At 71.7% G+C, this 57,671-nt stretch carries 55 protein-coding genes, 1 tRNA gene and 1 riboswitch (1 of these 57 running past the window's edge); of the genes, 48 read left to right on the forward strand and 8 right to left on the reverse strand.

Annotation, left to right across the window (positions count from 1 at the left end):
- The first annotated feature begins 164 nt into the window (after positions 1 to 164).
- Complete coding sequence (gene thrS / locus ABD194_RS17795) at positions 165 to 2,150, forward strand: threonine--tRNA ligase (RefSeq protein WP_343993823.1); 1,986 nt, start codon at positions 165 to 167, stop codon at positions 2,148 to 2,150.
- A 172-nt stretch (positions 2,151 to 2,322) separates the two neighbouring features.
- A complete protein-coding gene (locus ABD194_RS17800; RefSeq protein ID WP_343993825.1) occupies positions 2,323 to 5,607 on the forward strand; it encodes a GH92 family glycosyl hydrolase in 3,285 nt (1,094 codons plus the stop codon).
- 420 nt (positions 5,608 to 6,027) lie between these two features.
- On the opposite strand, the gene ABD194_RS17805 is transcribed toward ABD194_RS17800, so the two are convergent.
- The gene (locus ABD194_RS17805; RefSeq protein WP_343993827.1) at positions 6,028 to 6,459 is read right to left on the reverse strand and encodes a hypothetical protein; all 432 of its coding nucleotides are present in this window, start codon (positions 6,457 to 6,459) and stop codon (positions 6,028 to 6,030) included.
- Positions 6,460 to 6,522: 63 nt separating this feature from the next.
- On the opposite strand from ABD194_RS17805, the gene ABD194_RS17810 reads away from it, so the two are divergent.
- From ABD194_RS17810 to ABD194_RS17840, 7 genes are all read left to right on the forward strand, one after another.
- Positions 6,523 to 7,155, forward strand: a complete 633-nt coding sequence (locus ABD194_RS17810) for an HIT family protein (protein ID WP_343993829.1) — start codon at positions 6,523 to 6,525, stop codon at positions 7,153 to 7,155.
- A 118-nt stretch (positions 7,156 to 7,273) separates the two neighbouring features.
- On the forward strand, positions 7,274 to 7,897 hold the full coding sequence (pgsA, locus tag ABD194_RS17815) for a phosphatidylinositol phosphate synthase (protein ID WP_343993831.1): 624 nt from the start codon (positions 7,274 to 7,276) through the stop codon (positions 7,895 to 7,897).
- Positions 7,894 to 8,874, forward strand: a complete 981-nt coding sequence (locus tag ABD194_RS17820) for a phosphatidylinositol mannoside acyltransferase (RefSeq protein WP_343993833.1) — start codon at positions 7,894 to 7,896, stop codon at positions 8,872 to 8,874. The genes pgsA and ABD194_RS17820 overlap by 4 nt, the downstream gene beginning before the upstream one ends.
- Positions 8,871 to 10,043, forward strand: coding sequence for a glycosyltransferase family 4 protein (locus tag ABD194_RS17825; RefSeq protein WP_343993835.1), 1,173 nt, complete (start codon positions 8,871 to 8,873; stop codon positions 10,041 to 10,043). Before ABD194_RS17820 ends, ABD194_RS17825 begins: the two co-directional genes overlap by 4 nt.
- Complete coding sequence (locus ABD194_RS17830) at positions 10,040 to 10,591, forward strand: hypothetical protein (protein WP_343993837.1); 552 nt, start codon at positions 10,040 to 10,042, stop codon at positions 10,589 to 10,591. Before ABD194_RS17825 ends, ABD194_RS17830 begins: the two co-directional genes overlap by 4 nt.
- Before the next feature lie 118 nt (positions 10,592 to 10,709).
- Entirely contained in the window at positions 10,710 to 11,651 is a 942-nt protein-coding gene (gene pdxS, locus ABD194_RS17835; RefSeq protein WP_425580023.1) for a pyridoxal 5'-phosphate synthase lyase subunit PdxS, read from the forward strand.
- Positions 11,652 to 11,817: 166 nt separating this feature from the next.
- On the forward strand, positions 11,818 to 12,852 hold the full coding sequence (locus ABD194_RS17840) for a DUF4037 domain-containing protein (RefSeq protein WP_343993839.1): 1,035 nt from the start codon (positions 11,818 to 11,820) through the stop codon (positions 12,850 to 12,852).
- A 4-nt stretch (positions 12,853 to 12,856) separates the two neighbouring features.
- Here the strand turns inward: ABD194_RS17840 and kynU are convergent, their stop codons facing one another.
- A complete protein-coding gene (gene kynU, locus ABD194_RS17845; protein WP_343993841.1) occupies positions 12,857 to 14,110 on the reverse strand; it encodes a kynureninase in 1,254 nt (417 codons plus the stop codon).
- A 206-nt stretch (positions 14,111 to 14,316) separates the two neighbouring features.
- Between kynU and pdxT the strand changes: the two genes are divergently transcribed.
- The 10 genes from pdxT to ABD194_RS17895 all read left to right on the forward strand — a co-directional run bounded on the left by pdxT (position 14,317) and on the right by ABD194_RS17895 (position 24,930).
- Positions 14,317 to 14,964: a pyridoxal 5'-phosphate synthase glutaminase subunit PdxT gene (pdxT, locus tag ABD194_RS17850; protein ID WP_425580024.1), complete on the forward strand. Its 648-nt coding sequence runs from the start codon at positions 14,317 to 14,319 to the stop codon at positions 14,962 to 14,964.
- Entirely contained in the window at positions 14,961 to 15,719 is a 759-nt protein-coding gene (locus tag ABD194_RS17855) for a YebC/PmpR family DNA-binding transcriptional regulator (RefSeq protein ID WP_343993845.1), read from the forward strand. Before pdxT ends, ABD194_RS17855 begins: the two co-directional genes overlap by 4 nt.
- Positions 15,720 to 15,895: 176 nt before the next feature.
- A complete protein-coding gene (gene ruvC, locus ABD194_RS17860; protein WP_343993847.1) occupies positions 15,896 to 16,564 on the forward strand; it encodes a crossover junction endodeoxyribonuclease RuvC in 669 nt (222 codons plus the stop codon).
- Entirely contained in the window at positions 16,561 to 17,163 is a 603-nt protein-coding gene (ruvA, locus tag ABD194_RS17865) for a Holliday junction branch migration protein RuvA (protein WP_343993849.1), read from the forward strand. The genes ruvC and ruvA overlap by 4 nt, the downstream gene beginning before the upstream one ends.
- A complete protein-coding gene (gene ruvB / locus ABD194_RS17870) occupies positions 17,160 to 18,293 on the forward strand; it encodes a Holliday junction branch migration DNA helicase RuvB (RefSeq protein ID WP_343993851.1) in 1,134 nt (377 codons plus the stop codon). Before ruvA ends, ruvB begins: the two co-directional genes overlap by 4 nt.
- Positions 18,294 to 18,589: 296 nt before the next feature.
- A complete protein-coding gene (gene yajC, locus ABD194_RS17875; protein ID WP_343993853.1) occupies positions 18,590 to 18,931 on the forward strand; it encodes a preprotein translocase subunit YajC in 342 nt (113 codons plus the stop codon).
- A gap of 7 nt (positions 18,932 to 18,938) precedes the next feature.
- The gene (secD, locus tag ABD194_RS17880) at positions 18,939 to 20,852 is read left to right on the forward strand and encodes a protein translocase subunit SecD (protein WP_343993855.1); all 1,914 of its coding nucleotides are present in this window, start codon (positions 18,939 to 18,941) and stop codon (positions 20,850 to 20,852) included.
- The gene (secF, locus tag ABD194_RS17885) at positions 20,849 to 22,030 is read left to right on the forward strand and encodes a protein translocase subunit SecF (RefSeq protein WP_343993857.1); all 1,182 of its coding nucleotides are present in this window, start codon (positions 20,849 to 20,851) and stop codon (positions 22,028 to 22,030) included. The genes secD and secF overlap by 4 nt, the downstream gene beginning before the upstream one ends.
- Before the next feature lie 60 nt (positions 22,031 to 22,090).
- Positions 22,091 to 22,615, forward strand: coding sequence for an adenine phosphoribosyltransferase (locus ABD194_RS17890; RefSeq protein WP_343993859.1), 525 nt, complete (start codon positions 22,091 to 22,093; stop codon positions 22,613 to 22,615).
- Positions 22,616 to 22,644: 29 nt separating this feature from the next.
- Positions 22,645 to 24,930 carry a RelA/SpoT family protein gene (locus ABD194_RS17895; protein WP_343993861.1) on the forward strand — a complete coding sequence of 762 codons (2,286 nt, stop codon included), beginning with the start codon at positions 22,645 to 22,647 and terminating at the stop codon, positions 24,928 to 24,930.
- Positions 24,931 to 25,067: 137 nt separating this feature from the next.
- Here the strand turns inward: ABD194_RS17895 and ABD194_RS17900 are convergent, their stop codons facing one another.
- Together ABD194_RS17900 and ABD194_RS17905 are read right to left on the reverse strand one after the other, a co-directional pair.
- Positions 25,068 to 26,861, reverse strand: coding sequence for a DUF349 domain-containing protein (locus ABD194_RS17900; protein WP_343993863.1), 1,794 nt, complete (start codon positions 26,859 to 26,861; stop codon positions 25,068 to 25,070).
- Positions 26,858 to 27,718 carry a peptidylprolyl isomerase gene (locus tag ABD194_RS17905; protein ID WP_343993865.1) on the reverse strand — a complete coding sequence of 287 codons (861 nt, stop codon included), beginning with the start codon at positions 27,716 to 27,718 and terminating at the stop codon, positions 26,858 to 26,860. The genes ABD194_RS17900 and ABD194_RS17905 overlap by 4 nt, the downstream gene beginning before the upstream one ends.
- A 262-nt stretch (positions 27,719 to 27,980) precedes the next feature.
- On the opposite strand from ABD194_RS17905, the gene ABD194_RS17910 reads away from it, so the two are divergent.
- Together ABD194_RS17910 and hisS are read left to right on the forward strand one after the other, a co-directional pair.
- Positions 27,981 to 28,682, forward strand: a complete 702-nt coding sequence (locus tag ABD194_RS17910; protein WP_343993867.1) for an MBL fold metallo-hydrolase — start codon at positions 27,981 to 27,983, stop codon at positions 28,680 to 28,682.
- On the forward strand, positions 28,679 to 30,046 hold the full coding sequence (hisS, locus tag ABD194_RS17915; RefSeq protein ID WP_343993869.1) for a histidine--tRNA ligase: 1,368 nt from the start codon (positions 28,679 to 28,681) through the stop codon (positions 30,044 to 30,046). Before ABD194_RS17910 ends, hisS begins: the two co-directional genes overlap by 4 nt.
- Positions 30,047 to 30,065: 19 nt before the next feature.
- Here hisS and ABD194_RS17920 read toward each other — a convergent pair whose 3' ends face one another.
- Entirely contained in the window at positions 30,066 to 30,677 is a 612-nt protein-coding gene (locus tag ABD194_RS17920) for a hypothetical protein (RefSeq protein WP_343993871.1), read from the reverse strand.
- Between the two features lie 205 nt (positions 30,678 to 30,882).
- Here ABD194_RS17920 and ald point away from each other — a divergent pair, with 205 nt between their 5' ends.
- The 11 genes from ald to ABD194_RS17975 all read left to right on the forward strand — a co-directional run bounded on the left by ald (position 30,883) and on the right by ABD194_RS17975 (position 41,054).
- A complete protein-coding gene (gene ald, locus ABD194_RS17925; protein ID WP_343993873.1) occupies positions 30,883 to 31,998 on the forward strand; it encodes an alanine dehydrogenase in 1,116 nt (371 codons plus the stop codon).
- 56 nt (positions 31,999 to 32,054) lie between these two features.
- Positions 32,055 to 32,993, forward strand: a complete 939-nt coding sequence (gene xerD, locus ABD194_RS17930) for a site-specific tyrosine recombinase XerD (RefSeq protein WP_343993875.1) — start codon at positions 32,055 to 32,057, stop codon at positions 32,991 to 32,993.
- A 96-nt stretch (positions 32,994 to 33,089) separates the two neighbouring features.
- Positions 33,090 to 34,034, forward strand: coding sequence for a ParA family protein (locus ABD194_RS17935; protein ID WP_425580025.1), 945 nt, complete (start codon positions 33,090 to 33,092; stop codon positions 34,032 to 34,034).
- A gap of 14 nt (positions 34,035 to 34,048) precedes the next feature.
- Positions 34,049 to 35,152, forward strand: a complete 1,104-nt coding sequence (locus ABD194_RS17940; RefSeq protein ID WP_343993877.1) for a segregation and condensation protein A — start codon at positions 34,049 to 34,051, stop codon at positions 35,150 to 35,152.
- On the forward strand, positions 35,145 to 35,807 hold the full coding sequence (scpB, locus tag ABD194_RS17945; protein ID WP_343993879.1) for an SMC-Scp complex subunit ScpB: 663 nt from the start codon (positions 35,145 to 35,147) through the stop codon (positions 35,805 to 35,807). Before ABD194_RS17940 ends, scpB begins: the two co-directional genes overlap by 8 nt.
- Positions 35,804 to 36,799, forward strand: a complete 996-nt coding sequence (locus ABD194_RS17950; protein WP_343993881.1) for a pseudouridine synthase — start codon at positions 35,804 to 35,806, stop codon at positions 36,797 to 36,799. Before scpB ends, ABD194_RS17950 begins: the two co-directional genes overlap by 4 nt.
- Positions 36,800 to 36,845: 46 nt before the next feature.
- Positions 36,846 to 37,928, forward strand: a complete 1,083-nt coding sequence (locus ABD194_RS17955) for a prephenate dehydrogenase (protein ID WP_343993883.1) — start codon at positions 36,846 to 36,848, stop codon at positions 37,926 to 37,928.
- A 69-nt stretch (positions 37,929 to 37,997) separates the two neighbouring features.
- Positions 37,998 to 38,705, forward strand: coding sequence for a (d)CMP kinase (cmk, locus tag ABD194_RS17960; protein ID WP_343993885.1), 708 nt, complete (start codon positions 37,998 to 38,000; stop codon positions 38,703 to 38,705).
- Entirely contained in the window at positions 38,702 to 39,379 is a 678-nt protein-coding gene (locus ABD194_RS17965; protein ID WP_343993887.1) for a lysophospholipid acyltransferase family protein, read from the forward strand. Before cmk ends, ABD194_RS17965 begins: the two co-directional genes overlap by 4 nt.
- Positions 39,380 to 39,391: 12 nt before the next feature.
- Complete coding sequence (gene der, locus ABD194_RS17970) at positions 39,392 to 40,894, forward strand: ribosome biogenesis GTPase Der (protein WP_425580006.1); 1,503 nt, start codon at positions 39,392 to 39,394, stop codon at positions 40,892 to 40,894.
- Positions 40,895 to 40,980: 86 nt separating this feature from the next.
- Positions 40,981 to 41,054: transfer RNA gene (locus ABD194_RS17975), tRNA-Pro, on the forward strand.
- 386 nt (positions 41,055 to 41,440) lie between these two features.
- Here the strand turns inward: ABD194_RS17975 and ABD194_RS17980 are convergent.
- Entirely contained in the window at positions 41,441 to 41,644 is a 204-nt protein-coding gene (locus ABD194_RS17980; RefSeq protein WP_343993889.1) for a hypothetical protein, read from the reverse strand.
- A gap of 119 nt (positions 41,645 to 41,763) precedes the next feature.
- Between ABD194_RS17980 and ABD194_RS17985 the strand changes: the two genes are divergently transcribed.
- From ABD194_RS17985 to ABD194_RS18040, 12 genes are all read left to right on the forward strand, one after another.
- Complete coding sequence (locus ABD194_RS17985; protein WP_343993891.1) at positions 41,764 to 42,015, forward strand: hypothetical protein; 252 nt, start codon at positions 41,764 to 41,766, stop codon at positions 42,013 to 42,015.
- A gap of 162 nt (positions 42,016 to 42,177) precedes the next feature.
- Positions 42,178 to 42,786, forward strand: a complete 609-nt coding sequence (clsA, locus tag ABD194_RS17990) for a cardiolipin synthase ClsA (protein WP_343993893.1) — start codon at positions 42,178 to 42,180, stop codon at positions 42,784 to 42,786.
- Positions 42,783 to 43,775: a DUF881 domain-containing protein gene (locus tag ABD194_RS17995; protein WP_343993895.1), complete on the forward strand. Its 993-nt coding sequence runs from the start codon at positions 42,783 to 42,785 to the stop codon at positions 43,773 to 43,775. The genes clsA and ABD194_RS17995 overlap by 4 nt, the downstream gene beginning before the upstream one ends.
- Positions 43,772 to 44,104 carry a small basic family protein gene (locus ABD194_RS18000; RefSeq protein ID WP_045187991.1) on the forward strand — a complete coding sequence of 111 codons (333 nt, stop codon included), beginning with the start codon at positions 43,772 to 43,774 and terminating at the stop codon, positions 44,102 to 44,104. The genes ABD194_RS17995 and ABD194_RS18000 overlap by 4 nt, the downstream gene beginning before the upstream one ends.
- Positions 44,105 to 44,106: 2 nt before the next feature.
- A complete protein-coding gene (locus ABD194_RS18005; protein ID WP_343993899.1) occupies positions 44,107 to 45,204 on the forward strand; it encodes a DUF881 domain-containing protein in 1,098 nt (365 codons plus the stop codon).
- Positions 45,205 to 45,418: 214 nt separating this feature from the next.
- Positions 45,419 to 45,808 carry a glycine cleavage system protein GcvH gene (gene gcvH / locus ABD194_RS18010; RefSeq protein WP_343993901.1) on the forward strand — a complete coding sequence of 130 codons (390 nt, stop codon included), beginning with the start codon at positions 45,419 to 45,421 and terminating at the stop codon, positions 45,806 to 45,808.
- A gap of 207 nt (positions 45,809 to 46,015) precedes the next feature.
- Positions 46,016 to 46,477 carry an FHA domain-containing protein gene (locus ABD194_RS18015; protein ID WP_343993903.1) on the forward strand — a complete coding sequence of 154 codons (462 nt, stop codon included), beginning with the start codon at positions 46,016 to 46,018 and terminating at the stop codon, positions 46,475 to 46,477.
- Entirely contained in the window at positions 46,474 to 47,220 is a 747-nt protein-coding gene (ftsR, locus tag ABD194_RS18020; protein ID WP_343993905.1) for a transcriptional regulator FtsR, read from the forward strand. The genes ABD194_RS18015 and ftsR overlap by 4 nt, the downstream gene beginning before the upstream one ends.
- Positions 47,221 to 47,260: 40 nt before the next feature.
- A complete protein-coding gene (locus ABD194_RS18025) occupies positions 47,261 to 47,782 on the forward strand; it encodes a bifunctional nuclease family protein (protein WP_343993907.1) in 522 nt (173 codons plus the stop codon).
- Positions 47,783 to 47,989: 207 nt separating this feature from the next.
- Positions 47,990 to 48,571: a MerR family transcriptional regulator gene (locus tag ABD194_RS18030; protein ID WP_343993909.1), complete on the forward strand. Its 582-nt coding sequence runs from the start codon at positions 47,990 to 47,992 to the stop codon at positions 48,569 to 48,571.
- Between the two features lie 62 nt (positions 48,572 to 48,633).
- Positions 48,634 to 48,734: riboswitch (glycine riboswitch) on the forward strand.
- Positions 48,735 to 48,814: 80 nt separating this feature from the next.
- Positions 48,815 to 51,742 (forward strand): aminomethyl-transferring glycine dehydrogenase, encoded by a 2,928-nt coding sequence (gene gcvP, locus ABD194_RS18035; RefSeq protein ID WP_343993911.1) that lies wholly within the window; start codon positions 48,815 to 48,817, stop codon positions 51,740 to 51,742.
- 53 nt (positions 51,743 to 51,795) lie between these two features.
- Positions 51,796 to 53,283 carry a glutamate-cysteine ligase family protein gene (locus ABD194_RS18040; protein ID WP_343993913.1) on the forward strand — a complete coding sequence of 496 codons (1,488 nt, stop codon included), beginning with the start codon at positions 51,796 to 51,798 and terminating at the stop codon, positions 53,281 to 53,283.
- Between the two features lie 85 nt (positions 53,284 to 53,368).
- On the opposite strand, the gene ABD194_RS18045 is transcribed toward ABD194_RS18040, so the two are convergent.
- A complete protein-coding gene (locus tag ABD194_RS18045) occupies positions 53,369 to 53,995 on the reverse strand; it encodes a histidine phosphatase family protein (RefSeq protein WP_343993915.1) in 627 nt (208 codons plus the stop codon).
- Between the two features lie 103 nt (positions 53,996 to 54,098).
- Here ABD194_RS18045 and ABD194_RS18050 point away from each other — a divergent pair, with 103 nt between their 5' ends.
- Positions 54,099 to 54,971 (forward strand): PhzF family phenazine biosynthesis protein, encoded by an 873-nt coding sequence (locus ABD194_RS18050; RefSeq protein ID WP_343993917.1) that lies wholly within the window; start codon positions 54,099 to 54,101, stop codon positions 54,969 to 54,971.
- A gap of 1 nt (position 54,972) precedes the next feature.
- Complete coding sequence (locus tag ABD194_RS18055; RefSeq protein ID WP_343993919.1) at positions 54,973 to 55,512, forward strand: DUF1697 domain-containing protein; 540 nt, start codon at positions 54,973 to 54,975, stop codon at positions 55,510 to 55,512.
- 3 nt (positions 55,513 to 55,515) lie between these two features.
- On the opposite strand, the gene ABD194_RS18060 is transcribed toward ABD194_RS18055, so the two are convergent.
- Entirely contained in the window at positions 55,516 to 56,277 is a 762-nt protein-coding gene (locus ABD194_RS18060) for a TrmH family RNA methyltransferase (protein ID WP_343993921.1), read from the reverse strand.
- A 143-nt stretch (positions 56,278 to 56,420) separates the two neighbouring features.
- Here ABD194_RS18060 and ABD194_RS18065 point away from each other — a divergent pair, with 143 nt between their 5' ends.
- On the forward strand, positions 56,421 to 57,596 hold the full coding sequence (locus ABD194_RS18065) for an LLM class flavin-dependent oxidoreductase (RefSeq protein ID WP_343993923.1): 1,176 nt from the start codon (positions 56,421 to 56,423) through the stop codon (positions 57,594 to 57,596).
- Positions 57,593 to 57,671 carry the beginning of a CE1759 family FMN reductase gene (locus tag ABD194_RS18070; protein ID WP_343993925.1) on the forward strand. The gene runs 551 nt beyond the window's last position, so 79 of the gene's 630 nt are visible here — the first part of the coding sequence; the start codon lies at positions 57,593 to 57,595; its stop codon lies off the right edge, out of view. Before ABD194_RS18065 ends, ABD194_RS18070 begins: the two co-directional genes overlap by 4 nt.

Genomic DNA, 57,671 nt, shown 5'->3' on the forward strand with positions numbered 1-57,671 from the left:
CGGTTCGTGGCCTCTCGACGGTTGGAGGGGGTGGGGGCGCCGTCGACGGGCAAACCGTGTCGCCGGGCCGAGCGAGCCCTCGATACCCTTGCAACAGCCGCAGTCGCGGCGCCACCACGACCCGTCGCCCGCCGGCGGGTCCCTGTCAACGAGGAGCACCAACCGTGTCTGCACAGATCACCGTCACCGTCGCCGGAAGCGAGCGATCGGTCGCGGAGCAGACGACGGCGGGTGACCTCTTCGAGGGTGACCGCGCCGTCGTCGTGGCCCGCGTCAACGGCCAGCTGCGGGACCTGTTCCACGTCCTCGCCGAGGGCGACGTGGTCGAGCCGGTCACCGTCGAGAGCGAGGACGGCCTGTCCGTCCTGCGCCACTCCACCGCGCACGTCCTCGCGCAGGCCGTCCAGTCGCTGCGGGCCGACGCCAAGCTCGGCATCGGGCCGCCGATCCGCGACGGCTTCTACTACGACTTCGATGTCGAGACCCCGTTCCACCCCGATGACCTCAAGGCCCTCGAGAAGGCCATGCAGAAGATCATCAACGAGGGGCAGACCTTCGAGCGCCGGGTCGTCAGCGACGAAGAGGCCCTCGCGGAGCTCTCGGACGAGCCCTACAAGTGCGAGCTCGTCGGCCTCAAGGGCGGCAACGCCGACGAGGCGGCCGAGGGCGCGGGCGTCGAGGTCGGGGCCGGCGAGCTGACGATCTACGACAACATCCGCCGCGACGGCACCCGCGCCTGGGGCGACCTGTGCCGCGGCCCGCACATCCCCAGCACCAAGCTCATCGGCAACGCCTTCAAGCTGATGCGCTCGGCCGCCGCGTACTGGCGCGGCTCGGAGAAGAACCCGCAGCTCCAGCGCATCTACGGCACCGCGTGGCCCACCAAGGACGAGCTCAAGGCGTACCTCGACCGACTGGCCGAGGCCGAGCGGCGCGACCACCGCAAGCTCGGCGCCGAGCTCGACCTCTTCAGCTTCCCCGACGAGCTGGGCTCGGGGCTGCCCGTCTTCCACCCCAAGGGTGGCGTCATCAAGCGCGAGATGGAGGACTACGTCCGGCGCCGGCACATCGAGGAGGGCTTCGACTACGTCGGCACGCCACACATCAGCAAGGACGGCCTCTTCCACACCTCAGGCCACCTGCCGTACTACGCCGACACGATGTTCCCGCCGATGGAGCTCGAGGGCGCGAAGTACCAGCTCAAGGCGATGAACTGCCCGATGCACAACCTCATCTTCGCCTCGCGCGGGCGCTCCTACCGCGAGCTGCCGCTGCGCTTCTTCGAGTTCGGCTCCGTCTACCGCTACGAGAAGTCGGGCGTCGTCCACGGCCTCACCCGCGTGCGCGGCATGACGCAGGACGACTCGCACTCCTACGTCACCGCCGAGCAGGCTCCGGCCGAGATCCAGCACCTGCTCGACTTCGTCCTCTCCCTGCTGCGCGACTTCGGGCTCGACGACTTCTACCTCGAGCTGTCGACCCGTGACGAGGAGGGCGACAAGAAGGACAAGTTCATCGGCACCGACGAGCAGTGGAAGGTCGCCACCAAGGTGCTCGAGGACGTCGCCGTGGCCTCGGGTCTCGAGCTCGTGCCCGATCCAGGCGGCGCGGCGTTCTACGGACCGAAGATCTCGGTCCAGGCCCGTGACGCGATCGGCCGCACCTGGCAGATGTCGACGATCCAGTACGACTTCAACCAGCCGGAGCGCTTCGGGCTCGAGTACCAGGCCGCCGACGGCACCCGCCAGCAGCCGGTCATGATCCACTCGGCGAAGTTCGGCTCGATCGAGCGGTTCCTCGGCGTCCTCGTCGAGCACTACGCCGGAGCGTTCCCGGTGTGGCTGGCGCCCGTGCAGGTGCTCGGCGTCCCGGTCGCCGAGGAGTACGCCGACTACCTCGGCGAGGTCCTGGATCGCATGAAGCGCAAGGGAGTCCGCGTCGAGCTCGACGCGAGCGACGACCGCTTCCCGAAGAAGATCCGCAACGCGAGCAAGTCCAAGGTGCCGTTCACGCTCATCGCGGGCGAGGAGGACCGGGCGGCCGGCGCCGTGTCCTTCCGCTTCCGTGACGGCTCCCAGAAGAACGGCGTGCCGGTCGATGACGCCATCGCCGAGGTCCTCACCGCGATCGAGAGCCGCGCGCAGGTCTGAGAGGCATCACCCGAGGACGTATGCCGTCCCGCTGACCGAGCGGGACGGCATACGTCCTGTTTTGTCCGATGTCCGACGTCCATCGGACAGGACAGCGGCCTCGGGTTGCCCGGCCGACGAGACGTCACGAGTCTCGGGCAGGACACCGTCGTCGCACCCTGAAGGAACGCCCATGCGTCTCGTGCTCCGCTCGGTCGGCACCGTCGTGCTGGCCGCCACCGCCCTCGGCCCCGCCCTCGCCACCGGCTCACCGCCGGCGGCCGCCGCGGCGACCGACCCGCTCGTCCGCTCCGTCAACCCGTTCATCGGCACGCAGGACAACGGCAACACCTTCCCGGGCGCCAGCGCGCCGTTCGGCATGGTGCAGGTCAGCCCGGACACCGGGGGAGAGGGCGGCTACGACTACTCCCAGAACGCAATCTACGGCTTCAGCCAGACCCACCTGTCGGGCGTGGGTTGTCCGGTCGTCGGCGAGCTGCCGGTCATGCCCACGACGGGCGCGGTCACGACCGTCGACCCCACCCGCTACCGCTCCACCTACTCCCACACCGACGAGCACGCCGAACCGGGCTACTACCGCGTCGGCCTGCCGACCTACGGCGTGCAGGCGGAGCTGACGGCGACCGACCGCACCGGCTGGCAGCGTTTCAGCTTCCCGGCCGGCAAGCAGGCCAACGTGCTGCTCAACACGGGCAAGGCCAACATGAAGGTCTTCGACTCCGAGGTCCACGTCGTCGGCGACCGGGTCGTCGAGGGACGCATCCACGACGGCAACTTCTGCGCCGGCAAGGACCAGCACACGGTCTGGTTCCGGGCCGAGTTCGACCGGCCGTTCGACACCTTCGGCACCTGGAGCGGCTCGACGCTCACCAGTGGCCGTCGCGACGCCGCCACCACCGGCGGGGGCAACGGCGCCGCCCTCACCTTCCCGGCCGGCACCAGCTCGGTGACGATGAAGGTGGGCCTCAGCTACACCGGAGCCGAGGGCGCCCGCGCCAACCTGGCGAAGGAGACCGGCGACGGCTTCGACTTCGACGCCACCCGGGCCGCGCTCACCCAGCGCTGGGAGGAGCAGCTCGGCCACGCCCGCATCACCGGCGGCACCGAGCAGCGGCGAACGGCCTACTACACCGCCCTCTACCACTCGCTCATGCACCCGAACCTCGCCTCGGACGTCGACGGCACCTACCACGGGTGGGACGGCAAGAACCACGTGGCGCAGGGCTACACGCCCCGCCAGAACTTCTCGCTGTGGGACACCTACCGCCCGCAGAACCAGCTCCTCGAGGTCCTCGCGCCGGACGTCGCCCGCGACTCGTACCTGTCGGTGCTCGCCATCGGCCGTGAGGGCGGGTGGCTGCCGCGATGGGCCCTGGTCAACAGCGAGACCAACATCATGACCGGCGACCCGGTCACCCCGTTCCTCGTCGAGGGCTGGAGCAAGGGCTTCCTCGCCGGGCACGAGGACGAGGCGTACGCGCTGCTGAAGCAGAACGCCACCGAGCGGCCGCCGGCCGACAGCCAGTACAACGGGCGCTCCGGCCAGCCCTACTACGAGAAGCTCGGCTACATCCCCTACGGCCTGCAGGTCGGCACGGACTGCGTCTCCCACGGCGGCGACAACGACTGCGCCCACCCGGCCTCGGCCACGATGGAGTACTCAGCCGCCGACGCCTCGCTCGCCATCATGGCCAAGGCCCTCGGCCACGCCGCCGACGCGACGATGTTCACCGAGCGCAGCGGCTGGTACAAGAACCTGTGGGACGCCGGCACGAAGACGTTCCGCCCGCGCCTTGCCGACGGCACCTGGCTCGACCCGTACGACCCGGTCGAGGCGGCACACGCCTTCCACGAGGGCGGCTCGTACCAGTACCAGTGGCTGGCACCGCAGGACCCCGCCGGCCTGGTCGACATCATGGGCGGTCGAGCAGCGACCGAGAAGCGGCTCGACGACTTCTTCGCCTACGACAAGCTGCTCACCGACCCGGCCGGCACCGCGAGGACCGACTGGATCGAGGCGACCTACGCCTACTACAGCAAGCCGACCTACAACCCGAACAACGAGCCCGACCTGCTCGCTCCCTACGTCTACGCGTGGGTCCAGCAGCCGGCGAAGATCGCCACCGTCGCCAGGGCCGCCTTCACCCTCTTCACCGACGGCGCCGACGGCATGACGGGCAACGACGACCTCGGCACGATGAGCGCCTGGTACGTCTTCTCCTCGTGGGGCCTCTACCCGACGATGAGCGGCGCGAACTACTTCGTGGTCAGCTCGCCGCAGTTCGAGCGGGTCGACATCGACGTGGCATCGCCGACGACGGCTCGCACCGGCCAGGGCGGCCGCCTGACCATCACGGCTCCCGGCGTCTCCGACGAGAACCGCTACGTCCAGACGCTGACCGTCGACGGCGACAAGAGCACCAGGAGCTGGGTCGGCTGGGACGCCATCCGCAGCGGCGGCACACTCGCCCACACGGTCGGCAGCACGCCGAGCCGGTGGGGCACCAGGCCCTCGGACGTCCCGCCGTCCGCCGTGCAGGCGGGGCGTGACCCGCGCCTGTCGTTGTCGATGAGCGCACACCCCGACCCCGTCGTGGTGCCCACGGGTGCGCGCCAGGCCCGGTTCACCGTCGACCTCGTCGGGCAGGCGCCGAAGAGCCTCCCGGTGGACGTGTCCGTCACCGCCCCGGACGGCTGGCGCGCGACGCCGGGCCCGAACGGCGACGGTGCCACCGTGCTGCACAGCAACGGCGTCCCCTCGAGCGCGTCTCTGGCCGTGACGCTCACGCTGCCGGCCGGGCTCGGCGTCGGCTCGCACGAGGTCACCGTCACGGCGTCGGCCCCCGGCGTGGACCCCGTGACGAAGGTCGTCACGGTGCAGCTGCAGGAGGCGCTGGGCTGCCTCTCGGGTGCCACCGGCTGCGCCGTCGACCTCGGCGAGGCCCGCAACCACGACGGGACCGCGACCGTCTCGGCACCGGACGAGGGCAACTTCGACGGCGGCGGCTGGAGCTACGACGCGGCCCTGCTGCCGACCGCCGGCGCATGGGACTGGAACGGCGTGACGTATGCCGCTCCGGTCACCTCCGGGACGACGCCGAACTTCGTCGAGGGCCGGGGCCAGACACTCCTCGTCCCGGCCGCGAGCCGCACGGCGGTCCACGTCGTCGGCTCCACCCACAACGGTGACGTGACGACGGCCCTGCGCCTGACCTACACCGACGGCAGCGTCGCGTCCGTGCCGGTCTCGCTGACCGACTGGGCCGCCGGGAGCGGCCACAACGGCAACCAGGTCGCCATCGCGATGGACCACCGGATCAAGCGCGGCTCGGGCGTCGACGGGCCCCCGGTCCAGCTCTTCGGCACGACCGTCGCCGCAGACCCCGCGAAGCAGCTGCAGTCCGTGACGCTCCCGAACGACGCCCGTTTCGAGGTGTATGCGGTGTCGCTGGGCTGAGCGCCGACGGGCACGACGTGTGCCGTCCCACCGAGCCGGCGGGACGGCATACGTCCGCTCGTGGCCGTCGGTCCGCGGGCTGCGACTTTTTCTCCGAAGTGCTTGCGCGACAAGCCGGCCGTGCTACAAAGGACGTACCGAACCGCTTCGGCGGAACGGTTCCCGAATCGCTTCGGCGAGGAGGAACAGAAGGCCCGGGAACTCATACTTCCCGGGCCTTCCCCTTCCCGGTCCTGCGGCTCTCACACCCACAGGGCCGTCCCGTCGTGGGGGCGGACGCAGCAGGGCCCTGCGGTCTCACACACCGCAGGGCCCTCTCCATTGAACCGAACGTGGGCGGCTCGCGCGAAATCGACACGCGCGGCCGGTCCCGGCCGGCAGGTCAGGGCTGCACGGCCCGCACCCACCACCGGTGGTGGGTCAGCTCCACCGGCTCGCCGCGGCCGGCCTGGGGGTGCCGAACCACGTCCGCGTCTGCTCGGCGTCCCGCGACCCCACCTGCTGCGTCAGCAGCGCCCCGGTCCGCGTCGTGCTCCACGACCACGACGCCGCGTGGCTCGAGGGCCGCCCGGGCCACGGGCACGTTCGGTGGCCAGCCGTCGTTGCCACGACTCGCGTGCGTGCGATGCTCGCGCCTGCCGCGTCGAGCAACCGCAGCAGCTGCTCACGGCCACCGGTGCCCATGTCGAGAACCGACGAGCCGTCCCGCATCGCGCGCACGCACTGGTCCTCGAAGTCCCACGGGGTGGGACTCTCGCCCGTCCCCGATGCCACGTCCGAGAAGTCCCAGCCGGCGTGGTCCGTCGACCACGCGTCGGTCCAGGCGGCGAGCAGCTGCGAGGTGACGATCACGCCCGTTCTCGCCCGGGGGTCCCGTCCTCGCCCGACGAGCCGCTCGCCCTAGGATCACCTGTCATGACGAGGCAGGCGAGTGGCCCCACGACGCCCGGCGCGACCACGACTCCCGACGGTGAGCCGACCGAGCACTCGACCGAGCCCGCGACCGAGCCCGCGATACAGCCCGCGCACGACTTCGCCCGCGTCGAGGACGGCTTCGAGCGGCTGTGGACACCGCACCGCATGGCCTACATCGAGGGCGACAGGCCCACCGAGGAGGCCGGCACCGGTTGTCCCTTCTGCGCGGCGCCCGGCAAGTCGGACGCGGAGGGGCTGGTCGTCCACCGGGGCGAGCACTGCTACGTCGTCCTGAACCTCTTCCCCTACAACCCCGGGCACCTGCTCGTCTGCCCCTACCGCCACGTCTCCCTCTACGTGGACCTCACCGACGACGAGACGAGTGAGTTCACCGCCCTGACGAAGCAGGCCGTCCGCGCCCTCGAGGCCGCGTCGGGACCCCACGGCTTCAACCTCGGCATGAACCAGGGCGCCGTCGCGGGGGCCGGTGTCGCGGCGCACCTGCACCAGCACGTCGTCCCACGCTGGAGCGGCGACTCCAACTTCCTGCCGATCATCGGACAGACCAAGGCCCTGCCGGTCCTGCTGGAGGACACCCGCGCCCGCCTCGTCGCGGCCTGGCCCACTTCCTGAGCCCACGCTCTGAGCTCATCCTCTCTGGGCCACCCCCTCGGGCCGCTGCCTGAGCACGGCGCGCCGCTGTGCTGGGGGTGCCCGGGCTCCCGGCACCCATCAGTACGCTGGTCCCACCATGCTCAACAGACTCCTGCGCGCGTCGATGACCAAGATCCTCGGTCCGATCGCCCACCTGTTCCTCCGGCTCGGGATCAGTCCCGACATCGTCACGATCGTCGGCACGGTGGGGGTGTGCGTGGGAGCGCTGGCGTTCTTCCCCCGCGGCGAGATGTGGGTGGGGGTTCTCGTCATCACGGCCTTCGTCTTCTCCGACAACGTCGACGGCATCATGGCGCGCGAGTCGGGCCGCTCGAGCAAGTGGGGCGCCTACCTCGACTCCACGCTCGACCGCATCGGCGACTCGGCGATCTTCGGTGGGCTCGTGCTGTTCTACGCCGGCCGCGGCAACAACCAGCTGATGGCCGGCCTCGCGCTGGCCTGCCTCATCCTCGGCAGCGTCGTCTCCTACGCCAAGGCACGGGCCGAGGGCCTCGGCTACACGGCGAACGTCGGCATCGCCGAGCGCGCCGACCGGCTCGTCGCCGTGCTCGTCGCCGCCTTCTTCGCCGACGTCTTCGACTCGACGGTCCTGCTCGGCGTGGTGCTCGGGCTGCTGGCCGTCGCCAGCTTCATCACCGTCCTGCAGCGGATGCTGACCGTCCGCAAGCAGGCCCTCGCCTCCGGAGAGGTGGGCGCGTGACGGGCATCGCCCGCCGGGCGACCGACACCGTCAGCGTGCTCGGGTTCCGGCTCGGCTGGTCCGCCGTACGCGCCCTGCCGGAGCGGGCGGCATACGCCCTCTTCGACCGCGTCGCGGACGTCCTCGTCGCCCGGGGTGGGAAGGGCATCGACCGCCTGCGCTCGAACTACCGCCGCGTCCGGCCCGAGCTGTCCGAGGCTGACCTCGACGCCCTGGTGCGCGCGGGCATGCGCTCCTACATGCGCTACTACTGCGAGGCGTTCCGGCTCCCGTCGCTCTCGCGCGCCCAGATCGACGGCGCCGTCGAGGTGCGCGGAGACGCCCAGGTCCGTGAGCACTGCGCCCAGGGCGAGACGGTGGTCGTCTTCGTCGGCCACCTGGGCAACTTCGACCTGGCGGCCGCGTGGTCGGCGGGCAGCCTCATGCCGGTGACGACGGTCGCCGAGCGGCTGAAGCCGGAGGAGGTCTACCAGGAGTTCGTGGCCTTCCGGCGCAGCATCGACATGGACATCATCCCGTTGACCGGGGGAGACGACCCCTTCCACGGGCTCCTGTCGGCCGCCCGCGGCGGCGGCCGCATCATCGCGCTGGCCGCCGACCGCGACCTCACCAACGGTGGCGTGGAGGTCGACCTGCTCGGCCACCGGGCCCGCATGGCCAAGGGGCCTGCGGTGCTCTCGCTCATGACGGGCGCGCCGCTCTACGCCGCGCGCATCTGGTACGAAGCCGCCGCGCCGGGCGAGGGTCTCGGCGGCCACCGCACCGTCATCGAGTTCAGCGACCGGCTCGTGCCGCGGGTCTCCGGCACCACCGCCGCCCGCGCCGCCGACCTCGTCCAGCAGTGCGCCGACCACCTCGCCGTGACCATCCGGGAGCACACCTCCAGCTGGCACATGCTCCAGCGCGTCTTCGTCGAGGACCTCGACGCACCGGCGACACCCGCGGCCAGCACACCGGTCGCAGGCCACGCGCCATGAGGATCGGCATCGTCTGCCCGTACTCGTTCGACGTCCCCGGCGGGGTGCAGTTCCACGTCCGCGACCTCGCCGAGCACCTCATCGGTCTGGGGCACGAGGTGTCGGTCCTCGCGCCGGCCGAGAGCGAGACCGAGCTGCCCGCCTACGTCACGTCGGCCGGCCGGGCCACGGCCGTGCGCTACAACGGCTCGGTCGCGAGGCTCAACTTCGGGCCGGTCAGTGCCTCGAAGGTCAGCAGGTGGCTCGACGCCGGCAGCTTCGACGTGCTGCACCTGCACGAGCCCGTCACCCCGAGCATCAGCGTCCTCGCCCTCATGGCGGCGGACGGGCCCATCGTAGCGACCTTCCACACCTCGATGCTGCGCTCGCGCTCGATGCAGGCGGCCTACCCCATCATCCGGCCGAGCCTCGAGAAGATCGCCGGGCGCATCGCCGTGAGCGAGGACGCCCGACGCACCGTCACGACCCACGTCGGCGGTGACGCGGTCGTCATCCCCAACGGCGTCTACGTAGACCGCTTCGCCGACGCACCGCGGCGGGGCCCGTGGATCGGCACGCCGGCCTCGCCCACCATCGCCTTCCTCGGCCGCATGGGTGAGCCGCGCAAGGGGCTGCCGGTGCTCGCGGCGGCCCTGCCGGAGGTGCTCCGCGAGTTCCCGCGCCTGCGCGTCCTCGTGGCCGGCCCCGGCGCCGTGGAGGAGGTCACCGACGGCTGGCCCCCCGAGGTCACGGCCGCCTGCCAGTTCCTCGGCGCGGTGTCCGACGACGACAAGGCCTCCCTGCTCGCCTCGGTCGACGTCTACGTCGCGCCCAACACCGGCGGCGAGAGCTTCGGCATCATCCTCATCGAGGCGATGAGCGCGGGCGCCTGCGTGCTCGCCAGCGACCTGCCTGCCTTCTCGCGCGTGCTCGACGGCGGGACGGCGGGCGCGATGTTCGCCAACGAGCAGCCGGCGGAGCTCGCGCGCACCCTCGTGGACCTGCTGCGCCGGCCCGACCGTCGTGCGACCCTGGCCGCCGCCGGGCAGCACCGCGCCCGGCTCTTCGACTGGTCCGTGGTCGCCGACGAGATCCTCGCCGTCTACGAGACGGTCATCGAGGGACGCGCGGCCGCCCAGTGGGAGCCGCAGGGACGCTGGAACCGCTTCCTCCGAGGGGGTGGCCGGTGAGCGAGCTCCTCTCCTGGGTCTTCGCGGTCCTCTTCGTCCTTGTCGTCGCGGCCTGGTATCTCTCCTACACCGCCGCCCGGCTCGACCGGCTGCACGTCCGGCTCAGCGGCACCCTCGCCGCCCTCGACGCCCGTCTCGTCCGCCGGGCCGAGGCCGCCGTCGAGCTCGCCAACAGCGGCCTGCTCGACGGCGCCACCGCGCTGATCCTCGCCAACGCGGCTGCCGGTTCCCTCGAGGCGCCGGCGGACCACGGCGAGGAGCGCGAGCTCGCCGAGAACGACCTGACCGAGGCGCTCGACATCGCCCTGACGCCCGACGTCGTCGCCGAGCTGCGCTCGACCCCCCTCGGGCAGGACGTCCTCGCCCGAGTCGGCTCCGCCTGCACGCGCGTGCAGCTGGCGCGGCGGTTCCACAACGACGCCGTCACCGACGTCCGGCGCGTGCGGCGCAAGTGGGCCATCCGCCTCTTCCACCTCGCCGGCCACACGCCGATGCCGCACACCGTCGAGTTCAACGACGAGGCACCGGAGCACCTCACCTTGGTTTGAGGCCGTGTGAGCCCGTGCCGCACCTGCCCCTCGCTGCCGGGCGGACCGTGTCGTGGGCACCGGGCACGGGGGCCTACCCTTTGTGGCAGCACCACTCCAGTACACGGGAAAGCAGGACATCGTGAGCACCACCCCGACCTCGGGCAGCACGCCCGTGGCTGACCAGCAGTCCGGCCCGAGCGCCACCGGCACGACCCGCGTCAAGCGCGGCATGGCCGAGATGCTCAAGGGCGGCGTCATCATGGACGTCGTCACCGCCGAGCAGGCGAAGATCGCCGAGGACGCCGGCGCCGTCGCCGTCATGGCGCTCGAGCGGGTCCCCGCCGACATCCGCGCCCAGGGCGGTGTGTCGCGCATGAGCGACCCCGACATGATCGACAGCATCATCGAGGCCGTCTCGATCCCCGTCATGGCCAAGGCCCGCATCGGCCACTTCGTCGAGGCCCAGGTGCTCCAGAGCCTCGGCGTCGACTACATCGACGAGTCCGAGGTGCTGACCCCGGCCGACTACGCGAACCACATCGACAAGTGGCAGTTCACCGTGCCCTTCGTCTGCGGCGCGACGAACCTCGGCGAGGCCCTGCGCCGCATCACCGAGGGCGCGGCGATGATCCGCTCCAAGGGCGAGGCCGGCACGGGTGACGTCTCCAACGCGACGACGCACATGCGCACCCTCCGCGCCGAGATCAACCGGCTCCGCTCGATGAGCCCCGACGAGCTCTACGTCGCGGCCAAGGAGCTGCAGGCCCCCTACGAGCTCGTGCGGGAGGTCGCCGAGGCCGGCAAGCTCCCGGTCGTGCTCTTCACCGCCGGCGGGATCGCGACCCCCGCCGACGCGGCGATGATGATGCAGCTCGGCGCCGAGGGCGTCTTCGTCGGCTCCGGCATCTTCAAGTCGGGCAACCCCGCTCAGCGCGCCGAGGCCATCGTCAAGGCGACGACCTTCCACGACGACCCGGATGTCATCGCCAAGGTCTCCCGCGGCCTCGGCGAGGCCATGGTCGGCATCAACGTCGACGAGATCCCGCAGCCGCACCGGCTCGCCGAGCGCGGTTGGTGACCTCCCCACTCCCAGCCGCCCGCTGACGTATGCCGTCGCGCCCGACCGGGCGCGGCGGCATACGTCGTCCTTGGCCGGCCGGCGGCGCCGTGTGCAGCTGCTGGGGCCCCGACCCCGACGCCTGCACACACCACTGGTCGAGGCCGGCAACTGGCAGGCTCGGGGCGTGACGCCTTCCGGAACCGAGCTCTCGCGGTCCTACTTCGAGCACGTCGTGCGGCCGATCGTCGAGGCGGCCTGGCCGCGGATGCCGTATGCCGCCGCGCGCCTGGGCAGCGGCTCCGAGGTCCTCGGCCTGGACGACGCGAGGTCGCGAGACCACGACTGGGGGCTGCGACTCGAGCTGCTCGTGCCCGCCGAGAGGGTCGACGCAGTCGACACGCACCTGGCCGCGCACCTGCCGGAGACCTTCGCCGGCCACCCGGTGCGGTTCCCGACGACCTGGGACCCCGTGGTTCGTCACCGCGTACAGACCTCGACGGCCCGCGACCTCGCCGTCTCGCGGCTCGGTGCCGATGCCACCCGCGACCTCGGCACTGATGAGTGGCTCTCGCTCACCGGGCAGGCCGTTCTCGAGGTCACCGCCGGCCCGGTCTTCGTCGACGGCTCGGGCGAGCTGGACGGCATACGGCGTCGGCTGGAGTGGTACCCCGATGACGTCTGGCGGCACGTCGTCGCGACCGACTGGGCCCGGGTGGCCCAGGAGCTGCCGTTCGTCGGGCGAGCGGGCGAGCGCGGCGACGACCTCGGCTCACGGGTGATGGCGGCCCGGCTCGCGACGATCGCCATGCACCTGGGCCACCTGCTCGAGCGTCGCTGGCCGCCCTACGCCAAGTGGTTGGGCACCAGCTTCGCCGCGCTGCCGCGGGCCGGATCGGCCGCCGCGCCACTGGGGTCCGCGCTCGAGGCGGGCGACTGGCACTCTCGCGAGGCGGGGCTCGTCGCGGCGCTCCGGCAGCTGAGCCGGCTGCAGGGCGAGGTCGGGCTGCCCGCGCTGGACGACCCCGTCGAGCCCTTCTGGGACCGGCCCTTCCAGGGTGTGCGCGCGGCCGCGGTCACCCTGGTCGCCGACAGCGCGCGCGACCCCGCGGTCCGCGCGCTGCCCAGGGGTGTCGGCTCGGCGGAGCAGTGGAGCGACAACGTCGACGTGCTGGTGCGGCCGGCTCTGCGCCGGCCGCCACGGGAGTCGAATGCCGGGTGATCCGTCAGGTGACCGCGCCCCGCTGCGCGAACTTTGGCCGCTCGAACTCGCGGCGGTCGAGGACCTCCTTGACGTGCACGGCGGCCCGCACCGCGTCGACGTGCGTGACGTAGAGCGGCGCGAAGCCGAGGCGGATGATGTCGGGCTCGCGGAAGTCGCCGATGACCCCGCGGGCGATGAGCGCCTGCACGACCGCGAACGCCTCCGGGTGCCGCAGCGACACCTGCGAGCCCCGGCGCTCCGGCTCGCGCGGCGTCGCGAGCGGCAGGTCCACGCCCAGCGAGTCGAGGGCGCCCATGAACGCGCCCGTGACGGACAGCGAGGCGGCGCGCACGTCGGCGGGGGAGAGCCCGTCGTATGCCGTCAGCGCGGCCTCCAGCGCCAGCACCGAGAGCAGCGGCGGGGTGCCCACCCTGGCGCGGGTGATGCCGGGCGCCGGCTCGTAGTCCGGCCGCATGGCGAAGGGGTGGGCGTGTCCCTGCCAGCCGGTGAGCGGCTGGTCGAAGTCGTCCTGGTGGCGCGCGGCGACATAGAGGAAAGCGGGCGCGCCCGGGCCGCCGTTGAGGTACTTGTAGCCGCAGCCGATCGCCAGGTCCGCCCCTCCCTCGTCCAGATCCACCTCGACGACACCGGCGGAGTGGCACAGGTCCCAGCACGCGAGCGCGCCCACCTCGTGCGCGACGGCCGTGATGGCGCGCAGGTCCCACAGCTCGCCCGTGCGGTAGTCGACGCTCGAGTAGGACGCGAGGGCGAGGTCGTCGCCGAGCTCCCGGATCGCGGCCACCGCCTCGCGCGGGTGCACGCGGCGAACCTGCAGCCCGGCCAGCGCGGCCGCGGACTCGGTCATGTAGAGGTCGGTCGGGAACGAGTCGGGGTCGGTCAGCACGACCGTTCGCCCCGGTCGCAGGCGCCCCGCGCCGATCACGGCCTTGAAGAGGTTGACGGACGTCGAGTCGGTGACGACGACCTGGCCGGGCGCCGCACCGACGAGGCGGCCCACGCGGTCGCCGACGCGGGTCTGGGCGCCCCACCAGTCGGCCTCGTTCCACGACCGGATCAGGCGCTCGCCCCACTGCCGGTGCAAAACGTCGTCGACGACCGGGGGCACGGCTCGAGGCAGGGCGCCGAGCGAGTTGCCGTCCAGGTAGATCACGTCGTCGGGGAGGTCGAAGAGCTCTCGCGTGCCGCGCAGGGGAGAGGCGTCGTCCGCCTGCTGCGCATCGTTCATGAGGGCGTCGTGGGTGTGCACCGTCGTCATGGCCGCAACGTATCCCGTGCGCCGCCGCCGATGTCAGCACCGCCTCCTCGAACGTCTCGCACCCGAGACAGACACGCACGGGTGCACCGCAGCCACCCGTGGCGAGCCCGCTGTCCGGCGCGTTCTACCCTGATCCGGTGAGCACGACGACCAAGACTGCCCGCCCCGCCTCCGCCGGCGCGCCTTCCGACGAGACGAAGCCGCGGATCGGCGTCCTCGCGGTGCAGGGAGACGTGCGCGAGCACCTGGCCGCGCTGACGGCCCTCGGGGCCGAAGCCGTCACCGTCCGTCGGCCGGCCGAGGTCGAGGCGATCGACGGGCTCGTCATCCCCGGCGGCGAGTCCACGGTCATGGACAAGCTCGTCCGTGCCTTCGAGCTGCGCGAGCCGCTGCTGCGGCGCATCGCCGAGGGGATGCCCGCCTACGGCTCCTGCGCCGGGATGATCATGCTCGCGGACCGGATCGCCGACGCCCGCCCCGGTCAGCAGACGCTCGGCGGCCTCGACATCACCGTGCGGCGCAACGCGTTCGGCCGCCAGGTCGACTCCTTCGAGCAGAACCTCGACTACGCCTGGGGCAGCCCCGCCAACACCGGTACGGTCCACGCCGTCTTCATCCGCGCCCCGTGGGTCGAGGACGCCGGACCCGACGTCGAGGTGCTCGCCCGCGTGAGCGAGGGGCAGGCCGCCGGTAGGATCGTCGCGGTCCGGCAGGGCAACCTCATGGCCACCTCCTTCCACCCCGAGGTGGGCGCCGACCGCCGGATCCACGCCGAGTTCGTCTCGATCGTCAGAGAGCACCGACTCCAGCAGTCGGGCGCACGCCAGTCACCGGAACGCGAGGACACTGCATGAGCGGCCACTCCAAATGGGCCACCACGAAGCACCAGAAGGCGGCCAAGGACGCCAAGCGCGGCAAGCTCTTCGCCAAGCTCATCAAGAACATCGAGGTCGCGGCCCGTCAGGGCGGCGCTGACCCCGCGGGCAACCCGACGCTCTACGACGCCATCCAGAAGGCGAAGAAGACCTCGGTGCCCAACGACAACATCGACCGCGCCGTCAAGCGCGCGTCGGGTGCCGAGGCGGGCGCGGCCGACTGGCAGACGATCATGTACGAGGGCTACGCGCCCAACGGTGTCGCGGTGCTCATCGAGTGCCTCACCGACAACCGAAACCGCGCCGCTGCCGAGGTGCGCACCGCGCTGACGCGCAACGGCGGCCAGCTCGCCGACCCGGGCTCGGTGTCCTACGTCTTCAACCGCAAGGGTGTCGTGACCGTCCTCAAGGAGGCCGGCTCCGAGGACGACATCCTCGAGGTCGTGCTCGAGGCCGGCGCCGAGGAGGTCAACGACAACGGCGACACCTGGGAGATCATCTCCGAGGCCACCGACTTCGTCGCGGTGCGCAAGGCGATCCAGGACGCCGGCATCGACTACGAGTCGGCCGAGGCGTCGTTCGTGCCCAACCTGCAGGTCCCGCTCGACCTCGACGGCGCGAAGAAGATGATCCGCGTCATCGAGGCGCTCGAGGACAGCGACGACGTGCAGAACGTCTTCGCCAACGGCGACATCCCCGACGACGTGCTCGCCCAGCTCGACGACGAGGAGTGACCCGCGGCCCCGAGGCCGACGGAACGGGAGGCACGCCGGTGACCGGCGTGCCTCCCGTCCGTTGCGGACCCGCCCGTTAGCGTTGTCCCGAACACGTGTTCGGATCGTCACAGCCCGACACTCGCCCCCGACGCTCTCGTCCCGACAGCCCGTCCCAGACCCCGAGGAGGTATGCCGTGCGCGTCCTCGCGGTCGACCCCGGGCTCACCCGGTGCGGCGTGGGCGTCGTCGACGGGGTCCCCGGCCGCAAGCTCTCCCTCGTCGAGGTGGGCGTGATCCGCACGCCCGCCGGTGACCCGACGCCCAAGCGCCTCGTCGCCGTCGAGGACGAGATGCGCCAGTGGTTCGCCCGGCACCGCCCCGAGGCCGTGGCCATCGAGCGGGTCTTCGCCGACACCAACGTCTCCACCGTCATGGGCACCGCCCAGGTGACCGGCATCGTCATGATCATGGCCGAGCGGCTGGGCCTGCCGGTCACGCTCCACACACCCACCGAGGTCAAGGCCGCCGTCAGCGGCAGCGGCCGCGCGGACAAGGCGCAGGTCACCACCATGGTCACCCGACTGCTCGGGCTGGACGCGCCCCCCAAGCCGGCCGACGCCGCCGACGCCCTCGCCCTCGCCATCTGCCACGTCTGGCGCGGTGGCACGCAGAACCGGCTCGAGGAAGCCCGGCTCGAGGTGCTCGCCCGCACGGGCGGCCGGGGGAGCGGCATACCCCGTCGTGTCCCACCGGGTGCCGCGCCACCGGCCCAGCGGCTGCGCGCCGCCACCAACCAGCCGCCCCGCAACCGAGTCGGCATCGACCGACCCCAGTCACCGCACCCTGGAGCCCAGCCCCGATGATCGCCTCGCTCTCCGGAACCGTCCTCAAGGTCGGCCTCGACTCCGTCGTCGTCGGCGTCGGAGGCGTGGGCATGCTCGTCCACACGACTCCCGCGACGGCCGCCTCGGTGCGCCTCGGGCAGCCGACCGAGCTCGCGACGAGCCTCGTCGTCCGTGAGGACTCGCTGACGCTCTACGGCTTCGCCACCGACGACGAGAAGCACGTGTTCGAGACGGTGCAGACCGTCTCGGGCGTCGGGCCGCGGCTGGCCCTGGCCGTGCTTGCCGTCCACTCGCCCGACGCGGTCCGCGTGGCCCTCGGCACCGGGGACCTCGTGGCACTGACCAAGGTGCCGGGCATCGGCAAGAAGGGCGCTGAGCGCATGGTCCTCGAGCTCAAGGACAAGCTGGGCGCCCTGCCCGGGTCGGTGGGTCAGGCCGCTCCCGTGCCGCTCGACACCGGCGAGGCCTGGCGCGAGCAGGTCCGCGAGGCCCTCGTCGGTCTCGGCTGGACGGCCCGCCAGGCCGACGACGCGCTCGACAAGGTCGCACCGCTCGCGGCCGACGGAGCGGGAGTCTCTGCGCTGCTCCGGGCGGCGCTGCAGGAGCTGGGCCGATGAGCGTCGGTCCGTGGGGCAGTGATGCCGAGGCCGACCAGCAGGTGTGGGACGACGGATCCTTCGACGCGACCGCCCGGATCGTCGACGCCGCCGGCGACAGCGACGAGCGACAGGTGGAGGCGGCACTGCGGCCCAAGCGGCTCGACGAGTTCCCCGGACAGACCCGCGTGCGCGACCAGCTCGGCCTCGTCCTCAAGGCCGCGAAGCGGCGCGGCACCCCGCCGGACCACGTCCTGCTCTCCGGCCCGCCCGGCCTCGGCAAGACGACGCTCGCGATGATCGTCGCCGGAGAGCTCGAGCAGCCCATCCGGATCACCTCCGGCCCTGCCATCCAGCACGCGGGAGACCTCGCGTCGGTGCTCTCCTCGCTCGCCGAGGGCGAGGTCCTCTTCCTCGACGAGATCCACCGGATGTCCCGGTCGGCCGAGGAGATGCTCTACCTCGCGATGGAGGACTTCCGGGTCGACGTCATCATCGGCAAGGGCCCGGGCGCGACGGCGATCCCGCTGGAGCTGCCGCCGTTCACCGTCGTCGGGGCGACCACGCGCGCCGGTCTGCTGCCCGCGCCCCTGCGGGACCGGTTCGGCTTCACCGGCCACCTCGACTACTACACCGCTGCCGACCTCGTGACGATCCTGCACCGCTCCGCGCGCCTGCTGGGTCTCGAGGCGGACGAGGACGGCATCCGGGAGATCTCACTGCGCTCTCGCGGCACCCCGCGCATCGCGAACCGCCTGCTGCGCCGGGTCCGGGACTGGGCACAGGTGCACGGCGAGGACCGCGTCACCGAGGCGGCCGCGCGCCAGGCCCTGGAGCTCTTCGACGTCGACGAGCGTGGGCTCGACCGGCTCGACCGCGCGGTGCTCGAGGCCCTGTGCCGGCGCTTCAACGGTGGCCCGGTGGGGCTGTCGACGCTCGCGGTCTCGGTGGGGGAGGAGCCCGACACCGTCGAGACCGTGGCCGAGCCCTACCTCGTCCGCGAGGGCTTCATGGTGCGCACGCCGCGGGGGCGTGCCGCCTCGAGCCTCGCGTGGGAGCACCTCGGCCTGACCCCTCCGCTCGACGCCCAGTCCATGTGGGGGGCGACGCTGCCCATCGACGAGGCCGGCGGCGGCCGCTTCGAGGCATGAGCCCGGCATCGCGAGCCGCGACCCGAGCCGGTCTCCAGCTCGGCCTCGAACTGGGTCGGGAACGGCGTGTCGGACGCCGTGCGCAACGCTGCCAAAACGTGACATGCCGGTGTGCGCCGAGGGTTGTGTCCCGTCTGACAAACTGCACCCGCGCACGTAGACTCCTGCGGGCACCATCGCCGCTGCCGCGGCACCATCCGGTGCCCCCGGTCGTTGACGCGACATCCGACCCGCAGACACGGTGTTGTGGCGCGCAGGTGCGACGACCGGACGACAAGATGAAGGACTGAGCTGACATGAACAACAACGGGGCCTTCTCGTTGCTGATTTTCGCGCTGCCGCTGCTGCTGCTCGGCTGGCTGTTCTTTTCCCAGAACAAGCGGATGAAGCAGGCACGCGACTTCAGCTCGGCCCTCGGCGTCGGTGACCACGTGATCACCTCGTCCGGCATCTTCGGCACCGTCAAGCACCTCGACGACACCAGCGCCTGGCTCGAGGTCGCGGAGGGCACCACCATCCGGGTCGACCGCCGCGCCATCGCGATGAAGCAGGCCGACACCTCAGACAGCGGCGCCGTCGGCGGTCCGAACACCGATGACCCCGGCACGACGCCGGGCATCCAGCAGAACGGTCAGTGAGGGTTCCGTGGCACGCAGCTCCACCAAGAAGTCGGCGAGACGCAGCCTGTTCGCGCTGCTCGTCGTCATCATCGGTCTCGGCGCCCTCGCCGCCGGCCTGACGAAGTGGGGCGACGGGTCGATGACCCCTCGTCTCGGACTCGACCTCGAGGGCGGCACCGAGCTGGTGCTCCAGCCGCAGCTCGTCGGCACGCAGACCATCAGTGAGGGCCAGGTCACCCGGGCCGTCGACATCATCCGGCAGCGCATCGACGCCAACGGCGTGTCCGAGGCCGAGATCACGACGCAGGGCGGCAAGAACATCGTCGTCTCGATCCCGGGCTCACCGACCGCCCAGCAGCTCGACGCCCTCAAGAAGCCGTCGCAGCTGCGCTTCCGAGCGGTCTACGTCCAGGCCCTCGACCAGAACGCCAGCCAGGTCAACCCCAACGCGACGCCGAGCGGCGGCGCCACCGGCACCGCCACCCCGTCCGGAACGCCGTCGGGCACCGCCGCCCCCACGTCGACCGCTTCGGCGACGCCGTCGGCCTCGAAGACCGCACAGAACGGCGTGGTCCCCGACGCGCTGCGCGCCGCGACGACACCGACCCCGTCCGCGACGTCGGGCACGCCGGCTCCCAAGGCCACCACGACGGCCCCCGCGCCCGCCCAGACCGCTCCGGCGCCCACGCCCGCGCAGACCGAGGCCGCGATCAAGGACCAGACCAGCAAGGGCCTGGTCGGGATCGGCTGGGACAAGGCGAAGGCCGACGCGGCCGCCGCGAAGGTCGCCAAGGCGTACACCGCCCTGAACTGCTCCGCCCCGGGCGCCCTCGACAAGATCGTCGACGACCCGACGCAGCCCCTGGCCACCTGTGGTGAGGACCGCGCCACCAAGTACGTCCTCGGCCCGAGCGAGATCGACGGCAGCGAGATCGCCGACGCCTCCAGCGGCTACCAGCCCGGCCCGAACGGGCAGCCGACCTCCATCGTCGAGGTGGCGCTGTCCTTCAAGGACACCGGCAAGGCGAAGTTCGCGGCCGTCACCAAGCGGCTCTTCGGCCTGCAGGGCCAGCCGCCGCTCGACCAGTTCGCCGTCGTCCTGGACAAGGCCGTCATCACGGCCCCCCAGGCGCGTGCGGTCATCACCGACGGCCGTGCCTCGATCACCGGCTCGTTCACCATCGACTCGGCCAAGCAGCTCGCCGACCAGCTCAAGTTCGGCGCGCTGCCGATCTCGTTCGCGCTGCAGACCCAGGACAACATCACGCCGCAGCTCGGTGAGGAGCAGCTGCGCATCGGCCTGCTCGCCGGCTTCATCGGCCTGCTCCTTGTCGTGGTCTACTCGCTGTTCCAGTACCGCGCCCTGGGACTGGTGACCGTCGCCTCGCTCGTCGTCGCGTCCGTCATCACCTACCTCTCGGTCACGGTGCTCGGCACGACCCACGGGTTCCGCCTGACGATGGCGGGGGTGACCGGTCTCATCGTGGCCATCGGTGTCACCGCCGACAGCTTCATCGTCTACTTCGAGCGCATCCGTGACGAGGTCCGTGACGGACGTCCTCTCGTGGCGGCCGTCGAGACGGGCTGGAAGCGAGCCCGCCGCACGATCATCGCGGCGGACGCCGTCAACTTCATCGCGGCCCTCGTGCTCTACCTGCTCGCCTCGAGCAACGTACGCGGCTTCGCGTTCACCCTCGGGCTCACCACGCTGATCGACCTGCTCGTCGTCATGCTCTTCACGCACCCGGCAGTGCAGCTGCTGGCACGCACGAAGTTCTTCGGCGGCGGTCACAAGTGGTCGGGCCTCGACCCGCAGCGCCTCGGCGCGAAGGAGTCGGTCCGCTACCGCGGTCGCGGCCAGTTCGGGGCTCCCGGCGCGCAGCGCCCGCCCGCCACCGTGGGCTCGGCCCGCCTCGCCGAGGGGAAGGCCCAGGCATGATCAACTTCGCCCAGGTCGGCAACGACCTCTACACCGGCAAGCGCTCGGTCGACTTCATCAAGCGCCAGAAGACGTGGTACGCCCTCTCGAGCGTGCTCATCGTCCTCGCCCTCGTCGGCATCTTCGTCAAGGGCCTGAACTTCGGCATCGAGTTCCGCGGTGGGTCGGAGTTCCGCGTCCAGGGCGTGTCCAACAGCCAGGGCTACGAGGAGAAGGCGCAGTCCGCGATCTCGACGGCCGGCATCTCGGGCAACGTCATCTCGACGATCATCGGCCAAGACACGGTCCGGGTGCAGTCCGAGGCGGCCTCCGACCGCACCGACGAGGCGCGCACGGCCCTCGCCAAGCAGTTCGGCGTCAAGGAGAACTCGGTCAGCGCCTCGCTCATCGGTCCCTCGTGGGGGGCGTCGGTCAGCCAGCAGGCGATTCGCGGACTCGTCGTGTTCCTCGTGCTCGTGACCATCGTCATGGCGCTCTACTTCCGAACGTGGAAGATGGCCGTCTCGGGCCTCGTCGCCCTGCTGCACGACCTGGTCATCACCGTGGGCATCTACGCGCTCTTCGGCTTCGAGATCACGCCGTCCTCGATGATCGGGTTCCTGACGATCCTCGGCTATTCGCTCTATGACACCGTCGTCGTCTTCGACAAGGTCCGCGAGAACACGAGCGACGCCTTCCGCACCCGCCGGATGACCTACTCGGCGGCGGCCAACCTGGCCGTCAACCAGACACTCGTGCGCTCGATCAACACCACCGTGGTGGCGCTGCTGCCCATCGCCGCGGTGCTCTTCGTCGGGTTCACGCTGCTGGGCCCCGGCACCCTGCTGGACCTGTCGCTGGCGCTCTTCATCGGCATCGCGGTCGGCGCGTACTCCTCGATCTTCATCGCGACGCCGCTGCTCGTCGACCTGCGCCGCAACGAGCCGGCCGTCAAGGAGCTCGCCAAGTACGTCGAGCGGCACGGCGCCAGGACGCGGCCCGAGGCCCCCGTGGGCACGCCCGAGCCGGTCGCCGTCGGTGCCGACGCCACCGGGGCCGCGGCTCCCGGCGCCGCGCGGGCCGGCGGGGGTGCCGCGGCTGCCGGGTCGTCCGCGGCGGCCACGCCGCGTCCGGTGCACAAGTACGCCCAGGCAGGTCCCCGCAACCAGCCGAAGCGGGCGCCGAAGTCCCAGCGCTGAGGCCGGCCTGCACCAGCCCCCAGCCACGAACACGGCCCCGCACACCCAGAAGGAGACGGCGTGAGCCAGATCAGTGACCTCGTGGCCAGCAAGCTGCGCGACATCCCGGACTTCCCGAAGCCCGGGGTGGTGTTCAAGGACTTCACCCCCCTCATCGCCGACGGTCCCGCCCTGCGCGAGCTCGTCCGCGACATCGCCCAGCGGTATGCCGGCTCGGTCGACGTCATCGTCGGCATCGAGGCACGAGGCTTCATCCTCGGTGCTGCGGTGGCCTACGAGCTGGAGCTCGGCATGGTGCCGGTGCGCAAGGCCGGCAAGCTGCCGGGGGAGACGCTTCGGGAGAGCTACGCCCTCGAGTACGGCACGGCCGAGATCGAGGTACACACCGACGCCTTCCAGGCCGGGCAGCGCGTGCTCGTCATCGACGACGTGCTCGCCACCGGAGGCACGGCCGAGGCGACCGCGCTGCTCGTCGAGCGAGCCGGCGCCAAGGTGGCCGCGATCGAGGTGGTGCTCGAGCTCGCCTTCCTCGAGGGCCGCAAGCGCCTCGCGCACCGGCCCGTCAACGCCATCCTCACGGTGTGACGCCCGGCGGCAACGCCTAGACTCTGTTCATGAGCGAGGACGTCCGCAGCGAGCTGTCCACCCCGTCGCGGGTCCGGGCGCGCTTCGCGCGTTTCGGGGCGACCCGCCCAGCGGGCAACCCCGTCCTCGAGCCGCTCATGACGGCGGTCCGCCAGAACCACCCCAAGGCGGACCTGTCGGTCATCGAGCGGGCGTATGCCGTCGCCGAGAGCGCGCACCAGGGGCAGATGCGCAAGAGCGGCGACGCCTACATCACGCATCCCCTCGCCGTCGCGACCATCCTCGCCGAGCTCGGCATGACCCCGCCCACCCTCGCGGCGGCGCTGCTGCACGACACGGTCGAGGACACGGCATACGGCCTCGACGAGCTGCGACGCGACTTCGGTGACGAGATCGCCATGCTCGTTGACGGCGTCACCAAGCTCGACAAGGTCACCTACGGCGAGGCCGCCCAGGCCGAGACGGTCCGCAAGATGGTCATCGCGATGGCGCGTGACATCCGGGTGCTCGTCATCAAGCTCGCCGACCGCCTGCACAACGCCCGCACGTGGCGCTACGTCAGCCCCGAGTCGGCCAAGCGCAAGGCCAACGAGACGCTCGAGATCTACGCGCCGCTCGCGCACCGGCTCGGCATGAACACCATCAAGTGGGAGCTCGAGGACCTCTCGTTCGCGACGCTCTACCCCAAGGTCTACGACGAGATCGTGCGCCTCGTCGCCGAGCGCGCCCCCGCCCGCGAGGAGTACCTCGCCGGCGTGCGGACCCAGGTCACCGAGGACCTCGCAGCCGCCAAGATCAAGGCCACCGTCACCGGGCGGCCCAAGCACTACTACTCCGTGTACCAGAAGATGATCGTGCGCGGCCGCGACTTCGAGGAGATCTACGACCTCGTCGCCGTGCGCGTGCTCGTCGACACGGTGCGCGACTGCTACGCGGCGCTCGGCGCCCTCCACTCGCGGTGGAACCCGGTCCCCGGCCGGTTCAAGGACTACATCGCGATGCCGAAGTTCAACATGTACCAGTCGCTGCACACGACGGTCATCGGCCCGCAGGGCAAGCCCGTCGAGATCCAGATCCGCACGCACACGATGCACCGCCGCGCCGAGTACGGCGTCGCCGCGCACTGGAAGTACAAGGACCAGAACAACGGCGGTGGCGCCCCCCGTCCGGGCGAGGTCACGCCGCAGAACGACATGGCGTGGCTGCGCCAGCTGCTCGACTGGCAGCGCGAGACCGAGGACCCGGGCGAGTTCCTCGACTCCCTGCGATTCGAGATGGGCAGCAGCGAGGTCTACGTCTTCACGCCCAAGGGCTCGGTCGTCGCGCTCCCGGTCGGTGGCACGCCGGTCGACTTCGCGTATGCCGTCCACACCGAGGTCGGGCACCACTGCATCGGCGCCCGCGTCAACGGGCGCCTCGTGCCGCTGGAGTCCACGCTCGAGAACGGCGACGTCGTCGAGGTGCTCACCTCCAAGGCCGACGGCGCCGGGCCCTCGCGCGACTGGCTGCAGTTCGTCAAGAGCCCGCGCGCCCGCAACAAGATCAAGCAGTGGTTCTCCAAGGAGCGGCGCGAGGAGGCCATCGAGGCCGGCAAGGACTCGATCGCCAAGGCCCTGCGCAAGCAGAACCTGCCGCTGCAGCGGCTGATGAGCCACGACTCGATGACGGCCGTCGCGACCGACCTGCGCTACCAGGACATCGAGGCGCTGTATGCCGCCGTGGGCGAGGGGCACGTCTCCGCGCAGCATGTCGTCAGCAAGGTCGTCGCCTCGATGGGCGGCGTCGACGGCGCCACCGAGGACCTCGCCGAGGCGACCGTCCCGACCCGCGCTGCCTCCCGCCGCCGGGCCGGTGACCCCGGTGTCGTCGTCGTCGGCACCGCTGACGTCTGGGTCAAGCTCGCCAAGTGCTGCACCCCGGTGCCCGGGGACCCGATCATCGGCTTCGTCACCCGCGGCAACGGGGTCTCGGTGCACCGGGTCGACTGCACCAACGCCGACCAGCTGACGGCCAACCCCGAGCGGCTGATCGACGTCGAGTGGGCGCCCAGCTCGGCCAGCGTGTTCCTCGTGCAGCTGCAGGTCGAGGCGCTCGACCGCAACCGGCTGCTGAGCGACGTGACGCGCGTGCTGTCCGACCAGCACGTCAACATCCTCTCGGCGTCGGTGCAGACCTCCCGCGACCGCGTGGCGATCTCTCGTTTCACCTTCGAGATGGGCGACCCGGCGCACCTCGACCACGTCATCAAGGCGGTACGCCGCATCGACGGCGTCTTCGACGTCTACCGCGTCAACGGCGGCAAGTCGACGATGTAGGCCTCGGGCCCGGGGGTGCATGGGCCAACCCGCCTGCCGAGAAAACGTCGAAGGGCCACAAACCGGGCTGAGCGGGCCTGCGCGGCCCGCTCTCTGCCCCGGTTTGTGGCCCTTCGACGTGTTGGGGGTGTGCTGGCTCAGCCGCCGAACTCGGCGACGCCGGCGCGCGCCTGGTCGAGCCAGACCTGCCGGGCCTCGAGGGCCTCGCGGGCCTTCTTGACCTTGCCGGCGTTGCCGGAGGCCTCGGCCCTGGCGAGGTCGTCCTGCAGGTCGGCGACGGCGCGCTCGAGCTGGTCGACCATGGCCCGCGCCCGCGCAGCGACCTCGGGGTTGCTGGACCTCCACTTGCGGTCCTCGGCGTCGCGCACGGTCTGCTCGACGCGGCGCATCGCCTTCTCGACCCGCTCCATGTCGGCGCGCGGCACCTTGCCCGCCGCGTCCCACTTGTCCTGGATGACGCGCAGCTGCGCCTTGGCCTTCTCCAGGTCGGTGACCGGCAGGATCGCCTCGGCCTCGACGAGCAGCGCCTCCTTGACCGTCAGGTTGCCGCGGTACTGCTCCTCCTCGGCCGCCACCACCTCGTCCTTGGCGGCGAAGAAGCGGTCCTGTGCCTCCTTGAAACGCGCCCACAGCCTGTCGTCGTCGGTCCGGCTGGCCCGACCGGCGCGGCGCCACTCGTCCATGAGGCGCTTGAAGGCCCCAGCGGTGGCCGCCCAGTCGGTGCTCGTCGAGAGCTTCTCCGCCTCGGCGACGAGGCGTTCCTTGGCGCCCTTGGCCTCGGCGTGCTGGGCGTCGAGGCCGGCGAAGTGACCACGACGCGCCTTGTCGAAGCTGTTGCGCGCAGCGCTGAACCGCTGCCACAGGGCCGACTCGGTCTCGCGGTCGAGGCGGGTCGCCGAGCGCTGGTGCGCCTTCCACTCGTCGAGCAGCTCGCGCATCCGGGCGCCACTGGTCTTCCACTGGATGCGCTGCTCCGGCTGGGCCGCGATGGCCTCGGCCTCGGCGACGATCTTCTCGCGCTCGGCGGTGGCGGCGGCGCGGGCCTCGGCCCGGTGCTGCTGCTCCACGTTGCGCTTGGCGGCGAGGCCGGACTGGATCTCGTCGAGCTTGGTGGCGAGGGCGTCGAGGTCGCCGACGACGGTCGCCTCCTTGACCTGGGCGGTCAGCGTCTTGAGGCCCTCGGCGACGTCCTTGGACGGCACCTCGGGCTGGGAGAGCCGCTGCTCGAGGAGCACGGCCGAGGCGAACAGCTCGTCGTACTTGCGGGCGAAGTAGGTCAGGGCCTCCTCGTCGGTGGCGCCGGGGTAGGAGCCGACCTCGTGCTCCTCACCGTCGCGGGTGCGCACGAAGACGGTGCCGTTCTCGTCCACGCGACCGAACGCCGCGGACGCGGAGTGGTCGGTCGTGATGGGAGCCGGCGCCGCGGGGGTCACGGTCGGGGGGTGCGGCACGGCCTTGGCCAGAGCGGCCGGCGTCGGGATCGCGGACGGCTTCGGGGGGCTCGCCGGGGTGGGCGCGCTGGGCGCCGGCCCGCTCGTCGGCGCCTCAGCAGCAGGCACCTCTTCCGTTCGGGCCTCTTGCGCTGCCTTTTCCGCAGGCGCCTCCGCGGTGTCGCCCACCTCGGTGCTGCTGACCGACGCGACTACGTCGGCGAGCTCGGCCTGTGCCTCGGCGGGCTCACCGGCCGAGGCCGGCTCGACGGTCTCCACGGTCCCGGCGTTCTCGGCCGCCGGGGTCACGGCGGCCTGCTCCGCCTGCTCGGTGCCTTCGGCGGCCTGCTCCGTCGGCTCGGCGGGAGCGGCCTGCTCCGTCGGCTCGGCGGGAGCGGCCTGCGCCGCGGCAGCCGGTTGCTCGGCCGCGGGCTGGTCGGTCTCGGGCTGCGTGTCCGAGACGGTCGTCTCGTCAGGCTCGGGGTGCTGGATGTCGCTCATGCCTTCTTCTCCGTCACGCTGACGCTGAGGATGCTGATCGGGGAGACGGGGGTGCCGTCCTGCGGGCTGGGTGGCAGGGCCTTGTTGGCGGCGATCTTCTCGACGATGTCGAGGCCCTTGGTCACCTTCCCGAAGATCGTGTAGCCCCCACCGTCGGTGGGCAACTGCGTTTCCTTGTAGGTGATGAAGAACTGGCCACCGTTGCTGTTCGGGTCCTGGGTGCGGGCCATCGCGAGGACTCCCTTGGCGTACTTGCCGTCCTTCGGGGCGTTCTCGATGCCGAAGCCATAGCCGGGGCCACCCTGGCCGGTGCCGGTCGGGTCGCCGCACTGCAGCACGAAGATGCCCTCGGTGGTGATGCGGTGGCAGGGGCTCGGCGCCCAGTAGCCCGTCTTGGCGAGGTTGATGAACGAGGCGACGGTCTGGGGTGCCTTGACGCCGTCGAGCTCGAGCGTGATGTCACCGCAGGTCGTCTTGACCGTGGCGACGAACGTCTTGCCCGCGGCCGTCGCCTTGGCGGGGACCTGGGTCTGCTTCTTCGGCGTCGCCTGCAGCGGCGGGGGAGCGGTGCAGCCGGCGGCGAGCTTCTGCCCGGCCTGCAACCCGCCCTTGCCGGCAGCGCTGGTGCCGGCGGTGCTCGTCGCGGGGGTCGTGGCGCCCCCTGCCGCGGGCGCCGGCGTGTCCGAGCCGCCGACCAGCTTGGGGACGGCGATGACGGCTGCGATGACGAGGATGACGGCGAGGATCACACCGAAGACCTGCTTGTCGCGCGTCGAGTCGCTCACCGGCGGCTTGGCGGTCTTCTGCTGCTCCTCGTGGCGGCGGCGCGCACGTGCGCGTTCCTGCTCTTTGGTCACGAACCTCTCCTCGTACGGGCCGCGTGGGTTGTCCCCGGGCGTTCGGTCATTTTAGGGAACGACCGAGGGACGCGTGTGGCGGGAGGGTCACGAGTCCGTGACATCTGCCCCGCGCCGGGGGAGCGGCCCACGCAGCCCGCGTGACCGCACACCCCGCTGGTCCCTACGCCCGGTCCTGAGGGCGTATGCCGTGTGGGGGCGTCCACGCGCCCGCGCGGGCTCGCGGCGGGGGCGCCGATGCCGACCTCGCTAGGCTCCTCGGGTGCTCACGATCGCGTTCCCGGCCCTGGCCTTCGACACCAACTGCTACGTCCTCGCCTCGCAGGCGGGGGAGGAGTGCGTGGTCGTCGACCCCGGCGTGGGAGTCGTCGAGACGCTGCGCGAGGTGCTCGAGGAGCACCGGCTCCGGCCGGCCGCCGTGCTGCTCACCCACGGGCACGTCGACCACGTCTACTCAGTCACCCCGGTGTGCGGCTCGGACACGGCCGCCTACATCCACGCGGACGACCGTTACCGGCTGCACGACCTGCTGGGGCGGACGAATCCCGGGTTGATCTCGATGTTCGAGCAGCAGTTCGGCGCCGCGGCGACCTGGACCGAGCCGAGCAACGTCGTCGAGATCGGCGACGGCGCGAAGCTCACCCTGGCCGGCATGGAGTTCGAGGTGCTGCACGCACCCGGGCACACCGAGGGCTCGGTGATGTTCGGCATCGACCGCGTGCCCGACGGGCTGCAGGGGCAGCTGGACGTCGACCGCACGATGGTGACCGGCGACGTGCTCTTCGCGGGCTCCGTCGGTCGCACCGACCTGCCGGGCGGCGACCCGGCGGCCATGCAGCGAAGCCTCCGCGAGGTCGTGCTGCCGCTGCCCGACACCACGCTCGTGCTGCCCGGCCACTACCAGGCCACGACGATGGCCCAGGAGCGGGCCACCAACCCCTACCTGAGAGACTTGCCCGCGTGAGCACGCGTCCCCCGTCGAAGTCCGGCAAGGTCACCCCGATCAGTGGCTTCCCCGAGTACCTCCCGTCCGAGCGCATCGTCGAGCAGCGCTTCCTCGACGTCATCCGCGAGACGTTCGAGCTGCACGGCTTCTCCTCGATCGAGACGCGGTCCATCGAGCCGATCGAGCGCCTGAGCTCTCAGGGCGAGGACGCCGACAAGGAGATCTACGCGGTCTCCCGCCTGGCCGGCGGCAGCGACGACGACGCCCGCTGGGGCCTGCACTTCGACATGACGGTGCCGTTCGCGCGGTACGTCCTCGAGAACGCCGGCAAGCTCGCCTTCCCGTTCCGGCGCTACCAGATCCAGAAGGCGTGGCGCGGCGAGCGCCCGCAGGAGGGTCGCTACCGCGAGTTCACCCAGGCCGACATCGACGTCGTGGACGTCGGCCGGCTCTCTCCCCACTTCGAGGCGGAGATGCCGCTCGTCATCGCCGACGTCTTCAGCAAGTTCCCCGTGGGCGAGTTCGTCATCCAGGTCAACGACCGCAAGATCCCGAACGGCTTCTACCAGGGCATCGGCATCGCCGACGTCATCGGGACGCTGCGGATCGTCGACAAGCTCGACAAGATCGGCCCCGACAAGGTCAAGGCGCTGCTCGTCGAGTCGGGCACGACGCCCCAGCAGGCCGACCAGTGCCTGGCGCTGGCCGGCATCCGTTCCGCCGACCTCTCCTTCGTCGACCAGGTGCGCGCCCTCGGCGTCGAGCACCCTCTGCTCGACGAGGGCCTGGAGTCCTTGGCCAACGTCATCCGCACCGGGATGGCCCACGCGCCGGGCAAGCTGGTCGCCGACCTGCGCATCGCGCGGGGGCTCGACTACTACACCGGCACCGTCTACGAGACGCAGTTCATCGGGCACGAGTCGTGGGGCTCGTTCTGCTCCGGAGGCCGCTACGACGCCCTGGCCAGCGATGGGCGCACCACCTATCCAGGGGTCGGCATCTCGATCGGCGTGACGCGGATCCTCGGCCTGCTGATCGGGCGCGGACTCGTCACCGCCTCGCGCTCGACCCCCGCTGCCGTGCTCGTCGCCCTCACGGACGACGACGCGCGAGAGGGCGCCGTGACGGTGGCGACCGCCCTGCGTCGGCGCGGCATCGCCTGCGAGGTCGCTCCGACCGCTGCACGCTTCGGCAAGCAGATCCGCTACGCCGAGCGGCGGGGCATCCCGTTCGTCTGGTTCCCCGGCGCGGGGGAGTCCGGCGACGAGGTGAAGGACATCCGCTCGGGTGAGCAGCTGCCGGCCTCTGCCGACTCGTGGATCCCGCCGGTCGAGGACCTCACGCCCCGCGTGACGCGCGCCGACGCCGACGCCGACGGCTGAGCACGGTTCCGCCAGCGGGTCACGTCCCGCGCGGTGGGCGCAGGCCCTCGTCGCGCAGCTCCAGTGCCGCCAGCTCGTGGATGACCCCGGTGTCGCGGCGACGCCAGGCCCCGGCCGGGTCGTCACTGATCCGCGCGAGGGTGCCCAGAGGCTGGTGGGCCATCGCACGCAGGGCGAAGAGGTCGAGATCCTCGCTCGAGTCGAGGAAGCGCTGCGCGGCCGAGGCCCGGCGGACGAACCCGACGCGTACGTAGAGCCACAGCGACACGACGAGGACGATCGGCACGGCGGCGACGACGAGGCCCAGGACGAGCGCCACCCGCTCGACGGTCGTGGCCATCGAGGTCCCCGCATTGCTCAGCGTGGCGCCCGACTGCGCCGCCTGCCCGAGCCACTGCTTGAGCTGGTCCCCGACGAGCGGGAGCTGCCCGGCCTGGTTGCCTGCGCCGGTCAGGGAGGTGTTGACGGAGCGTCCCGCGGCGGTCAGTGAGTCGGCGGGCCCGCGCAGCTCGACCACGACGTCGTGGGTCTGGCGGCCGAGCCACACCCACAGGCTCACCCAGAGCAGGACGAGGACGTCTGACAGCAGCTGACGGCTGCGGCGGCCCGGTGTGTCGGCGTACAGCTTCACGTGGCGTCCCCTTCGTCGGTGACGCCCAACCTACGGGGACCGGCTCGGCCCGACCCGATGGGCACCCTGGATCCCCGCCACGGGCGCCGATGTCCCGTGACCCGTCCGATGGCGTCTCGCATGGTGGATAGAGTGGGCGACGCCGGTCAGTGTCGACCGGACCTGCCTCCGAGCAGGGTTGACGAGAGAAGGACGTGCGACGGACATGAAGGTCGGCATTCCCCGCGAGGTCAAGAACCACGAGTACCGCGTGGCCATCACGCCCTCGGGCGTCCACGAGCTCACCGAGCACGGCCACCAGGTGCTCGTGGAGAAGGACGCAGGCGTCGGGTCGCAGATCAGCGACGACGACTACGCCGCCGCCGGCGCCCGCATCATCGGCTCTGCGGACGACGTCTGGGGCGAGGCCGACATGGTGCTCAAGGTCAAGGAGCCGGTGGCCGAGGAGTACCACCGGATGCGCGAGGGCCTGACCCTCTTCACCTACCTGCACCTCGCTGCCGACAAGCCGCTCACCGAGGAGCTCGTCAAGCGCAAGGTCACCGGCATCGCGTACGAGACGGTCCAGCTGCCCTCCGGGGGCCTGCCGCTGCTCTACCCGATGTCCGAGGTCGCCGGCTGTCTGGCACCGCAGGTCGGCGCCCACGCGCTGATGCGCGCGCAGGGCGGCCGCGGCGTGCTCATGGGGGGCGTCGGCGGCGTGGCCAACGCCAAGGTCGTCATCCTCGGGGCCGGCGTGTCGGGCCAGAACGCGGCCAACATCGCGCTCGGCATGGGAGCCGACGTGACGCTCCTCGACACCGACCTCGACAAGCTCCGGATGTCGTTCTGGCGCTACGACAACCGGGTCCACGGGCTCGCCTCGTCGCGCCTGACGGTGCAGGAGCAGGTGCTTCAGGCCGACATGGTGATCGGCGCGGTCCTCATCCCCGGCGCTGCCGCCCCCAAGCTCGTCTCCAACGACCTCGTTTCGCAGATGAAGCCGGGCTCGGTCCTCGTCGACATCGCCATCGACCAGGGCGGCTGCTTCGAGGACAGCCACGCGACGACCCACGCCGACCCGACCTACCGCGTGCACAGCTCGGTCTTCTACTGCGTGGCCAACATGCCGGGCGCGGTGCCCAACACCTCGACGTACGCCCTGACCAACTCGACCCTGCCGTATGCCGTGAAGCTGGCCAACCAGGGCTGGCGCGACGCGCTCGCGTCCGACCACGCCCTCGGCCTCGGCCTCAACACCCATGACGGCCACGTCACCTACGCCGGGGTCGCCGAGGCGCACGACATGGCCTGCACGTCGCTCGAGGAAGCCCTCTCCTGACCGACCAGGTCGTCACCGAGCCGCCCGCGGCGCGTCCCACCCCCCTGGAGCGGGACGTGCGCGGGTGGCTCGACCACGTCCGGGTCGAGAAGGGAGCCTCCGAGAACACCCTGAAGTCGTACGCCCGCGACCTCCGTGCCTACTGCGCCTTCCTCGCCGACCACGGCGTGGACGATGCAGGGGGAGTGACGGAGGCGCAGGTCAGCGACTTCCTGGCCTCGCTGCGCGAGCGCGGCCTGGCAGCCTCCTCCGCGGCCCGCACCCTCGTCGCGGTCCGTGGCTTCCACCGCTTCCTCGCCCTGGAGGGGGTCGTGACCGCGGACCCGGCGGCCAACGTGGCGCCGCCCAAGCCGCCTGCCCGGCTGCCCAAGGCCATCCCCGTCGAGGCCGTGGAGCGCCTGCTCGCCGCGGCGGCGGTGGGCGACACGCCCGACTCGCTGCGGGACCGGGCCCTGCTCGAGGTGCTCTACGGAGTCGGGGCGCGCATCAGCGAGGCCGTCGGCCTCGACGTCGACGACCTCGAGACCTCCGCCGAGCTGGGGGGCGCGTCGGCCGAGGCTGCTGGAGCCGGTGGTCGCGCGGGTACGGCGTCGGTGCGTCTGCACGGCAAGGGTGGCAAGGAACGGATCGTCCCGGTGGGCCGCTACGCGGTGGACGCCGTCACGGCATACCTCGTCCGGGGCCGCCCCGAGCTGGCCACGCACGGACGCGGGGGTCCGGCGCTCTTCCTCAACCAGCGCGGCGCCCGGCTCTCGCGCCAGTCGGCGTGGGCGATCATCCGGCGCGCCGCCGACCGGGCCGGCCTCGGCGAGCACGTCTCCCCACACACCCTGCGGCACTCCTTCGCCACGCACCTGCTCGACGGGGGCGCCGACGTGCGGGTCGTGCAGGAGCTGCTCGGCCACGCGTCCGTCACCACCACGCAGATCTACACGATGGTCTCGGTGCACCGACTCCGCGAGGTCTATGCGGGCGCTCACCCCCGTGCCCGCTGATAGGGTCACACGTGATCAGCGCGAGGCTGACCAGGAGAATTGAAGGCAAGGCCGAGCGGAGTGGAACACCTGGTGAACGAGGAGTCACACGACACCATGCAGTCCGTGCCGTCAGAGGACCTCGACCAGCCCCGCCACAGTCCGGTGAGCGCCGTGCCCCGGGTCGCCCACCTGCCCGGCACCGAGTCCGCGGGCTCGGGGGCCATGGGACCCACCGGCCGACCGCTGCCCCACTTCCCCGAGCCTGCGCCCCTCACCAGCCACGGCCCGGCGCGCATCATCGCCATGTGCAACCAGAAGGGTGGCGTCGGCAAGACGACGACCACCATCAACCTCGGCGCCGCGCTCGCCGAGGTCGGCCGCCGGGTGCTCGTCGTCGACTTCGACCCGCAGGGCGCGCTGTCGGTCGGCCTCGGCATCAACGCCCAGCAGCTCGACGTCACGATCTACAACCTGCTCGTGGAGCGCGGTCACGAGATCCACGACGTCATCCAGCAGACCCGCACGCCCGGGCTCGACGTGGTGCCGGCCAACATCGACCTGTCGGCCGCAGAGGTCCAGCTCGTCGGTGAGGTCGCGCGCGAGCAGATCCTCGCCCGCGTGCTGCGGCCCGTCGTCGACGAGTACGACGTCATCCTCATCGACTGCCAGCCTTCGCTCGGCCTGCTCACAGTCAACGCGCTGACGGCGGCCCACGGTGTCGTCATCCCGCTCGAGTGCGAGTTCTTCGCCATGCGCGGCGTGGCCCTGCTCATCGACACGATCGACAAGATCACCGACCGTCTCAACCCGCGCCTGCACGTCGACGGCATCCTCGCCACGATGTACGACGGCCGCACCCTGCACAGCCGCGAGGTCGTGCGCTCCGTCGTCGACCACTTCGGCGAGCAGGTCTTCCACACCGTCATCAGCCGCACCGTGAAGTTCCCGGACGCGACGCTGGCCGCCGAGCCGATCACCTCGTACTCGTCCGAGCACTCCGGTGCCAACGCCTACCGCCAGCTCGCCCGTGAGCTGATCGCGCGCGGCGGCGCAGCCTGATCCGTCGTGGGCGGATGACCGAGCAGGACACCGTCGAGCGCCGGGCGGTCGAGTCCGACGACGTCGAGGACCCCGTGGTCCCCGGCGCCGCCGAGACCGCCGAGGCGGCCGTGGCCGCAGTGAGGGGTGAGCCGGGTGGGCTCCCGGAGCTGGGTGAGCTGGCCGACGTCGCGCCGGTGCGGGCCGCCCCCGCCGACGAGCTGACGCCCGGTGGGGTCATCACCCGCCGGGCCTCCACGCCGTTCGAGGTCCACCTCGACGTCTTCTCGGGCCCCTTCGACCTGTTGCTCGGCCTCATCAGCAAGCACAAGCTGGACATCACCGAGGTGGCGCTCGCCAAGGTCACCGACGAGTTCGTGGCCCACATCAAGGCGGCCCAGGCGGCCGACAGCGACTGGGACCTGGACCAGGCCTCCGAGTTCCTCCTCATCGCCGCGACCCTGCTCGACCTCAAGGCCTCGCGCCTGCTCCCGCAGTCGGGCCCCCAGGACGAGGAGGACCTCGCGCTCATCGAGGCCCGCGACCTTCTCTTCGCGCGCCTGCTCCAGTACCGCGCCTACAAGCAGATCGCCGGGACCTTCCGCGACCGGATGGCCACGGCCGGGCGGATCACCCCGCGCCAGGCCGGCCTCGACCCGGAGTTCGCCAGCCTGCTGCCCGAGCTGGTCATCGCCGTCACGCCCGAGCAGTTCGCCAAGATCGCCGCCCGCGCGATGACGCCGAAGGTGGCCCCGACCGTCGGGCTGGAGCACCTGCACTCGCCGCAGGTGAGCGTGCGTGAGCAGGCCGCGATCCTCGTCGAGCGGCTGCGCCACCGGGGCCAGGTCTCCTTCCGCAGCCTCGTCGCCGACGCCGACAGCACCCTCGTCATCGTCGCTCGCTTCCTCGCCCTGCTCGAGCTGTTCAAGGAGGCGGCCATCGCCTTCGAGCAGGAGGAGGCCCTCGGCGAGCTGGACATCCGGTGGACCGGCGCCGGGGCGGGCGAGATCTCCATCGACGACGAGTTCGACGAGGAGGCCGCCGGCGAGCGGCCCGACGGGTCCAGCGGGCCCCAGGAGCAGCAGCCGGCCCCGGCCCACGGCGACGCAGCAGCACGGACAGGAGCAGACGATGAGTGACCAGCCCGCGTCGTCGACGCAGGCGCCCGAGCCGACCGGCGAGCCGGACGTGCTCGACGAGCGTGGCGGTGACGAGCAGATCGCCTTCGACATCAACGACTTCCCCGGTGGAGCACGCTCCGCCCTCGAGGCCGTCCTCATGGTCGTCGACGAGCCGGTCACCGAGGTCGCCCTCGCGTCGGCGCTCGAGCTCCCCGTGGAGGACGTGCGGGGCCACCTGCAGGCCCTCGAGGAGGAGTATGCCGCCGCACAGCGCGGGTTCACGCTGCGCAGCGTCGCGGGCGGGTGGCGCGTCTACAGCAGGTCCGACTACGCCCCGGTCGTGGAGAAGTTCGTTCTCGACGGCCAGCAGGCCAAGCTCACCCAGGCCTCGCTCGAGACCCTGGCGGTCATCGCCTACCGCCAGCCCGTGTCCCGCGCCCGGGTCAGCGCCGTGCGCGGTGTCAGCGTGGACGGCGTCGTGCGCACCCTGACCTCCCGCGGCCTCATCGAGGAGGTCGAGGACGTGGGGGAGAGCGGCGCCGTGCTCTACCGCACCACCCCCTACTTCCTGCAGCGGATGGGACTGTCGTCGCTCGACGACCTCCCGGCGTTGGCGCCCTACCTACCGGACGCCGACGTCATCGACGAGCTCATCGAGGAAGGACACGCATGAGCGAGTACTCCAGGTCACCCCGACAGCCGCGCAAGAAGGGATCGGGTGCCTCCGGTGGCAGTGGTGGGGCCGGCGCCCGTCGCGGCGCTCCGGGGCCCAAGGGCGCCAAGGGCCGCTCCGGGCGCCCCGTCGCCGGCGGCAAGAGCGGCGGGAGGAGCGGCGGCGGCGGCAAGGCCACGGGGCCGCGGTTCGCCGGGTCGACGAAGGCCAGCCAGCCCACGAAGCTCCCCGAGCGCAAGGCCGCCCCGCAGGTCGACGTCCACGACCCCGAGGGCGTGCGCCTGCAGAAGCTCATGGCAGCCGGCGGAGTCGGCTCACGCCGCGTCTGCGAGAACCTCATCGAGCAGGGCCGGGTGGAGGTCGACGGGCAGGTCGTCACCGAGCTTGGGGTGCGGATCAACCCCCGCACGCAGGTCGTGCATGTCGACGGCGTGCGCGTCAACCTCGACGAGGACCGCGTCTACCTCGCCTTCAACAAGCCCAAGGGCGTGGTCACGACCATGCACGACGAGCTCGGCCGGGTCTCCCTGGCCGACTACGTCGGCAACCGCGAGGAGCGGCTCTTCCACGTCGGCCGTCTCGACGCCGACACCGAGGGCCTGCTGCTGCTCACCAACGACGGCGACCTCGCCCACCGACTGCAGCACCCGGCATACGGCGTGCTCAAGACGTACGTCGCGACGATCCGCGGACCGGTCCAGCGCGACGTGGGCAAGCGCCTGCGCGAGGGCGTCGAGCTCGAGGACGGGCCGGTGAGCGTCGACTCGTTCCGCATCGTCGACCACCAGCCCGGCAAGGCCATGGTCGAGGTCGTGCTCCACGAGGGACGCAAGCACGTAGTGCGCCGCATGCTCGAGGCCGTCGGGCACCCCGTGCTCGAGCTCGTCCGCACCGAGGTGGGCCCGATCCGCCTGGCCGACCTCAAGTCCGGCCGCTCCCGCCGGCTCAACAAGGCGGAGATCGGCGCGCTCTACAAGGCTGCCGGTCTGTGATCCGGACGCCCCGGCCCGGCGGCGGCCCGCTGGCTACGCTGGCGCCGTGACCACGCACGTCCGCATCGTCGGTGCCGGACTGATCGGCACGAGCCTCGGGATCGCCCTGACCGGCAAGGGGTTCCGGGTCTCGCTCGAGGATCCCTCACCGACGGCGGTCCGGCTCGCCCGCGATCTGCGTGCCGGCGAGGTTGCCGACGGGCACACGAATGCTCCCGACGTCGTCGTGGTGGCGGCCCCGCCCGACGTCGCTGCCGAGGTCGTCGTCACGGCGCTGGACCGCTGGCCCGGCGCGGTGGTGAGCGACGTCGCCTCCGTCAAGGAGTCGGTGCTGCGCGCCGTCCTGGCCTCCGGTGCCGACGCCAACCGCTACGTCGGCTCGCACCCGATGGCCGGCCGTGAGCGCTCCGGAGCCGCAGCCGCGCGCGCCGACCTGTTCGAGGGGCGGGCCTGGGTGGTCGTGCCGCACGAGAGCTCCACCCCGGCAGCCGTGAGCTGTCTGCGCGAGATCGCGCTCGCCGTCGGCTCCCTCGTGCTCGTCATGCCCGCCCACGAGCACGACGAGGCGGTCGCCGCCGTGTCGCACGTGCCGCAGCTCGCCGCGAGCATCGTGGCTGCCTGCCTCCGCGACCTTCCCGAGTCGGCCGTCGGGCTCGCCGGTCCCGGTCTGCGCGACGTCACCCGGATCGCCGCGAGCGACCCGCGGCTGTGGACCCAGATCCTGGCGGGCAACGCGTCCGCGGTGCGCGACGTCATGCGGCTCGTCCGCGACCAGGTCCAGGCCGTCATCGGCGCCCTCGACGCCCTCGTGGACGCCGACGGCGTCGGCGCACTGGGCACCCTGAGCGGGGTGCTCGAGGCGGGCAACCTGGGCCACGCGCGGATCCCCGGCAAGCACGGCGCGGCGCCGACGGCCTACGAGGTGGTCTCGGTGGTCGTGCCCGACGAGCCCGGCGCGCTGGCGCGGCTGCTCGGCGACGTGGGCAACGCCGGCATCAACCTCGAGGACCTGCACCTCGAGCACGGCCTCGGTCAGGCCGTGGGCGTCGCAGAGATCTCGGTCGTGCCTGCCTCGGTCGAACCACTTCGCAGCGAGCTCGCGCGGCTGGGCTGGCGCGTCCACGACTGAGCCCGACCGCCCCGGCCGGCAGCACCCGGCGCGTCGGCCGGTCACCGGGGAGGCACTATCCTCGGCCGCATGCCTGACACCCCTGAGGACCACCTTTCCGGCTTCGTGATCGCCGTCGACGGCCCCTCGGGCTCGGGCAAGTCGAGCGTCAGCAAGCAGGTGGCTCGGTCGCTGGGCTACGGTTTCCTCGACACCGGTGCGATGTACCGCGCCCTGACGTGGTGGTGCCTCGAGCAGGGTGTCGACCTGACCGACCAGGACGCCGTCATCACCACCGCCGAGCGCTTCCCGCTCTCGATCGGCACCGACCCGGACGCGCCGACCGTCACGGTCGGCGGCACCGACGTCGCCGCCGCGATCCGCGAACCCCGCATCTCCACCAACGTCTCGGCCGTCGCGGCGGTCCTGCCGGTGCGCGAGATCCTCCGGGTGCTGCAGCGACGGCTGATCAGCAAGGCAGGACGGGCCACCGGCGGCGTCGTCGCCGAGGGCCGGGACATCACCACCGTCGTCGCGCCGGACGCCCCGGTGCGCATCCTGCTGACCGCCTCGCAGGAGGCCCGGCTCGCGCGCCGCTCGAAGGAGCTGCACGGGGCGGCCGACGCCGGCGCGGTCGCAGCGACCCGTTCGCAGGTGGTCGACCGCGACAGGGCCGACTCCGCCGTGTCCGAGTTCACGGTGGCCGCCGACGGCGTCACCACGATCGACACCTCGCACCTGGACTTCCAGGGCTCGGTCGAGGCGGTGCTCCAGGTGGTCGAGGCGGCTCGGGCGTGACCGCCGAGGCGAGCGCCCCCGAGGCCCCGCACCCCGGGCGTGCCGTCGTGGGCCGGTGGATCGGGATCGCGATCTTCCGCGGCCTCTACCGGGGAAGGGCCCACCACGCCGACCGGGTGCCCGGCACCGGCCCCGTGGTCCTGGTCGCCAACCACGCGGCCTTCCTCGACGGACCGTTCGTCTTCTCGCTCGCACCCCGCCCCGCGAACTTCCTCGTCAAGCAGGAGGCGTTCAAGGGGTTCTTCGGCTGGGTCATCCGCAACGTCGGCCAGATCCCCATCGACCGCACCGTCGGTGACCGGGCGGCGCTCGCCACCGCCACGGCCGTGCTCGAGCGCGGGGGGGCCGTCGGCATCTTCCCCGAGGGCAACCGGGGCGCCGGCGACGTCGAGCAGGTCAACCAGGGGGCCGCCTGGATCGCGCTGCGCACCGGCGCCACCATCGTGCCCGTCGCCGTGAGCGGGACGCGTGTCCCGGGCGCTTCGGCAGACGCGTGGCCGCGCCCCCGGGCCCGGCTCGACGTCGTCTTCGGCGAACCCTTCGAGCTCACCGTTCCGGCTGACGCGCCGGGACGCATACGCCTGCGTCTCGCCAGCGAGCAGCTGCGCGACGCTCTCGCGTCACACGTACGTCGCTCGCGGGTGGAGAATGGTCCCTCACCGCACGTTCACTGATTCGAGGACACCGTGACTGACGAGACCGCCCGCCCCACCGACGAGGGCGCTCCGATCTCGACCGCCGACCCCGAGGCCCGCGACGACGCCTCCGTCGAGCGCGCGCTGCGCGCCGGGCTCGCCGACTTCGAGCTGAGCCCCGAGGACCAGGCGCTGCTCGACGCCCAGGGACCGTATGCCGCGGGCGCCGCCGAGCAGGGACCCCTGCCCGTGGTCGCCGTCGTCGGCCGCCCCAACGTCGGCAAGTCCAGCCTGGTCAACCGCATCCTGCGCCGCCGCGAGGCCGTGGTGGAGGACGTCCCGGGCGTCACCCGCGACCGAGTCTCCTACGAGGCGGAGTGGGGCGGCCGCCGCTTCACCATCGTGGACACCGGCGGCTGGGAAGCCGACGCGACCGGCATCCACCTCCGGGTGGCCGAGCAGGCGGAGATCGCCATCGACCTTGCCGACGTCGTGATGTTCGTCGTCGACGCCACGGTGGGTGCGACCGACGACGACGCGGCCGTCGTCAAGCTGCTGCGCCGCTCCGGCAAGCCCGTCGTCCTGGTGGCCAACAAGGTCGACGACGAGCGCGGGGAGGCCGACGCAGCCGCGCTGTGGAGCCTCGGGCTCGGCCAGCCCTGGCCGGTCTCGGCGGTACACGGCCGCGGCAGCGGAGACGCCCTGGACGCCGTGCTCGAGGTGCTGCCCGACGTGTCGGCGCACGGCGCGTACGCCCAGGGGGGGCCGCGCCGCGTCGCGCTCATCGGCCGTCCCAACGTCGGCAAGTCGAGCCTGCTCAACAAGCTCGCCGGCAGCGAGAGGGTCGTCGTCGACAACGTGGCGGGCACGACCCGCGACCCCGTCGACGAGCTGATCGAGCTGGGTGGCACGACGTGGCGCTTCGTCGACACGGCGGGAATCCGGCGTCGGGTGCACCAGACGCGAGGCGCCGACTTCTACGCCTCGCTGCGCACCCAGACGGCGCTCGAGAAGGCCGAGGTGGCGGTGGTGCTCATCGACGCCGAGCAGCCGATCGCCGAGCAGGACATCCGCGTCGTGCAGCAGGTCATCGACGCAGGGCGTGCGCTCGTCATCGCCTACAACAAGTGGGACACCCTCGACGAGGAGCGCCGCTACTACCTCGAGCGCGAGATCGAGAAGGAGCTCGTCCAGGTGCCCTGGGCCCCGCGGGCCAACATCTCGGCGCGGACCGGCCGTCACATGGACCGCCTGGTCCCCGCCATCGAGACCGCTCTCGAGTCCTGGGACACACGCGTGCCCACGGCCCGCCTCAACGCCTTCCTCGGCGAGATCGTGGCCTCACACCCGCACCCCCTGCGTGGCGGCAAGCAGCCCCGCATCCTCTTCGCGACGCAGGCCTCCACCCGGCCGCCGCGGTTCGTGGTCTTCGCCTCCGGCTTCATCGAGGCCGGCTACCGCCGCTTCATCGAGAGGCGGCTGCGCGAGGAGTTCGGCTTCGAGGGCACGCCGATCGAGGTCTCGGTCCGCGTCCGCGAGAAGCGCCGCCGCTGACGGTACGACCCGGCCGGAGCGTCCTGGGGCCCGATTGGGACCCGTGGTGCCCGGTGCGCTACTGTTCCTTTCGCCCCGCGGGGCATCGGGCTGTGGCGCAGCTTGGTAGCGCACTTGACTGGGGGTCAAGGGGTCGCAGGTTCAAATCCTGTCAGCCCGACCGATCGACGAAGGGCCGCACTCTCCAATGGAGGGTGCGGCCCTTCGCCGTGTCCGCCAGCTTCCTGCGCTCGGTCCGTCAACCGGTGCTCATGGCGCCGCGGACACCAGGGAGGCGGCTACTCGCCGCAAGAACTCCGGTCCCGGAGCAAGCGATACGCAAGGTTTGCGCTACCTTGCCCGACACGACACTGGTTGTGCCGATTCGCGCGTCAGCATCGTCGTCCGGGCCTCCGCCGGGACACGGAACGTCACGGCTGCGTATGCCGGGTCGGCGCCCGTCACCGCGTCGTCCTCGACCGCGGTCGCGCAGTCCGTGGTCCAGCGCTCGCAGACCGTCACCTTCGCCTCGTCCGCCCCCGGCTCCGTCACGGTCGGTGGCGGGGCCTACTCCGTCTCTGCCACGGCGACGTCCGGCTTGGCCGTGACGATCACGAGGACCACGACTGCCGTCTGCACCGTCGTGAGGTCGACCGTCACCCTCGTGGGCCCGGGCACCTGCACGATCGCCGCCGACCAGGGCGGCAGCGCCACATATGCCGCCGCAGTCCAGGTGACCCAGTCCTTCGCCGTCAAGACCACCCAAGCCATCTCGTTCACCTCGAGCACCCCGACCGCCGCGATGCTGGGGGACCCGGCGCGCCGACCAGGGCGGCAACACGACCTGGGCGGCGGCTCCCCAGGTCACGCAGTCCTTCCTGGTGACCCCGGTGCCGACCGCACCGGTGGATCTGACCCTCGACTCGACGCCGAGCAGCAGCACCGCCACCTGGACCGCCGTGCCGGGCTACGCCTACCAGTGCCAGGTATCGAACGGCAGCAGCGTGCCCGCGGCAGCGGAGTGGAGCCCGTGCGTCTCGCCCTTCACGTTCGTGCCGAAGAACGGCAACCAGACCTTCTTCGTGCGGGCGGTGCGGGGATCGAGTTCGAGCACGCCGGCCTCCGTGAACTTCAAGCCGTGAGCACCTGACGCCCCGAAGCACCGCGTAGCCGGCCCATCGGTGACCTGACCGTCCTCGCCGACACTGCACAGCCGTGCCGGTCCGGTCCCGGCGTCCGGACGTGTCCGGATCGATGCCGAGGACGTGCGTCGGGCTCTCGGGCCGCCGGTTAGGCTTGCCGCCGTGGAGGTCCAGAACGCGGCGGAACGCGAGCACGTCGTGTCGGAGCGGCTGCTGACGATCCCCAACGTCCTCTCGGTCCTCAGGCTCCTCGGCGTGCCGTTCTTCCTCTGGGCGATCCTCTCCGGCCGCGACGGCCTGGCACTGCTGCTGCTCATGGCCTCGGGGGTCACCGACTACCTCGACGGCAAGATCGCCCGGCACTTCCACATGGAGAGCCGCCTCGGCGCGTTCCTCGACCCGATCGCAGACCGCCTCTACATCCTCACGACGCTCGTCGGACTCCTGTGGCGCGATCTCATCCCGGTCTGGCTCGTCGCGGCCCTGCTTGCCCGCGAGGCCGTGATGGGCCTGATGCTGCTCTACCTGCGCTCGCGCGGACAGCTCGGCCTGCCCGTCCACTTCGTCGGCAAGGCCGCGACCTTCAACCTGCTCTACGCGTTCCCGCTGCTGCTGCTGGCCAACCGCGACGACTGGCTGGGTGACCTCGCCCGGCCCCTCGGCTGGGCCTTCGCGTGGTGGGGCCTCGTGCTCTACTGGCTCGCGGCCGTGCTGTATGCCGTGCACGCACGGCTCGTGATCACGCGCGGCTCCCGGACGGTGGACGCTTGAGCCGGCCGCGCCGCCCCGACGAGTCGATGACCCTGCTCACGACGATGATGGAGCGGCCTCTCGATGCCGGCTACCAGGAGGCCGCCGACCGCCGCGAGGCCGCCGGGCTGCCCAAGGCCACGTCGACCCGGACCGTCCTCGTCGTCGTGCTGGCCCTCCTCACCGGGTTCCTCTTCGCGGTGGCAGCGCAGTCGCTGAGACCCAAGCCGACGGCGGCCGCAGCGGTGAAGAAGGAGCTGGTCACGCGCATCGAGGCCCTCCAGCAGCACGGAAGCGAGCAGGAGGCCAAGGTGGCGGCGCTCGGCCGGCAGGTCCGTGACTACGAGGCCCTGGCCCTGCAGCAGTCGGGCGGACCCGACCTCACGAGCACCATCAAGGAGCTCGAGGTGGAGGCCGCAGCGGTCCCGCTCCGCGGACCCGGCCTGACCTTGACCATCGACGACGCCGCATCGGTGGGCGGCGACGCCACTGCGGGCAGCCGCCCCAACAGCGGGTTCCAGGAGGGCCGGGTCACCTCCGGCGACCTGCAGGTGCTCGTCAACGGCCTCTGGGGTGCCGGCGCCGAGGCCATCGCCATCAACGGGCACCGGTTGAGCTCCACCGCGGCGATCCGCTTCGCCGGACAGGCGATCGTCGTGGACTTCCGCCCGTTGTCCAGGCCCTACGTCATCACGGCACTGGGAGACTCGCAGGGCATGCAGCAGCTCTTCGAGCCCTCGTTCGCAGGGCTCTACCTCTCGCAGCTGACCGACCAGTACAAGATCCGCTCGACGATGGCCGCGGGCGACTCGCTGACCGTGCCGGGCGACCCCTCCGCCCGACTCGAGGTGGCCCGGCCCCTAGGCTCGTCCCCGCCGAGCGCACCGCCCGGCTCTCCGACGGGGTCGAGCTCGCAGGGCAAGCGCTCCGCTCCGAGCACCAGCAACAGCACGCGCACGAGCACGAGCACGGGCTCGGGCTCTGCGACGAGTGAGAGGACATCTCCGTGATCCCAGTTCTCGGCCTGCTGGCCGGACTAGCGGTCGGACTCTTCCTCGACCCCTCGGTGCCCGTGTGGCTCCAGCCCTATCTGCCGATCGCCGTCATCGCCGCGCTCGACGCCGTCTTCGGCGCCATCCGGGCCATCCTGGACGGCATCTTCAACGACAAGGTGTTCGTCGTCTCCTTCCTCTCGAACGTCGTCGTCGCCGCCTTCATCGTCTTCCTCGGAGACCAGCTCGGCGTGGGTTCGCAGCTGTCCACCGGCGTCGTCGTCGTCCTCGGCGTGCGGATCTTCTCCAACGTCGCCTCCATCCGCCGGCACCTCTTCAGGGCCTGAGCATGGGCAAGGGCAGGAAGCGCCGTGCCGGGCAGGCGGCCGGCAGCACGTCGGACAAGATCGTCCGGACGCCGGAGGTCGCCGAGCGCCCCGAGGCTCCTGAGAGCCAGACGACCAAGAACGAGTCGCCTGGGACAGAGGCGCCTGAGGCTCACCCGATCGAGCCGACCGACACGACCGAGCCGACCGACACGACCGAGCCGACCGACACGACCGAGCCGACCGACACGACCGACACGACGGAGACGACCGAGGACGGCCAGGCCGGTGGCGTGCCACCGGGCGCGCCGGCGCCCGTCTTCGGGACCGGCCTCGGTGACGGCGGCGACCCCGACTTCGCGGCGCCGGAGGGCCGCCAGCACGAGACCGCTCCCCGCGCGGTGGAGGGCCGGGGCGCCTGGCGCCGCCTGCTCCGGATGAGCCGCCCCCGGGCGACCCGCGCCAACGCCCTGGGCGCCCTGCTGGCGCTGCTGCTCGGGGTCGGCATCGCGGCCCAGGTGCAGCTGACGAACCAGCGCGGCCTCGACGAGCTGAGCCAGACCGACCTCGTGCGTGTCCTCGACGACATCTCGCTGCGCTCCTCCCGGCTGGACCAGCAGGTTCGCGAGCTCGAGACCACCCGTGACCGGCTCAAGAGCGGCACCGGCACCGCGGCCGAGGCCCTCGACCAGGCGCAGAAGCGGGTGGACACCCTGGGGATCCTCGCCGGCACGCTGGCCGCCAAGGGTCCGGGCATCACGATGCGGGTCACAGACCCGACCAACGCCATCAACGGGCCGATCGTGCTCGACCTCATCCAGGAGCTGCGCGACGCCGGGGCCGAGTCCATCGACGTGGGCGGCGCGCGCGTGGTCGCGTCCTCCTTCGTCTCGGACCGCAACGGTGCGATCCTCATCGACGGCCAGACGGTGCCCCGTCCCATCGTCATCAAGGCCATCGGTGACTCCAAGACCCTGTCGTCCGCCATGACGATTCCCGGCGGCATCGTCGAGTCGGTGCGCCAGAAGGGAGCCGAGGCCACCGTCACGGAGTCGAGCCTCGTCGAGATCACCTCCCTGCACCGGCCCACACCGATGACCCACGCCAAGCCGGTGGAGTGACCGGCGAGCCGCCCCACTGCGTCCCGGGACCGTCGGCTCCTGCCGAACGCCTCGCACTTCCCGGCGCGGCACTGCCTGCGCAGACGCCGTCGACGTGGCATCCTCTCAGGTGCCGCCGCATCGGCACCGGCTCGCCGAGTCGGTGCAGGCACCACGGCGCCCCGCCCGGCACCGCTCGACCCGACCGGCCGGAGCCACACCACGAAGGAGCGACATGAGCGACCTGCAGTACCCCTCTGACCTGCGCTACACCAGCGACCACGAGTGGGTCCGCGTGGGCGAGGACGGAGTGGTGCGCATCGGCATCACGTCGTTCGCGCAGGACGCTCTGGGTGACGTCGTCTACGTCTCCCTCCCGGCTGTCGGCGACACCGTGACGCCGGGTGACTCGTGCGGCGAGGTCGAGTCGACGAAGTCGGTCAGCGACGTCTACGCCCCCCTCGAGGGCGAGGTCACCGCGACGAACCCGGCCCTCGACGGCTCTCCCGAGCTGATCAACTCCGACCCCTACGGCGAGGGTTGGATGTTTGAGCTGCGCCTCGCCGACCCCTCCTCCGTCGAGGGACTCATGGACGCCGACGCCTACACCGCGACGCTCTCCTGAGCCTTCGACACACCCCAGCTGTCAGCACCGACCCGTCCGGGTCGCCGGCACCTGCCACCGAGAGTGCCGGCTAGGTCCGGCTCGGGCGACAGCACGCCCGGCCCACCGTCGCCGCCCCCGGCCTCATGTCGGCCGGGTTCGGAGCCGACGGAGTCAACTAGAGTGGACGGACCCGGATCCGCCCGAGCCACAGAGGAGGAGCGGAGCATGTCGAGCGACACGCCCGAACCCGACGACCTGAACGTCGAACCCCGCACCATGCGGTTCCAAGGCGTCCCGGCGCAGGACCTCGAGTCCGCAGTGCCACGCGGCCTGACCGCCGAGGACCAGGCGACCATCGAGGCCCTGCGTCCCGGCACGGCCCTGCTCGTCGTGCTCCGAGGCCCCAACACCGGCGCCCGGTTCCTCCTCGACGACCAGGAGGTGGTGGCCGGCCGCCACCCCGACTCGGACATCTTCCTCGACGACGTCACGGTGTCACGCAAGCACGCCACCTTCCTGGCACGGGGCGGCGGCTACGTCGTCCGCGACTCCGGGTCGCTCAACGGCACCTACGTCAACCGTGAGCGCATCGACGAGGCACCCCTGCACCAGGGGGACGAGGTGCAGATCGGCAAGTTCCGCCTCGTCTACTACTCCGGCGGAGCGCAGCAGCACACACCCGCATGAGCGCCGGCTCGGTCGTGGGTCACGAGGCGGGTGAGAAGACGTCCGGCGCCGCGCCTGCACCGCGCCGCCTGACCATCGGCAAGGTCCTGGCCAGCCTGGCCGAGGAGTTCCCGGACGTCACGACCTCCAAGATCCGCTTTCTGGAGGCAGAGGGTCTCGTACGGCCGCACCGCACGGCCTCCGGCTACCGCACCTACTCCGAGGACGACGTCGCGCGGCTGCGCTACATCCTCGCCGCCCAGCGCGACCGGTACTGGCCCCTGAAGGTCATCCGCGAGGCGCTGGACGCCCTCGACCGCGGACTGTCCGAGCCCACGGACCAGCCCGACGGACGCCCGCGTCCGCCGGCACCTCCGGTCGACCCGGAGGTGCCGGACGCCTCGCAGCTGGTCTCCCGGCGCGAGGTGGTCCTGACGGGGCCGGAGCTGCGTGAGGCCACCGGCATCGACCGGGACACGATGCACGCCCTGGAGACCTACGGCCTGCTCCGCAGCGACGATCGGGGGCTCTTCGGCCAGGACTCCCTCGCCATCGCCGCCGCCGCCCGGGCGCTCGCCTCACACGGTCTCGAGGCGCGGCACCTGCGGCCCTTCCGCACGGCCGCCGACCGCGAGATCGGCCTCGTGGACCAGGTGCTCGCGACGCGGCGGGGGAGCGGCAGCCGCGAGGAACGCGCAGCCGAGATCGCCTCTGCCTGCATCGCCCTGCACGTCGCGCTGGTCAGGGACGGCCTCGCCCACTAGTGCCGACGCGGGCCTTCAAAGCGGGGGGTACGGTGGAGGAGTGAGAGAGGTCGATGTCCTCGGCGTACGCGTCGAGATGCCCACGAACCACCCGATCGTGCTGCTGCGCGAGAGGGACGGCGGGCGCTACCTGCCGATCTGGATCGGCGCCGCTGAGGCGGCCGCGATCACGTATGCGCAGCAGGGCGTGGTCCCGCCGCGGCCGCTGACGCACGACCTCATGCGCGACATCCTCGCCGTCCTGGGGCACGAGCTGACCGAGGTGCGCATCGTCGCCCTCAAGGACTCGGTGTTCCACGCGTCGCTCGTCATCGACGGCGGCAAGACCGAGGTCAGCTCCCGGGCGAGCGACGCGATCGCCCTCGCCCTGCGCACCGGGTCCCCGGTCCTGGTCGAGCCGGCGATCCTGGACGAGGCCGCGATCGTGGTGTCCTCCGAGGAGGACGACGAGGTGGAGAAGTTCAAGGAGTTCCTCGACCACGTCTCCGCCGAGGACTTCGAGGGCCCGACCCCGGAGGGCGAGACGGGGGACCGGCCGGATCGGCCCGACCTGCCTGAGTGAGCGGAGCCACCCCGCACGGCACCATCCTCACCCTCAGGTAGAGATCGAAGGTTCGCGCTCGTCGATCGACACGCCGGGCACCCAGCCGCCGCGGTCATTGACCGGAGGCAGGCGGCGGCCTACCGTCGGAGAACGACGTGACTGTAGTTATCCCCATGTCGTCTGCGCTCGTAGACCGACGCGCAGCCCGAGCAGGAGGAGGACGGCATGGCCGCCATCGAGGACGCGCACGACGCGAGCCGGGTCTTGCCCGCCGGGTCGCAGGGCCTGCTGTTCACCGACGACCTGCCGGAGCTCGCCGAGGACAGCGGCTATCGCGGCCCCACCGCCTGCAAGGCGGCCGGGATCACCTACCGCCAGCTCGACTACTGGGCTCGCACCGGGCTCGTGGAGCCGTCGGTGCGCAGCGCCACGGGGTCGGGCACCCAGCGCCTCTACGGCTTCCGCGACATCCTCGTGCTCAAGGTGGTCAAGCGCCTGCTCGACACCGGGGTCTCCCTGCAGCAGATTCGCGTCGCCATCAGCCACCTGCGCGAGCGGGGCGTCGAGGACCTCGCCCAGATCACCCTGATGAGCGACGGGGCCTCCGTCTACGAGTGCACCTCCGCCGACGAGGTCATCGACCTCGTCCAGGGCGGCCAGGGCGTCTTCGGCATCGCCGTCGGGCGTGTCTGGCGCGAGGTCGAGGGCGAGCTGGCCATGCTCCCGAGCGAGCGGGTCGACGAGACCCCCGCGGAGCACCCCGACGACGAGCTGACCGCCCGCCGCCAGGCCCGCCGCATGGCCTGAGTCCCGCCCAGCCGCGGGCGGTCACCACGCCGACCCCCGGCTGCTAGATTTGACGTGCCGATCGACCCTGCGTGGGAGAGTCCTCGGGGTGCCTTGGCACCTGCGGGGCGCCGAAGGGGCAACATCCCCGGAACCTCTCAGGCGCCAGGACCACGCGGGCGAGGCAACTCTGGAGGCACCGGCGACGGTCGCGCGACAGACGGGGAGCGTGTGTCGTCCGCTCTAATCCCGCCAGGAGCCCCAATGTCGATCGACCAGTCCGTGCCCGTCACCACCGGAAGCTCCGCCTCGACGGCCATGGCCGACTTCGTCACGCGCCACGTGGGTCCCGCGGCTGAGGACGTGCACCGCATGCTCGAGGTGGTCGGACAGCCGAGCCTCGACGCGATGTGCGACCGCGCGATCCCCGGTGCCATCCGCTCCGACGCCCCGCTGCAGCTGCAGGCGGCCGCCAGCGAGAACGCCGTCATCGAGGAGCTGCACTCGCTCGCGTCGCGCAACACCGTGCTCACCTCGCTCATCGGGCTCGGCTACTACGGCACCGTCACACCCCCGGTCGTGCGCCGCAACGTGCTGGAGAACCCGGCCTGGTACACCGCCTACACGCCCTACCAGCCGGAGATCTCGCAGGGCCGCCTGGAGGCGCTGCTGAACTTCCAGACGGTCATCACCGACCTCACCGGTCTCGACGTCGCAGGCTCCTCCCTCCTCGACGAGTCAACCGCCGCGGCCGAGGCGATGTCGCTCATGCGGCGCGCGAGCAGGGCAGCCGCCGACGGGGTGATCCTCGTCGACGAGCGGCTCTTCCCGCAGACGACCGCCGTCATGCGCACGCGCGCGGAGGCCCTCGGCCTCCCGCTCGTCGTCACCGACCTGCGCGCGGTCACCGAGGCGACGTCGCTCGCGGCCGCCGCCGACGGCAAGGCGGTCGTCGGGGCGATCGTGCAGTACCCCGACGCCACCGGCGAGGTCGTCGACTGGTCGGCCCTGACCACGGCCGTCCACGAGGCCAAGGGGCTCGTCACCGCCTGCGCCGACCTGCTGGCCCTCACGCTCGCGAAGGCGCCGGGGGAGTGGGGCGCCGACATCGCGGTCGGCAGCGCGCAGCGCTTCGGCGTGCCGATGGGCTTCGGTGGCCCGCACGCCGGTTACATGGCGGTGCACCGTGGCCTCGAGCGACAGATCCCCGGACGTCTCGTCGGTGTCTCGGTCGACGCCCAGGGCCACCAGGCCTACCGGCTCGCCCTGCAGACCCGCGAGCAGCACATCCGCCGCGAGAAGGCGACCTCCAACATCTGCACCGCGCAGGTGCTCCTGGCCGTCATGGCGAGCATGTATGCCGTGTGGCACGGCCCCGCGGGCCTGGTGGCGATCGCGAAGCGCGTGACGGCCCTCACCACGGCCCTGCGCGGGGCGCTCGTCGACGGCGGGCTCGACGTCGAGACGACCGCGTTCTTCGACACCCTGACCGTGGTCGTGCCGGGTCGCGGGGCGGAGGTCGTCGCGTCCTTCGCCGACCGGGGCATCAACGTGCGTCGCGTCGACGACGACCGCATCTCGCTCAGCCTCGACGAGACCTCGACGCCGGCGACGGTCGCCGCCGTCCTCGAGGCCCTCGGCGTCCGGCCGTCCGAGGAGGTGACGGCCGGTGACGTCGCGGAGGGAGCATCCGGCATACCGCAGGCTCTCGAGCGCACGTCCGAGTTCCTCACCCACCCGGTGTTCCACGCGCACCACTCCGAGACCGCGATGCTGCGCTACCTGCGTCGCCTCTCCGACCGCGACTTCGCGCTCGACCGCGGCATGATCCCGCTCGGCTCGTGCACGATGAAGCTCAACGCGACCACGGAGATGGAGGCCATCACCTGGCCCGAGTTCGCGAACCTGCACCCGTTCGCGCCGGCCGAGCAGACCGAGGGCATCCGCGCGCTCATCGACGACCTGTCTGCCTGGCTGTGCGAGATCACGGGCTACGACGCCGTCTCGCTCCAGCCCAACGCCGGGTCGCAGGGCGAGTTCGCCGGCCTGCTCGCCATCCACGCCTACCACCAGGCGCGCGGCGAGGGGCACCGCCGGATCTGCCTCATCCCGGCCAGCGCCCACGGCACCAACGCGGCCTCCGCGGTCATGGCCGGCCTCAAGGTCGTCGTCGTCAGGACGGCCGCCGGTGGCACCGTCGACATGGACGACCTGCGCGCCAAGATCGAGGCGCACCGTGACGACCTCGCCGCGATCATGGTCACCTACCCCTCGACCCACGGCGTCTACGAGGACACCATCACCGAGCTGTGCGAGCTCGTCCACGACGCCGGTGGCCAGGTCTACGTCGATGGCGCGAACCTCAACGCCCTCGTCGGTCTCGCCCAGCCCGGCAAGTTCGGCGCCGACGTCAGCCACCTCAACCTGCACAAGACCTTCTGCATCCCGCACGGCGGTGGCGGCCCCGGCGTCGGACCCGTCGCGGTGCGCGCCCACCTGGCGCCGCACCTGCCCAACCACCCGCTCGCTGCCGAAGCCGGGCCCGAGACCGGCGTGGGACCCGTCTCCGCCGCCCCCTACGGATCGGCGGGCATCCTGCCGATCTCGTGGGCGTACGTCCGGCTCATGGGCGGCGACGGGCTCAAGCACGCGACGCAGATGGCCGTCCTCGGCGCCAACTACATCGCCGCCCGGCTGCGCGAGCACTTCCCGGTGCTCTACTCCGGCGACGACGGCCTCGTGGCGCACGAGTGCATCCTCGACGTCCGCCAGATCACCGCCGAGACCGGCGTGACCGTCGACGACATCGCCAAGCGCCTGGTCGACTACGGCTTCCACGCCCCGACCATGAGCTTCCCGGTCGCCGGCACGCTGATGGTGGAGCCCACCGAGTCCGAGAACCTCTACGAGCTCGACCGGTTCTGCGACGCCATGATCGCGATCCGCGGCGAGATCGAGGCGATCCGTGCCGGCGAGGTGGCCGTCGGCGACAGCATGCTGCGTCACGCGCCGCACACCGCCCTCAACATCGCAGGGGAGTGGGACCACCCCTACGACCGCATCCAGGCCGCCTTCCCGGTGGGTGTCCACGCCGCCGACAAGTACTGGCCGCCGGTCAGCCGCATCGACGGGGCCTACGGCGACCGCAACCTCGTGTGCTCCTGCCCGCCGCCAGAGGCGTTCGAGAGCTGAACACTCTGCTCGAGGGGCTCGCACGAGCCCCTCGAGTGTGGTTGTCTCGGCACGTGGGAGCGGATGTCGAACAGGCCAGGTACACGCGTGAGCAGCGGCAGCAGTACCGCGAGAAGGTGCGCCGCGACCTCGACGTCTTCGAGCGCATGCTCGGCAAGAGCGAGTTCGAGTTCGACCGGCCCATGACCGGGCTCGAGATCGAGCTCAACCTCGTCAACGAGGACCTCGGGCCCAGGCTCGACAACAAGACGGTGCTCGAGCAGATCGCCGACGAGAACTACCAGACCGAGCTCGCCCGCTACAACATCGAGCTGAACGTCCACCCGCGCCCGCTGCCGGGCGATGCCGCGCTCGAGCTCGAGGAGCATCTGCGCGAGTCGCTCAACCGGGCCTCGCAGAAGGCGGCCGAGGCGCGCGCCGGCATCGTGGCCATCGGGATCCTGCCGACCGTCATGCCCGAGCACTTCGAGGGCGACTGGATCAGCGAGAACATCCGCTACGCCGCCCTCAACAACGCGGTGCTCGACGCTCGCGGCGAGGACGTGTGGCTCGAGCTCGAGGGACCGACGGGCGAGCGGATCGCGCGCTACTCCGACAGCCTCGCGCCCGAGTCGGCCTGCACCTCGATCCAGCTGCACCTGCAGGTCCAGCCCGAGCGTTTCGCAGACCACTGGAACGCCGCCCAGGTGCTCGCCGGACCGCAGCTGGCCCTGGGCGCCAACTCCCCGTTCTTCCTCGGCCAGCGGCTGTGGGCCGAGACGCGCATCCCGCTCTTCACCCAGGCCACCGACACCCGGTCCGTCGAGCTGAAGAACCAGGGGGTGCGCCCGCGGGTGTGGTTCGGCGAGCGCTGGATCACCTCGATCTTCGACCTCTTCGAGGAGAACGTCCGCTACTTCCCGGCCCTGCTGCCCGAGCTCTACGACGAGGAGCCCGAGGAGGTGTTCGAGCGGGGCGAGGTGCCCGAGCTGAGGGAGCTGCGCCTCCACAACGGCACGGTCTACCGCTGGAACCGCCCGATCTACGACATCGTCCACGGACGCCCGCACCTGCGGGTCGAGAACCGGGTGCTGCCGGCCGGACCGAGCATCGCCGACGTCATGGCCAACGCCGCCTTCTACTACGGCACGATCCGCGTCCTCGCCGAGGAGGACCGCCCAGTGTGGACCCGGATGAGCTTCTCGGCCGCCGAGTCCAACTTCGAGGAGGGTGCCCGCCTTGGCATCGACGCCCGCACCTACTGGCCCGGTCTGGGTGACGTCCCGGCCACCGAGCTCGTCCTGCGCCGCCTGCTGCCGATGGCCAACGAGGGGCTGCAGCGCTGGGGCGTGTCGACGGCGGTGCGCGACCGGTTCCTCACGATCATCGAGCAGCGATGCCTGCACGGCATCAACGGGGCCTCCTGGCAGTCCGAGTGCGTGGCACGCCTCGAGAGCCGGGGCCTGACCCGCGACAAGGCCCTGCGCGAGATGCTCGCCCGCTACATCGAAGGGATGATGGCCAACGAGCCGGTCCACACGTGGGAGCTCCCCGGCGACTGAGCGAGTCGTTCCGGGAGGGCTCGACAGCCCCGCCCGCGTATGCCGTGTCGCCCGGCTGACGGCATACGCCCGCAGCGGCGGTCGCTCAGTCGGAGAGCAAGCGCCAGGGGGAGAGGTTGTACATGCCGAGGCAGCGCGTGGATCGGTGGTGGGTGAGCACGCTCATCGACCCCGCGTCGAGGACCAGCTGCTGGCCGAAGCACGGGTCGACCCGCAGGTAGGTGGCGGTCAGCACCCGCAGGGCGTGTCCGTGGCCGAAGAGGGCGACGTCACCGCGCTCGAGGTCGGGCCAGACCTTGTCGATGACCTGCTGGGCCCGGGCCGCCACCTCGTGGATCGTCTCGCCCGGGGTCTCACCTGGCTTGACGCCGTCGACGAAGACCTCCCAGGGGTGGCCCAGCTCCGCGCTGATCTGCTTCGTCGTGATGCCCTCGTAGGCGCCGTAGTCCCACTCGCGCAGCAGCGGCTCGACCTCGAAGTCGCCGAGCCCGGCGAGCTCGGCGGTGCGCTTGGCCCGCTGCAGCGGGGAGACGAGCACGCGTTCGAAGCGGTGGCTGCGCAGCACGCCGGCGAGCTCGCGGGCCGCGGCCTCGCCCTCCGGCAGCAGTGGCAGGTCTGTGGTGCCGGTGTGCTGGCCGGTGAGCGACCACGCCGTCTCGCCGTGCCGGAAGAGGTAGATGTTGCCGGGCACGACGCCGTCGGGGGAGGCCATGCCTGTCACAGTAACGGGTGGGCCCCGGCTGCCCTGCTGGGCTGGTCGCGTCGCATCCCCTCAGTTCGGGCGCGCTGTCCGCGCGCTGGGGCAGACTGCCGCCATGGACCTGTCCTTCCGACTGCTCAACGTCTTCGCCATCGAGGGCGACCCGTTCTCCGGCAACCCCTTGTGCGTCTTCCCCGCGGCGGGAGGACTGAGCGACGACGAGATGCTGGCGTGGGCCCGCCAGTTCAACCTCAGCGAGTCGGCGTTCGTCACGTCGCTCGGTGCGGGCGAGGCGGCAGGGGAGGCGCAGGTGCGGATCTTCACCCCCGGGCACGAGATGCCGTTCGCCGGGCACCCGACCCTCGGCACGGCCGAGGTCGTCGCGGGGCAGGCGGGCGGCGTGGACCAGGTCCACCTGACCATGCCGGCGGGCCGCATCCCCGTGGTCCGCACCGAGCAGGGGTGGCGGCTGGCGGCCCGCCCGGCGACGCTGCGCGAGGTGGCCGCGAGCGGCGCGGAGCTCGCGGCCGCCCTGGGGCTCGACGAGGCATCGGTGGTGCGCCAGGACGCGGCGTGGGTGGACGCAGGAGTCGAACAGCTGGTGGTTCGCCTCGCCTCGGCCGAGGCCGTCCGGGCGTGCTCGCCGGTGGCGGCGCAGATGGTGGAGCACATGACCTCGCCCGGCCGGCCACCCCACGTCTACGTGTGGGCGTGGACGGAGCCGGGCCAGCTCGAGGCCAGGCTCTTCTACACGCAGGGGCAGTCTGTCCTGGAGGACCCGGCCACCGGTTCCGCCTGTGCCAACCTGGGCGGCTGGCTGGCCACCCGGGGAGCCCGGGGGGTGTCGGTGTGCGTCAGCCAGGGCGCCGCGGTGGGCCGGCCGTCCCGCCTGCTGCTCGACGTCGACTCGGACGGTGGTGTTCACGTCGGAGGACTGGTTCGCGTCGTGGGCGGCGGCGTGTGCACCCGGCAGACGGCAGGCTTCTGACATGGGCACCTACATCGGCTTCCTCCGTGCGGTCAACGTCGGACAGCGCTGGGTCAAGATGGAGCGCCTGCGCGACCACCTGTCGGCCAACGGCTTCGCCGACGTCGTGACGCACATCCAGAGTGGCAACGTCCGGGTCACGACCTCGATGCGCAGCGTGTCCCGGGTCGAGTCGACGCTGCGGGAGGTCATCAGCGAGGAGTTCGGCTTCGACGTGCCGGTCATCGTCCGCTCGCCGGCCGACGTGAGGCGGACTGCGGTGGAGGCCGATGCGCTCGAGTCACCCCTGGGGAGCCAGGCGCGTCGCTACGTCACCTTCACCACGGGTGGCATCACCGCGAGCGGTCGCACGGCCCTGGAGGAGTGGGACGAGCCGGGTGAGCGAGCGGTCGTGCTCGGTTCCGACATCGTGCTCTTCCTCACCAAGCCCGCCCACGGGGTCAAGCTGACCAACGCGCGGCTCGAGCGACTGACCGGAGCCACCGGCACCGCCCGGGACCTCAAGGTCGTCCGCGCCCTCGCGGACAAGTGGGGCGCGTGAGGCTCAGGCGCGCAGCCGGCGCACGAGCTCGAAGCACACGACGGCCGCGGCCGCGGAGACGTTGAGCGACTCGACCCCGGCGGCCATCGGGATCGACACCCACGTGTCCACGAGATCCGCCACCTCGGGAGCCAAGCCGGCGGTCTCGCTGCCGAGGACGAACGCGACGGGCTCGGGCAGGTGCGCCGCGAAGAGGTCGTCGTCGCCGCCGGCGTCCAGGCCGACGACGTGGAAGCCACGCTCCTTGAGCTGACCCACAGCCTCTGCCGCGGTGAACGCCTTGAGGATCGGGGCCCGGAAGGCGACACCGGCGGACGCCTTGACCACCAGCGGGTCGAGCGAGGCGACGCCCTTGCGGGGCACGACGATCCCGTCGACGCCCGCTGCGGTGGCCGACCGCAGGATCATCCCGACGTTCGCCGGAGTCGTCACCCCGTCGAGCACCAGCACGGAGCGGAGGGACCCGGCGGCGTCGGCGAGCGCGGCCTCGAGGGGGCGCATGCGTGGCGCCACGACGTCGGCGAAAACGCCCTGGTCCTGGCGGCCGTTGCCGGCGAGCTTCTTCACGCGTTCGGCGCTGGCGTGCTGGACGGCCACCCCGCGCCGGCGGGCCGCCTGCTGGATCTCCCGGAGTCCGCTGCCGCGCGCGCCCTCGGCGATGACCACCTTGTCGACGAGCAGTCCCTCGTCGAGGAGCACCTCGTGGACGGGGTTACGGCCGTAGACCGTGATGAACCGGTCCTTGGGGGAGGTCTCTGCAGTCACCGCGACAGGATCCCACAGCACTCGGCGGAGCCTGCGGTGCGGCGGAGCGTGCGGTGCCGGCGCCACGCCGGACGGGCCGGGAATGGGGGAGGGCGTCGCTGCGTTCGATACGATTGAATCCTCAACTAAAGGAGCTGGGACACATGCAGTTCGGGATCTTCACCGTCGGCGACGTGACCACCGACCCCACGACCGGTCGTACGCCGACCGAGCACGAGCGGATCAAGGCCACGGTCGCCATCGCCAAGAAGGCGGAGGAGGTCGGGCTCGACGTCTTCGCGACGGGGGAGCACCACAACCCGCCGTTCGCGGCCCCGGCAAACCCGCCCGTGCTGCTCGCCGCCATCGCCGCCCAGACCGAGCGAATCGTCCTCTCCACGTCGACGACGCTCATCACGACCAACGACCCGGTCCGCATCGCCCAGGACTACGCATACCTCCAGCACGTGAGCGACGGGCGCATGGACCTCATGCTCGGTCGCGGCAACACCGGTCCGGTCTATCCCTGGTTCGGCAAGGATATCCGCGACGGCATCCCGCTCGCGATCGAGAACTACGCCCTGCTCCACCGGCTGTGGCGCGAGGACGTCGTGGACTGGCAGGGCAAGTACCGCACCCCGCTGCAGGGCTTCACCTCGACGCCGCGCCCGCTCGACGGCATACCTCCGTTCGTCTGGCACGGTTCGATCCGCAGCCCCGAGATCGCCGAGCAGGCTGCGTACTACGGCGACGGCTTCTTCTCGAACCACATCTTCTGGCCGGCCAGCCACACGAAGCAGATGGTGTCGCTCTACCGGCGGCGCTTCGAGCACTACGGCCACGGCAGCGCCGACCAGGCGATCGTCGGCCTCGGCGGCCAGGTATTCATGCGCACGAACAGCCAGGACGCCGTGCGCGAGTTCCGCCCCTACTTCGACAACGCCCCGGTCTACGGCCACGGCCCCTCCCTCGAGGAGTTCACCCGCCAGACGCCGTTGACCGTCGGCAGCCCCCAGGAGGTCATCGAGCGGACCCTCGGCTTCCGTGACTACGTCGGCGACTACCAGCGCCAGCTGTGGCTCGTCGACCACGCCGGCCTGCCGCTCAAGACCGTGCTCGAGCAGCTCGACATCCTCGGCGAGGAGGTCGTGCCCGTGCTGCGCAGGGAGTTCGCCGCCCTCAAGCCCGCCCACGTGCCCGACGCCCCTACCCACGCCGGCCGGGTGGCCGCAGCCGGTGGCGCGCACGACACCACCGTCCACGCCGAGGGCGACGACGTCACCGGCGCCTCGCTCGACCCGAGCCCCCGCACGCAGACCACCGTGGAGGTGACCAAGTGAGCACGCAGACCGCGTTCCACCTCGCCGTCATCACGGCCGGCGTGACAGAGCCGTCGTCGACGCGCCTGCTCGCCG

It is taken from the genome of Terrabacter terrae (assembly GCF_039529575.1).
GTDB lineage: Bacteria > Actinomycetota > Actinomycetes > Actinomycetales > Dermatophilaceae > Terrabacter > Terrabacter terrae.

Coding starts and splice junctions, on each gene's coding strand:
- ABD194_RS17935 (WP_425580025.1), top strand. CDS start 33,090: ATGCAGTCCGTGCCGTCAGAGGACCTCGACCAGCCCCGCCACAGTCCG.
- ABD194_RS17980 (WP_343993889.1), bottom strand. CDS start 41,644: ATGGCTTGGGTGGTCTTGACGGCGAAGGACTGGGTCACCTGGACTGCG.
- ABD194_RS18045 (WP_343993915.1), bottom strand. CDS start 53,995: ATGGCCTCCCCCGACGGCGTCGTGCCCGGCAACATCTACCTCTTCCGG.
- yajC (WP_343993853.1), top strand. CDS start 18,590: ATGAACAACAACGGGGCCTTCTCGTTGCTGATTTTCGCGCTGCCGCTG.
- ABD194_RS17900 (WP_343993863.1), bottom strand. CDS start 26,861: ATGAGCGACATCCAGCACCCCGAGCCTGACGAGACGACCGTCTCGGAC.
- secF (WP_343993857.1), top strand. CDS start 20,849: ATGATCAACTTCGCCCAGGTCGGCAACGACCTCTACACCGGCAAGCGC.
- ABD194_RS17825 (WP_343993835.1), top strand. CDS start 8,871: ATGAGGATCGGCATCGTCTGCCCGTACTCGTTCGACGTCCCCGGCGGG.
- ABD194_RS18030 (WP_343993909.1), top strand. CDS start 47,990: ATGGCCGCCATCGAGGACGCGCACGACGCGAGCCGGGTCTTGCCCGCC.
- ABD194_RS17950 (WP_343993881.1), top strand. CDS start 35,804: ATGAGCGAGTACTCCAGGTCACCCCGACAGCCGCGCAAGAAGGGATCG.
- ald (WP_343993873.1), top strand. CDS start 30,883: ATGAAGGTCGGCATTCCCCGCGAGGTCAAGAACCACGAGTACCGCGTG.
- ABD194_RS18065 (WP_343993923.1), top strand. CDS start 56,421: ATGCAGTTCGGGATCTTCACCGTCGGCGACGTGACCACCGACCCCACG.
- ABD194_RS17940 (WP_343993877.1), top strand. CDS start 34,049: ATGACCGAGCAGGACACCGTCGAGCGCCGGGCGGTCGAGTCCGACGAC.
- scpB (WP_343993879.1), top strand. CDS start 35,145: ATGAGTGACCAGCCCGCGTCGTCGACGCAGGCGCCCGAGCCGACCGGC.
- ruvB (WP_343993851.1), top strand. CDS start 17,160: ATGAGCGTCGGTCCGTGGGGCAGTGATGCCGAGGCCGACCAGCAGGTG.
- ABD194_RS18050 (WP_343993917.1), top strand. CDS start 54,099: ATGGACCTGTCCTTCCGACTGCTCAACGTCTTCGCCATCGAGGGCGAC.
- cmk (WP_343993885.1), top strand. CDS start 37,998: ATGCCTGACACCCCTGAGGACCACCTTTCCGGCTTCGTGATCGCCGTC.
- ABD194_RS17800 (WP_343993825.1), top strand. CDS start 2,323: ATGCGTCTCGTGCTCCGCTCGGTCGGCACCGTCGTGCTGGCCGCCACC.
- pgsA (WP_343993831.1), top strand. CDS start 7,274: ATGCTCAACAGACTCCTGCGCGCGTCGATGACCAAGATCCTCGGTCCG.
- ABD194_RS18015 (WP_343993903.1), top strand. CDS start 46,016: ATGTCGAGCGACACGCCCGAACCCGACGACCTGAACGTCGAACCCCGC.
- gcvP (WP_343993911.1), top strand. CDS start 48,815: ATGTCGATCGACCAGTCCGTGCCCGTCACCACCGGAAGCTCCGCCTCG.
- gcvH (WP_343993901.1), top strand. CDS start 45,419: ATGAGCGACCTGCAGTACCCCTCTGACCTGCGCTACACCAGCGACCAC.
- ruvA (WP_343993849.1), top strand. CDS start 16,561: ATGATCGCCTCGCTCTCCGGAACCGTCCTCAAGGTCGGCCTCGACTCC.
- kynU (WP_343993841.1), bottom strand. CDS start 14,110: ATGACGACGGTGCACACCCACGACGCCCTCATGAACGATGCGCAGCAG.
- ABD194_RS18055 (WP_343993919.1), top strand. CDS start 54,973: ATGGGCACCTACATCGGCTTCCTCCGTGCGGTCAACGTCGGACAGCGC.
- ftsR (WP_343993905.1), top strand. CDS start 46,474: ATGAGCGCCGGCTCGGTCGTGGGTCACGAGGCGGGTGAGAAGACGTCC.
- ABD194_RS17810 (WP_343993829.1), top strand. CDS start 6,523: ATGACGAGGCAGGCGAGTGGCCCCACGACGCCCGGCGCGACCACGACT.
- ABD194_RS17855 (WP_343993845.1), top strand. CDS start 14,961: ATGAGCGGCCACTCCAAATGGGCCACCACGAAGCACCAGAAGGCGGCC.
- ABD194_RS18005 (WP_343993899.1), top strand. CDS start 44,107: ATGGGCAAGGGCAGGAAGCGCCGTGCCGGGCAGGCGGCCGGCAGCACG.
- ABD194_RS17895 (WP_343993861.1), top strand. CDS start 22,645: ATGAGCGAGGACGTCCGCAGCGAGCTGTCCACCCCGTCGCGGGTCCGG.